This is a genomic window from Alicyclobacillus kakegawensis NBRC 103104 (genome assembly GCF_001552655.1).
Lineage (GTDB): Bacteria > Bacillota > Bacilli > Alicyclobacillales > Alicyclobacillaceae > Alicyclobacillus_G > Alicyclobacillus_G kakegawensis.
In genome coordinates this window covers 1-57,671 of sequence record NZ_BCRP01000007.1, presented here as the reverse complement: position 1 = coordinate 57,671, position 57,671 = coordinate 1, and the positions used below count along the sequence as shown (strand labels likewise).

Here is a 57,671-nt window from a genome sequence, read left to right as displayed (position 1 = left end):
GGCAAGTCGCAGACGTCCAAGGGGAGGGGCAAGCTGGCAGTGAGGATGAGCTGCGGTTCATCCACATACATAAGACAGCGAAGTTGATTCAAGCTGCGGTTCTTCTGGGGGCTCACGTGGCCGGCGCGCACGGCAATGCGATATCTTCCCTGGGGCGGTTTGGCCTGCATCTGGGTCTGGCCTACCAGATGGTCGATGACCTGCTGGACGTGACGGAGACCACGGAACACCTGGGAAAGACTGCCGGCAAGGATGAAGCAGAGGGTAAGCTGACCTATCCGCGGTTATTCGGCGTGGACGCGACCCGGGAACGCATTGAGGTCGAACTGCGCGAGGCGCGTGCAGCCCTTGCTGATGTCCAGGCCCGCGGTGTAAATACTCATCGATTGCATGACTTGGCGGACTACATGATTCGCCGCTCCAACTGAGTGGAATGCGCGTCCGCAGGTCCGCGGCTGTGTCCGGGCGTGCATGACGAGTCGCGGGTCACCTACTTTCAGGTCCTGGGCCAGCGTCGGCTGCAATCGCGTTTTGTGTCCCATCCACGCATTAGGGGCGGTCGTGTGCGTATGCTATAATAGCGACTGTCAACGGGTGGCGCAGTATTCTAGTCAACCGTCCGTTTCTGAAGGCGGGGCTAAAAATCCGCTAAAGGGCACATCGATGAAGTTCCTGGTGTTGGCTTGGGGCGCCCAGCTCTGGGCTGATGCTGGGAGTTAAGAAAGGTGGGCAGTCCGCAATGGCATGCGGAGTCTGACCCAGCTTTCGCGGAGGCCCAAGTGCGTGGCCTGCCACGTCGTGGGGTTACGGCTTGGGGTATGAACCTGCATGCGGAGCTCATCTGTGTGCAGCGTAGCCTGCCTTGAGTGGTGCCGAAGGATTGCGGGGAGCAGGCAATCTCGTCTTGGCCGAGACGAGGTTGCCGGTGCCGCATGAAATCTGTGCTGCAAAAGAGGCTAGGAAACGGTAGCGGTTGTTGCGGAAAACGCCTAGACTGTTCGCCAAAAGCGGGGCTTTCTGAGGATTATAGTGTGGACTCAGTGGTAATCTAGTCTGACAGTCGGCGACGCTGTCAAGGGATGGGTAAAGGGAAACCGCCTCGGCGGCGACGCGGGGTTCCGTCCCTGGGAAAACCTACTGGACCTAAGCCACAGCGTTTACTCAGAAAGTTGCCACCCGGCTGCCTTATTGGGCGGTCACAAGGCGGAGGTATCCGGATACATAATGAAAAAAAGTTCGTTGCGCGGCGCGTTGCCATTTGTCCTGACGATTGCCGCGCTGTCGTTTCCTATCAGTGGCGTCTTTGATACGTCCACTATTTTTTTAAACGAGGCGCCGTGGTACATTGGGGCCATCGTGGTTCTGTTGATTGTCTTCATTGGCGCCCTCTTTGACATGCTTGGTGTGGCCGCTGCGGCGGCTCGGGAGACCCCTTTTCACGCGATGGCGTCGAAGCGCGTTTTTGGAGCCCGGCGCGCCATCCAAATTGTTCGGAATGCCGAGAAAGTTTCCAGCGTGTGCAGTGATGTTATCGGTGACATCGCCGGGGTTTTGAGCGGCGCCGGGGCGTTGGCCGTGGCCACGCAATTGAAGAACGCCTTCGGCTGGACCGGTTGGTTGGATGAAGCGTCGGTTATCGTCCTGACGGCGCTCACCACCGCACTCACGGTGGGAGCCAAGGCGTGCGGCAAGACCATCGCAATTTCTTCTCCGACACCCATTATTCTCTTTGCCGCCAGAGCCGCAGATACGCTCTTATTCTTTCGCCGGGATTCGGTTGCTCGCAAACGGTAGCTTCCAGGGTCTATCCGTTGGCCGGTGCAGGTTATAGGAATATGCGCTATTATGGAAGCATGAAATGGGGTGTTCGTCACGCTGTTAGATCAAATTCATGAACCGTCTGACCTGAAGCGTTTGACGGAGACGGAGTTGGTCGAATTAGCCGGGGAGATTCGTCAATTTCTCGTCGAGTCGGTTGCCCGTACGGGTGGTCACTTCGGGGCTAATCTCGGCGTGGTCGAACTTACATTGGCCCTGCACACGGTGTACGACAGCCCGCGGGACAAACTGATTTGGGATGTGGGCCACCAGGCCTACGTGCACAAACTGCTGACTGGACGCCGAGACCGTTTTTCTACGTTGCGGCAACACGGCGGGCTCGCCGGCTTTCCGCGCCGCGACGAGAGCCCACACGACGCGTTTGGCGCAGGCCATGCCAGCACGTCCATTTCCGCGGGAGTCGGCATGGCGGTTGCCCGGGACCTGAATCGAGAACGGTACAAAGTGGTTTGCGTCATCGGCGATGGAGCCCTGACGGGCGGTATGGCCATGGAGGCGTTGAACCATGCAGGCCATTTGGGTGTGGACCTGACGGTCATCTTAAATGACAATGAGATGTCCATTGCGGAAAATGTGGGAGCTGTGTCGCGCTACCTTACACGTCTGCGGACGGATCCCACGTATTCGCGGGCCAAGATGGAGATTGAGCAGACCCTGCGCAAACTCCCAGCGATTGGGGGGCGGTTAACCAAGGGATTGGAGCGGCTGAAGGACAGCCTGCGGCAATTCGTCGTTCCGGGCCAGTTTTTCGAGGGCTTTGGTTTTAAGTATTTGGGCCCTATTGACGGTCACGACCTACCGGAACTTATCCGTGTTTTGCGCGATGCGAAGCGTCTCCACGGCCCTGTGTTGATTCATGTTATTACAAAAAAAGGAAAGGGCTACGCCAGTGCCGAGGCGGCTCCCGACAAGTTCCACGCGTGGCCCAGCAAGTCGAAGACGCAGGGACCGCCGAGTTACTCGTCGGTGTTTGCCCAGACGTTAATCGAACTGGCCCGCAGGGACCCGCGGATTGTCGCGGTCACTGCCGCCATGCCGGACGGGACGGGATTGAACAAATTTGCCGAGGTGTTCCCGCAGCGGACTTTTGACGTCGGCATCGCGGAACAGCATGCGACCACGTTCTGCGCGGGCCTGGCGGCGGCCGGCAAGCGTCCGGTGTTTGCGGTGTATTCGACCTTTTTGCAGCGGGCGTATGACCAGTTCATCCATGATGTGTGCATTCAAAAGCTGCCCGTCGTGTTTGCGATTGATCGCGCCGGCCTGGTGGGGCCGGACGGCGAGACGCATCAAGGGGCGTTTGACCTGGCGTATCTGAGAACCGTGCCGAATGTGACGGTGATGATGCCGAAGGACGAAAATGAGCTCCGGCACATGCTGTATACGGCTCTGACCCTGGAGGGGCCGGTGGCCGTTCGCTATCCGCGCGCCGACGGGGCGGGCGTTCCGATGGACGACAAGTTGACCGTATTACCTATCGGTCAGGCTGAGGTGCTGACCCACGGAACGGATCTGGCGATTTTGGCGCTGGGGCCAATGGTGGGCGTGGCGAAAAAGGTCTCCGACCAGCTGTTGGTGCAAGGGGTGGCGGCCACGGTGGTGAACTTGCGGTTTGTCAAACCCTTGGATGCGAAACTGCTGTTGCAATTGGCGGATCAGCAGATGCCAATGATGATTGTGGAAGAAGCCTCATTGGCGGGCGGCGTGGGGTCCGCCGTATTGGAGTGCCTGGCGGATAACGGCCGACACGTGCCGGTGCTGCGCAGGGGGTTGCCCGACAGGTTTATCGAACACGGGTCGCGCACCGAACTGCTGGCCGAACTGGGCTTGACGGTGGAGTCGTTGGTGAGCGATGCTTTGGCGCTGCTGCAGGGTGTGCGGCAGAACCAAGCCAATTCATCGCGCGCGTGGAGTTGACATGGCCAAAGTCCGGGTGGATGTGTTGGCCACTGCGAGGGGGCTGTTTCCCAGCCGCGAGGCAGCGCGGCGCGCCATCATGGCTGGCTTGGTCACTTGCAACGGGCGCCGAGTGGACAAGCCAGGGACCATGGTCACCGACGATGCCGTGATTGAGGCCCTGCACGCGGAACACCCGTACGTCGGCCGCGGTGGGTTGAAGCTGGAACGCGCTCTGGACCGGTTTGGCCTGCGGCTGGACGGCAAAATCGTGGTCGATGTGGGGGCTTCCACCGGGGGGTTTACGGATTGCGCGCTTCAGCACGGGGCGGTACTGGTCTACGCGGTCGATGTGGGGTATGGCCAGTTGGCCTGGCGCCTGCGCAACGACGAACGGGTGCGGGTGATGGAGCGGACGAATTTTCGCCACGTGGACCCTGGGGCGTTCGACCCGCGGCCCGAGGTGGCGGTGATGGATGTATCGTTCATCTCCACGCGTCTCCTGCTGCCCAAATTGACCACGGTCCTGCCGGTGGGTGGGGAGGTCATCAGCCTCGTGAAGCCACAGTTTGAGGCGGGACGTGAGAAGGTGGGCAAAGGGGGAATCGTGCGCGATCCATGCACCCATCTGGAGGTTTTAGGCGGTTTGGTGAACTGGGTGTACGAGCACGGCATGTCGTGCCACGGGCTTGACTATTCACCCATTGCCGGTGGGGATGGCAATTTGGAATATCTGGCCTGGTGGCGCGTCGGCACGGACGGTGGCTCGGTTTCGCGGGGACAGTGGTTGTCCAGAGCCCAGGATGTGGTCCGACAGGCTTGGTCGGACCTGCGCGGTCAACAGGTTGACCTCTCGGGGTGCGGCCCAAGTGACAGGCCGCCGTCGGGCGGATAACCGCGCGTGAGAGGAGGGCCTCCATGGGGTGGCAGGCGGCTATCGCTATCGTTATTGGAGCCTCCTTTGTGCTGCTGGTGCTCCGGTCCATGCTGTCGCAATGGCGGTCCCCGGAACAAACGGCGCCTTTGCGGGGAAAACTGAGTGCGGCCAAGCAGTGGCTGGAAGACAACGGATACCAAATTACCCACGTGAAAGCCCGTTGCGAATGGGTGGGGTACTACGATGCTCGGGAGTTCCGTAAGACCCTGACGGCCGATTTCATCGTGCGCAAAGGGGCGCGTTCCCTTGCGGTCAAGGTCGTCAATGCCCGGGAATCGGGGATGAGCGGGGCCCGCATGCGCGAGCAGTGGTACCCCTTGTATGCCGCTTTTCAGGTGGACGGCATCCTGCACCTGGATGTCGATCAGGAGCACGCGCACACCGTGGATTTCGAAGTGAAGGCCCCGCGCTACGTGGTGACCCGCAAGGTGATCAACCGCTGTTTATGGCTGCTGTCGGGGGTTTTTCTCGGGTTACTTTGGTCCCATATGCAATGAAACCATGCAGATGTAGGGCGTAACAGGAGGGTGCCAGCGGTGAGGACGGTGGCAATCGTGGCCAACCCGCACAAGCCTCGGGCCATGGACGTGCAGGCGGCTCTGGCCGGTCGGCTTCAGGCAAGCGGTTTAGGGGTTTACACAGCGACAACAGCGATGGAACAGGGTTGGTCCGATGCCGTGCGGTCGCAGGTCGCCAGCGCAGAACTGGTTTGTGTGCTTGGCGGAGACGGCACCTTGCTCGGAGTCGTTCGGGAGCTGGCTGGACACACGGTTCCGTTGCTTGGAATCAACATGGGACGGCTGGGATTTCTTACGGAGGCGGAGCCGGCCGATCTCGATGATATTGTGCACCGGCTGGTGCAGCACGAATATGACCTGGAGCGACGGTTGATGCTGGAGGCCAGTGTCAACCGCGCAGGTGCGTGTATGGGGCGGCTGGTCGCCCTGAATGAAGTGGGTGTCGCAAAAGCCGCCTTCGGCCGTATGGTGACCGTCGACACGTACGTGGATGGCGTGTTTTTGGATTCGTACAGCGGGGATGGTGTCATCATTGCAACTCCTACCGGTTCCACCGGGTACTCCTTGTCGTGCGGCGGACCCATCGTCTGTCCGCACCTGTCGGTGATTCTTGTGACACCCATTTGCCCTCACACCTTGTCCACACGCCCCTGCGTGGTTGACGACAGCCAAGAAATCCGTCTGGTGGCGCATGCCGCCCATGAGGACCTCGTCCTGACTGTCGACGGTCAGGTCAATGTGCGGCTGCAGCCCGGAGACGCGGTAACGGTACGGCGAGCGTCGGCCGATGCGGTGCTCGTGAAGTTGCGGGACCGGGAGTTCTTCTCGGTGTTGAGGACGAAATTGCACGGAGGGGAAGACGGGCCGGTACGTTCATAACGGCCCTACGCGGCACGACTGGGGGAAGGTGCGGCTATGCTGCTGGAACTGTCCGTCCAACGGATTGCTCTGATCGAGTCGTTGCATATCCATGTCCGTCCGGGGCTGACCGTGTTCACAGGGGAAACAGGAGCCGGCAAGTCGATTCTTCTGGACAGCATCGGATTGTTGCTGGGCAATCGCGCAAGCTCGGACTGGATTCGCAGCGGGTGCGACGACGCGGTCGTTGAGGCTCTCTTTGAAGTCGATAGTGAAGACGTTCGGCGGATGCTGTCGGAATGGGGATTTGCGGACGGACTGGAGGAGCCGATTCTGCTGTCGCGTACGATTCACAGGTCGGGCCGCAGCGTATGCCGGATAAACGGGCGTTTGGTCACGGTGCAGATGTTGCGCGAGCTGGGCATGAGGCTGGTACAGCAGCATGGACAGCACGAGCACCAGGGACTGGTGCGCAGCGAAGAGCAGTTGCGCGTCTTGGATTTGTATGGAGGGCATGAGCAGGCCCTGGAGGAGATGCAGCGCGCCTACCAGGCTTGGCGTGAGGCGGATGCCAAGTACCGTGAGGCGCAGATGGACGAACAGGAACGGGCGCGCCGTCTGGATATGTTCTCGTTTCAGATACAAGAGATAGAAGCTGCCCGTCTTCGCCCTGGGGAGGAAGAGGAACTGCGCGAGCGACGGGCGCGTTTACAGAATCTGGACAAGATCTATCGAGCGGTGCAGCAGTCTTTGGATTTGCTGGACGGATCGTCCGGGGCGGTGGCCGCGCTGGTGGAATCCCGGGAAGAGATCGCTGCGGCTGTGGAATTCGCAGCGGAGTTGCGGGAAACCGTAAACCTGTTGGAAACAGCCCAGGTGCACGCGGAGGAGGCCGCTCATTTTCTGTCGCGGTTTGTGCACCACTTGGATGCGGATCCGCAAGAGTTGGAACAGACCGAGGCGAGGTTGGCCGAAATTCGTGCCCTGGAACGGAAGTACGGGGCCACGGAGGCTGAAGTCCTAAAGTATTACGAGGAAATTCTCGCTGAGCACCGTCGGCTTCTCGCCCACGACGAACAATTGGCCAAATTGGCCGCTACGTGTGAACGCCGCCGTCGTGAGATGGAGCGAGCGGCTGAAAAGTTGCACCAGCGCCGACTTGAGACCGCCGCCAAGTTGAGTGGGGAGATTGAGCAAGTGCTGCGTTCCCTGGACATGGAGCATGCCCGTTTTGCCATTGACGTGCGCCTGCGCACGACCGGGGAGGGCGATGTGGTATACAGCGAAACCGGGGCCGACCAGGTGGTGTTCTTGTTCTCCGCCAACAAAGGCGAGGAGCTACGGCCCCTGGCCAGAGTGGCGTCTGGCGGCGAGCTGTCGCGCACGATGTTGGCCGTCAAGTCGGTGTTAGCCGAGGTGGACGGGTTGGATACCCTGATCTTCGACGAGATCGACACAGGCGTCAGCGGCTCGGCGGTCCACAAGCTGGCTACCGAGTTGCGCCGCTTGGGCCGCGGGAGGCAAGTGCTGTGTGTGACACACTCACCCCAGATTGCGGCGGCCGCGGTTGACCATTATGTCATTCGCAAGCAAGAGCGCGACACGGACACCATCAGCTTGGTGGAACGCCTCGACGAAGAGGGCCGGATTCGGGAGGTCGCCCGCTTAATCGGGTCCGATTTGGCCGACGCCACAGCCTTCACACACGCGCGGGCGCTGGTGGAGGGCTTTGCCCATGCATCCGCATAAGGCGCCTGACGTGGTAGGTTTTTTGCATCATTAAAGCGTTCCCCTCGGGGCACCTTACAATCACGAAGCAGACCGTGGGAGGTGCCGGTTCAAGGGGGGCGTACACGAATGCAATCCAGACGCAGGAGTCACGTGTGGTGGCGTATCGGTCTTGCGGTTTCCGTGGTCTCCATGTGCTTGTCTCCACCCGTTCGGCAGTTGGCTGATTCCCCGCCCGAAGTGTGGGTGCCTACGGGTGGGCGCGCCGATGTATCGGTCGGCTGGAAATCCTTCTGCGTCCACACCTCGGACGCCCGGGTGGTGGAAACAGACACCCACTCTCGCGAACACGCATCCGCCTTTTCTGTGATTGGCAAACACCCAGGCCAAGCCTATGTTTCCACCAAGCTACTGGGTGTCATTCCCTGGAAGGCGGTCCGGGTGCAGGTGGTGCCCGCGTCGTCCGTTTACGTCGGCGGGCAATCGGTCGGCATCCGCATGAATTCTCATGGGGTTATGGTCATCGGGTACCAGCGCGTTGGGGGGCAGGATTCACCAGCTGCCCGGGCGCATGTACAGATTGGGGATGTCATCGAGCGTATCAATGGCGCGCCCCTGACGAACTCGGACGAGCTTCAACGCCTATTGGCCCGTTTTTCCAAGCATCACGCCCTGACACTCACGATTCGTCGCCGCGGGCACCTGCAGACCCTTCAGGTGCGGCCGGCTCTCGACTCGTCAGGAAGAGGGCGCCTGGGGCTGTTTGTTCGCGACCGCACCTCTGGGGTTGGCACGTTGACGTTTTACGATCCGTCCGATCAACGATTTGGTGCCCTGGGTCATGTGATCACGGATGTGGACACCGGTCAGCCGATAGACGGCGACGGTTTGGTGTACGAGGCTGAGGTCACCGGCATGGTCAAGGGTACCGCTGGCCACCCGGGAGAAAAGCGCGGGCGCTTTGTGGCTCCTTCCGTATCCATCGGCCGGATCGACAAAAACACGGCTTTTGGCGTGTTTGGGAGCATGAAATCCCCCCCGCCGCATTTGTACTTGCGGCATCGCGTCCCTGTCGCCTTGCCGGAGCAGGTTCACGACGGTCCAGCTGAGATTTTGACCGTGGTTTCGGGTGAAAGAGTGGAGGCCTTCCGTGTGGAGATTGAAAACATACAGAGTCAAGACGAGCCAAAGACCAAAAGTATGGTGATCCATGTTACAGATCCTCGCTTGTTGAAGCTGACCGGCGGCATTGTTCAAGGCATGAGCGGCAGTCCTATCCTGCAGGACGGCCGTCTGGTCGGCGCTGTAACGCATGTTTTTGTATCCGATCCGTCCCGGGGATACGGGGTATACGCCCGCTGGATGATGCGGGAGTGCGAAGCCGATGCGAAGGCCGGCACGGACCAAGCCCGGGTCGCCTGGGCGCGGAACGGTCATGTCGAATGATGTCGAATAGGGATTGATTGACGCGAAAACTATTCAGAAAGCTTGGGCAGGACATCCGCCATGGGGTGTCGAATAACAAAAACCGACAGTCAAGCGGGGAGGAATTGCCCAGTGGCAGGTTTTCGCGTGTTGATTGCAGATGATAATCGTGATTTTGCTGAACTTCTTCATGAGTATATCTCGAGTCAGGACGACATGAGTGTCTGTGGGCTCGCGTACAATGGCAACGATGTGGTGAAAATGGTACGCGAGCAACGACCCGACGTCCTGATTCTGGATATCATCATGCCCATGCTGGATGGCCTGGGCGCACTGGAACGATTGGTCAAAAGTGAAGAGAGGATTCCGAAGGTGATTATGCTTACAGCCTTCGGACAGGAATCTGTGACAAGACGGGCAGCTGAATTAGGGGTTTCTTATTTTGTGCTGAAGCCGTTTGACATGCCTGTCTTGGTCGAGCGTATTCGTCAAGTTTGCACGCCCAGCGCTGTGGCCGCTGGGGCGTCGGTTCAGGCTTTGCCATCCGTAAACGCCTCGGGGCTGGCCGCTTTCGACAATCATGCTGATGCCATTTCTCGGCATGCCCTGGATGCGGCTATCACCCAGATCATCCACGAAATCGGGGTGCCTGCGCACATCAAGGGATATCACTATTTGCGAGAAGCGATTGCGATTGTGTTTCAAGACGTGGAGATCCTGGGCTCCATCACGAAGGTGCTGTATCCTCAAATCGCGGAGCGCTACAAAACCACCCCGTCGCGTGTGGAACGGGCCATTCGCCATTCCATTGAAGTAGCATGGGGGCGCGGAAACATGGAAGCTATCCGTAACGTATTTGGGTACACAGTAAGCGCAGCCCGGACTAAACCCACCAACAGCGAATTTATCGCCATGATTGCGGACAAGCTGCGGATTGAGTACAAGGTGGGGTAAGGGTTTGGTATGCGAAGTTTCACTGCATAGAGGGGCAACTGCCAATTCAGGCAGGCATGCCCCTCATCCCATTGATCAGGCCTAAAAAGAACTACGTCGCCAGCCATAGTTTAACCACGAAGTCATTTCTCATCATAACATCCCTCACATACGATTATGGTGATAAATCAATATGGTGGAATATATTACATAATATCTGATCGCACAGCTTGCTCGCTTTTGTCAAGGTGTCTGCGCTCGGATTCCATGTTACTATAAGAGACGAGAAAGGCACCGGTATATACCCTATAGGCTGGGTTCACCGCTGAATGCGCTCGGGCGAGCGCACGGACATTCGGAAGAGGGAGCGAGGATGAAGACTTGGGCTTGGCTGAAAATGGTGTTGAGTGGAGCTGTGGGAGCGGCGGTCGTGTTGGTTGGAGTCTGGTATATGCCTCATCGGATGCAACGATCGACGTCCGACAAAGCCACCCCAGGACCGCAGGTGACGATTCACGTAGGACCCGCCACACCGGTTAATTCCGTCAATCCCAGTGGAGAAGATTCGCAAGCGGAACGCAAAGTATATGATACCGTGCAACAAATGCTGCAAGCACCACCTGACAATCTGGACGCCTCTGGTTTTGTTCAGTCTGTAATGGCAAAGGCCGGCATCTCGGTGCCGAGGACGGTGGAGGAACAGGCACAAACAGGGACTATGGTGGACAATCCGGCTGATTTGCGGATTGGAGACTTGGTGTTTTTTGATTTGGAGGGTACCGGCAGCTCGGCAACGTTCGACGGCGTTTACATAGGGCAGGACCAGTTTGCCGCCATGACCACCCATGGCCTGCGGGTTGTGAGCCTCAGCGATGCCTACTGGTCGGACAAGTATTTATACGGCCGGCGTGTGATGTAAAGCGTGGGGCCTTGTCCGCCGATGGACGCCGAGCGAGTTGATATCGGCAGGCCCCATGGCGATTGGATTCTGCCGGCTTGTGTTCACTCTTCACGCAGGTCTGCAACTGGCACGGTGAGGATTTCCCCAGTCTCATATCGGATCTTGGCATAACCGTTGGTCTCGTAAATCTCATCGATGTGGACCGGTCGCCCTCGATACGTCACCGCGATGACGCGAGGCGATCCGAGAATCTGCTGAGCACGCGTGAATTCCATGGGCTGTCGCCTCCTGTTGTTGGTCACACCTGGTCATTTATAAGATTCCCGCGGCTCGGGGTGTGATGCGGGAAGTCGCAGGGAAAACCAGTCGGGCAGTCCCAATTTTGTAATGGCAGAGGGGCCGTGGCCTCCAACTGGGAGAGCCAACTTGACAATCCGGCCTAGACTTCATAAAATAGACTTCGTCCCGTTTCTACGAGACGGTTTGTATGGAGTGATGGCCGAGTAGGTCGAAGGCGCTCGCCTGCTAAGCGAGTATACGCTGTAGAGGCGTATCGAGGGTTCGAATCCCTCTCACTCCGCCAGTTTCAGCGAGCCAAACACGGCTCGCTTTTTTCGTTCACCCGCCATCTGGCTACTGGGCAGTGGTTCAGTGGCTGCTTCAAGGCGATGGTTTCAGGGCTTCATACCGTCCCGGAGCCGCAGTGCCTCCTGGTACCAGGACAAGTACGCTGCGGCGAGGGCCGCTTCCACCTCCTGTGCGTCAAACTTTCCCTCGAATACCACTCGTTGATCCATCCAGTCAGCAAATTTGTCAAATACATTGGGCATTTGCCTCCAATGGCCATCCTTGACTGTGACTTGCACACGCTCTTCTTGGCAGGTGGTGGACACGACGAACTCCGGTGGCTGAACCGAGTCCTGAAATCGGATTGTGAAACCCGGATTGGCGTCCGGCGACGGACCAACCCGCAGGTGCGGGTCCGCAGCGGCCCATTCTCGCGCACACCGCGACAGCATGGTCTCCAGTTGCGCCTGAGTGTCCCGCTGTATCGCCTGCATATGGGTTTGTTGCCGTGTGTATAGGGATGCCGCAGACTCATGCTCATGTCGAATTCGTGCCATTTCTCGTTGAACGTCGAGGGATTTAACCACGGGCGTTTCCTCCCTGCCGTGATTCAGTCGAACAGCTTTGTGCATTTACATTCTCGCTTCTTTGGTTCCAGTTATGCAGGGGTCTATCACAGGACAAGCGGCTGCGGGCGGGGAGAGGTATGTCCGGTATGCCGCGAGGGAGACTAAGCAGGCAGTCCCAGGGGAGGAGATGCGTCACAATGTTCGAGACCAATCAAGAAAGGGAAGTTGGTCGTAATCCACGGCAATGGGACCTGGACAAGCAACACGTGCCCCCGATCTCCCGCAATCTGCAGGACAACGTGGATTACTTGAATCGACTGCTTGGAGTTGGGTACGGTCCGGGCAACGCCTGGGACCTGATGGCCAAGCCGTTTCGCTACGGCGGCCTGAATATGATGGCGTATGTTCTGAACGGGTATTTCACGACGACCAATCTGGTGTTGATTCTGGACAATTTTGAAAGGCAGATCAGTGAGTTTGTGACGCGCCGGGAAGGCCAGGGATTCAGCATTCAGGAGTTGGCTCAATACTTGAATACGCACATTGGTTTTGTGCAGGTTCAGCCGTTTGCCGACATGGGCGAACTGATCCGGCAAATCCTGTCTGGTCCCATGGTGATCTTCATTGATGGTTTTGACGTAGCACTGCTCATCGATACGCGCATTTATCCGATGCGCAGCATCGGCGAAAGCGAGATTGAACGGACTGTACGCGGGCCGCGTGACGGTTTTGTGGAAACCATGTTGTTCAATGTCGCCCTCATCCGCAGGCGCCTGAAGGACCCGCGCATTCGCACGGAACTGCTGCAAGTGGGCAACCGTTCAAAGACGGATGTCACCATCATGTACCTACAGGACGTGACCAATCCCGAGTTGGTCGATCACGTCCGGATCGCTCTCAATTCGATTGATGTGGATGCGACTCCGATGGCGGAGCAAGCCATCACAGACCAGATGATGCGCGTCAAATGGAACCCGTATCCGATTGTGCGGTATACGGAACGAGCCGACGTGGCGGCGACAGCGTTGGTTGACGGACATGTGTTGATTATTCCGGATACCACCCCGGAGGTGATCATCGCCCCCATCACATTTTTCCAGTTGTTACAAAACCCAGGCGAGTACCATTCCTATCCGTTGGTCGGTACGTACATGCGCTGGGTGGTCTTGTTGTCCGTCTTGCTCAGCACCCTGCTACCGGGCATCTTTCTGGTCGTCAATCTGCACCCTGAGGCGGTTCCGAAGGAGTTCTCATTCTTCCGCGCCGACACCACCTATCCGCTGCCCATATGGATGGAACTGTTGATTGTAGAGCTGGGATTGGACGTATTGCGGATGGCGATGGTCAACATCCCGAGCGTGCTCGCCTCGTCGGTCAGTATTGTGGCGGCTGTCATCTTCGGAGAATTTGCGAGCAAAATCCAGTTGTTTCAACCGGAGGTCTTGGTCTATATGGCGTTCGTGTTGATTGCCCAATTCGCGATTTCCTCGTTCGAACTAGCGAACGCCAACGCGCTCACACGCCTCTTTCTCATCCTCGTCACCGAGGCCGGATTTGCCGTGGGTATCCGGGCTTGGGGTTTCCTGGTGGGGGTCGCGGCCTGGGTGCTGCTGCTTGCCACCACGCGCTCCTTGGGAGTGCCTTACCTGTGGCCCCTGATTCCCTTCCGATGGAAAAATGGCCTGCAAGATATCCTGCTTCGCAAACCGATGTCCACCATTTCTGGGCGGCCTGAAGTGCTGCGGCCACGCACGGCTAAACGCAAGGGTTGAACCGGCGCACATCTGGGTGATCACCCAGGCGGACCTCGGCGCATAGGCTACCGTGGTTGTTAGCCCAAACGGGCAGCGGCCCGGAGACTGACCGTCGAGGTGATGTGCGTGCGCCGAACACCTCCCGCTTCCGAAGCCCATGAACATTCCCGTGAAATCTTGCAGCGTTACCGGGACGGTCAAATCGCGCTGGCTGAAGCCCTGCAGTGGTTGGCAGGGCCGGGAGACAATCCGCAAGGCGCTGACCAGGAGCCCCTGAGCCGGTCGGCGCTGCTCAACCTTCTGGCAGAACTGGACACGATGGTTGGGTTGGAACAAGTGAAAGCGACCGTGCGAGAGATCTTTGCCCTGTTATACATGCAGCAGCGCCGCCGACAGTTTCAGCTTCAGGATGAACCGGTCGTCTTGCACATGGTGTTCAAAGGCAATCCCGGTACCGGGAAAACCACAGTGGCCCGGCTACTGTCGAAGATGCTTCACCAGTGTGGATGGCTCAGCAAAGGACACCTGGTGGAGGTTGAACGGGCCGATTTGGTCGGCGAGTACATCGGGCATACCGCCCAAAAGACGCGTGAGCAAGTGAAAAAGGCACTCGGAGGCGTCTTGTTTATCGACGAGGCGTATTCACTGGCACGCGGCGGGGAAAAGGACTTTGGGCGCGAAGCCATTGATTGTCTCGTGAAGAGCATGGAGGACTATCGTGACCAACTGATTGTGATCATCGCCGGATACGAACAAGAAATGGATTGGTTTCTGGCGACCAATCCGGGCCTGCCAAGCCGCTTTCCCATTCATCTGAGCTTTCCCGATTACGACGCCTCTGCCCTGATGGCCATCGCACGCAAAATGGTCAGCGAACGGCAGTACCGATTGAGCCGGGAGGCAGAGCACAAACTCCGTGCCCATCTCCAGGAAATTCTGCAAACCCACACGCGCCGAGGCCACTTTAGCAATGCCCGCTATGTCCGTAACACGTTGGAACGTTCCATCCGCCGACAAGCGATGCGCCTGTTCGAGGAAACGCGCATCAGCCGCGAAGCGGCCATGACTCTGGAGGCGAGCGATTTTGTCTGGGAGGGGGAAGTGCTGTGAAACGGGCCCTAATTATAGGGCGCAGCAATGTGGGCAAGACCTTGTTTTGCATTCATTTTGCGGAGTATCTGGGGCTCTCCAAGCTGCGTTGGCGCGTGCAGCATCCGGAAGGCCAGCGGGAGAGCCTGCGGCTGGGCGTGCAACAGTCCAAAGCTGCATTGACCAACTCTGCTCCTCACTTCACGCGCGCTCTTCAGTCAGTGGACATCGCCATCCCACGCGGCAAGCTCGGGTACCAATTGATGCTCACCGATTCCACGGGGTTGACCGACGGCATCCACTCGGATGTCAGCCTTCGCAGAGCCATGGCGCAGACGCTGGAGGAGCTGTTGCACGCGGATGTGATCTTGCACATGGTGGATGCAGCGGAAATTGTGTGGGCGCCTCTGGACGAACAGATTTACGCGTTCGGCCGAAAGTCGAGTGGCTACCTGCTGTTGGCCAACAAGATTGACTTGCCGGCCGCCAAACGGGGCTACCGTCAATTGGCGCGCCGGGTCTCGCCAGCACTCATCCTGCCCGTGTCCGCTCTGAACGGAAACGGGTTTCGCGAGGTGAAACAGTGTGTCTGGCGAATGGTTTGACGCTTTGCGTACACTCGCCTGTCTGTTGCTGATGGCCGCCGCGGTGAAGCTGATGGACGACTATTTGGATAGCGATTATGACATGGCTTGCGGGAAACGAACGCTGGCAGCCCGGCTGGAGCGCGCGGCTCTGCCGTACGGTCTCGCCATTGCCCTTGTGGCTGCATTCTTGAATCTGGACGTCGCCATCGCGGTTTTTTTCGGCAGTTATTCGGTGGGGATGTTTTCCAATTGGAAGGCGAAGATGCCAACTCGTCTTCCTGCGTACGTCGAAATCGCGGCCTCGGTGGCATTGGCGTGCCTGCTTACGGGATGGCAGACGGCTCTTTGGGGATTGGCGGTGATGGCTGCGATAGACTGGCTGGATGACGTCGTGGATCGAGCGGTCGACAGGCGCAGCGGGCAAGGGAATGTGGTTGTGCGCATGGGCACCGTCGAAACCTTGCTGCTGGTTCTGGCCGCGCTCTGTGTCTCTGTCTTGACCAACGCAGGGCTGACCGTGCTGGCGTTTCTCGCTCTGCCGGTCGTCAGCGTATTGGCCGAATTGACGACGCATCGGCTGTGGCAGGCACAAGAGGGGAATGGGGGGCATTGGCGATGAATCTATGGGGCTGGGGCCTGGTTGCCTTTGTGCTGTGGACCTTGCTCGTGTTCGCCGTGGCCAGACGATCCGGCCGTCGCGAGGGCCGCCGCGAGGCCGAGGCGGCGCTTCCGCTGGCACTGCGTCGGACGGCTCTTGCACGTGGGCGCTGTCCAGTGTGTGACCATCGCTGTGATACAATCGAAAAAGAATAGTAAGGCCGTCCTGTACCGGTGGATAGGCTTCCGGGCTTGATTCGGTGCTTGACAGGAAAGGATGAACTCATGAACGCTTCCCCATCGTCGATACTTGAGGCGGCCTGGCATAAGGTGCAGCCTGTATTTGCCCGAATTGACCAACAGGCCATCGTCAATCAGAAAAAGGTGCTCTCAGCCTTTCAAGCGGAGCACGTCACCGCCCATGACCTGCTGGGTTCCACCGGCTACGGTTTGGACGACGCCGGAAGGGACAAGCTGGAGGCCATCTGGGCGCGCGTTTTCGCTTGCGAAGCGGCTCTGGTGCGGCCGCAAGTGGTGTCCGGTACTCACGCCCTGCGTCTGGGGTTGTTTGCCGCGCTTCGACCGGGGGACCACCTCGTGTTTGCGACCGGTGCGCCGTATGACACTTTGGAGACCGTGGTCGGCATCCGCCCCCATCCGGGGAGCTTGAGTGCGTGGGGGGTTTCGCACACCATCGTGCCTCTACAGGCTGATGGGACGGTTGATGTGGACGCGGTGATCCGGGCTATCGGACCGACGACAAAGGCAGTGATGTTTCAGCGGTCGCGCGGTTACAGCCTGCGCAACTCGCTGTCGGTCGGGGAACTGGCGAGCGCCATGCAGGCGATACGGGCACACGCCCAGCAGGCTTTCCTGCTCGTGGATAACTGCTACGGAGAGTTTGTCGAGACACAGGAGCCAACCGAGGTGGGAGCAGATCTTGTGATGGGCTCGCTGATCAAAAATCCAGGGGGAGGATTGGCTACCACGGGGGGATACGTGGTTGGCAGGAGAGACTTGGTCGAAGCTGCCGCCGACCAGCTGTACGCCCCTGGCCTGGGACGGGAATCGGGGCCGACGCATGAATTCTTGCGCACCTTCTACCAGGGACTGTTTTTGGCGCCGCATGCGGTCTCGCAGGCCGTGAAGGGCTCGGTCTTGGCTGCGGCTGTGTTCGAATCCTTGGGGCTTGAGGTGTCTCCCCGCTGGCAGGATCCACGCACAGACCTTATCCTCTCAATTCGGTTTGAACGCCCCGACAGGTTGATGGCGTTTTGCCGGGCTGTACAAAACAGCGCCCCTGTGGACTCCTTTGTGCGGCCGGAGGCCGCTCCGATGCCGGGATATGAATCCCCGGTTGTCATGGCAGCCGGGACCTTTGTCCAGGGCGCCTCCCTGGAGTTGACAGCCGATGCACCGTTTCGTCCGCCGTATGTGGCCTACATGCAAGGCGGACTGACTGTGGAGCACGTATATATAGCGTTGGAGCGCATTCTGGATGCGATGTGTCATACCTAATCGTCGGAATTTGGGCATGTTTTGTCACGTTGAATGTTAAGAAACCTGCCAAAAAAGGTTGTGCCGAATAGGGGGGAATGATAACATGACCTTAACCGCTGGGCACGGAGGGGTGGCGATGGACCTCAAGGACCGGATGCGGCAGCCGCTTTTCTCGATAGGGGTGGTGCAGCAATTAACCGGGTTGACCGCTCGGCAGATTCGCTACTATGAACAGCAGGGATTGGTTTCGCCTGGCCGAACGGAAGGAAACCGACGCCTGTTCTCCTTTGTCGATGTCGAGCGCCTCGTGCACATCCGCAGCTTGCTGGACGAGGGCATGACGTTGTCTGACGTTCGGAACTTTCTGGCTGCAGAAGCCAAACAAAAGCGGAGGGGTCAATCGGTCCGAGAGGAGGCGACTGACCAGCAGGTGTACCGGTGGGTCGAGCGGGAACTGCTCGGGGAAGGCAAAGGTCCGTCGCAATCAGTGCTGCAAGGGGATTTATCTCGTTTTTACCGCCGTCGTCCATGAAGGAGGCAGTCGGAGCCTCATGGCCTCGACAGGAGAGTTGATGGGCGGAGATCGTTGTGAGTGGAGGGTGTTCATTTGAAACAAGAGTACAGCAAAGAGCAAATTCTTCAACTTGCCAATGAGCACAATGTCAAGTATGTACGCCTGCAATTCACTGACTTGTTAGGTGTCGTAAAAAATGTTGAAATTCCGGTGGATCAACTGCCAAAAGCCCTTGACAACAAAATCATGTTTGACGGGTCTTCCATTGAAGGATTCGTCCGCATCGAAGAATCAGATATGTACCTTGTGCCGGACAGGAGCACTTGGCTTGTGCTTCCTTGGAATTCGGAGCAGGGCTCTGTGGCGAGATTGATTTGTGACATTTATACCCCGGAGGGAGAGCCGTTCGCCGGCGATCCGCGGTCTGTCTTGAAGCGAGTCCTGAGCGAGGCTCGGGACATGGGTTTCAGTGCTTTCAACGTGGGTCCGGAACCGGAGTTCTTTTTGTTCAAGCTGGATGATCACGGCCGTTCCACGCTGGAAGTCAACGACGACGGCGGATACTTCGATTGGGCGCCGTTGGACTTGGGGGAAAACTGCCGGCGTGAGATTGTCTTGACCTTGGAAGCCATGGGCTTCGAAATCGAGGCCTCCCACCATGAGGTGGCCCCTGGACAGCATGAAATTGATTTCAAGTATGCGGACGCCGTAGCCGCCGCGGACAACATCGCGACGTTCCGCATGGTGGTGAAGACGATTGCCCGCCAGCATGGGCTGCATGCTACCTTTATGCCCAAGCCGGTGTTCGGCATCAACGGTTCTGGCATGCACTGCCACTTGTCCCTGTTCAAGGACGGGCAGAATGCTTTTTATGATGAAACGGACGAGTTGGGGCTGAGTCAGACGGCCCGCTATTTTCTGGCTGGCGTTTTGGAGCACGCTCCGGCGTTCACAGCGATTTGCAACCCGACTGTCAACTCGTACAAGCGGTTGGTGCCAGGCTATGAGGCTCCTTGCTACGTGGCGTGGTCGCCGAAGAATCGGTCGCCGTTGGTCCGCATTCCGGCCGCTCGGGGCATGAGCACGCGCATTGAGGTGCGCAGCCCGGATCCGTCCTGCAACCCGTACCTCGCCATTGCTTCCATGTTGGCCGCCGGTTTGGATGGAATCCGCCGGCAACTGCCATTGCCGGATCCGGTAGACCGCAATATCTACATCATGAGCGACGAGGAGAAAGAGGAGATTGGCATCCGCAACCTGCCGGAAAATCTGCTCATGTCGCTAGAGGCTCTGACGAAGGACGAGGTTGTCTGCTCGGCTCTCGGTGAGCATGTTCTCACTCATTTCGTAGAGGCGAAGAAGATTGAGTGGAACATGTACCGCACTCAGGTTACGGAATGGGAGACGGACCAGTACTTGAACCTGTATTGATACAGACTGGGAACCGATAAAGCAGAATGCAAGCGGACGCGGGAAAATTGCCCCGCGTCCGCTTTTTCTCGAGCGGCTTGATGTCGCAGGTTTGGACATTCGTTTTTATCACTTCGGCGAAAAGGGAACCGGTCTTGACGCAGGCCCTCCCTGACGAGGGAACGCTAAGTCAGTTGTCGAAATACGCCGATGACGCGGCCGAGAATGCGCACGTCTTTGTAAAACAGGGGTGCCATGGTCGAGTTCTCGGGCTGCAGGCGAATGCGATCCCGCTCGCGGTAGAACCGTTTCACCGTCGCTTCGTTGTCTTCAGTCAACGCCACGACAATTTCCCCGTTGCGTGCCGTATCCTGCTTGCGCACGATAACATAGTCTCCGTCCAGAATACCGGCTTCCACCATGCTATCGCCTTCCACACTGAGGAGATACACGTCTTCATCGCGCACCATGTCTTTGGGCAACGGGAAGTAATCCTCGATGTTTTCCACCGCGGTGATGGGGATACCCGCGGTCACTTTGCCCACGATGGGCGCCAGTACCGTATCGACCGTCGGCAGGGAGCTCTCTGCCTGTCTCTCATCTTCGAGGAGCTCGATGGCACGGGGCTTGGTTGGGTCTCTGCGCAGAAGCCCTTTCGCCTGCAGGCGGGCCAGGTGCCCATGGACTGTGGAACTGGATGCCAATCCCACAGCCTCGCCGATTTCGCGCACGGACGGCGGATATCCTTTTTCACGAATGTTTTTACGGATAAAATCGAGAATCGCTTGTTGCCGGGGGCTGAGACCTGTCGTCACAGGAAATCCTCGCTTTCCGAACTGCTTTCGGCTTTTCCACAGCATATCACAAGACCAGACGACACGCAAACAGGTGTTCGCGTTTGGCCTTGACAGCGAACGTGCGTTCGGGTATGTTCATGGGGAACAAGCGTTCCCGTGTGCGAAGCGTCTTCCTGGGAGGGGAATAAAGTGTACAGTTATTGCGAATTACAGCGCATCCGGCGGTCTTTTGGGGGCGGGCAGGCGGCATCCCTGCCAAGGGTGCCGCGCCGTGTTCTGTTATTCGCGGTCGCCCTGTGTTTGATTGGAGGATTCCTGGGGATTGGGACGCTTCCTTCAATCCAGGGTCAGACGGAAGGGATAGCCAAATATCGGGTGCGGCCGGGGGATACCGTGTGGTCCATCGTCGAACGGCAGCGTCTGCAAGGCGATGTGCGGCACTGGGTGCAGGTGGTCGTACAAATGAATCACCTGCGCAGCTCCGAAGCCATTCAGCCCGGGCAGACGCTGCTCATCCCTATGCCACACAGTATGGTGCAAGGATTACAGGAGTCCCAAGGCTAGGCAAGCATGCAAGACCCCGTCTTCTTCCACCGATTTGGTGACAAGCGAGGCCTGTCGTCGCACGGGCGCCGCAGCGTTGCCCATGGCGACCGAGATTCCCACGTGTCGAAACAGGGGGATATCGTTGCCGCCATCGCCGATATGGACGGCTTGTTCCGGTTTGATTCCGAGGTGGGTGAACAGTGCCTGGGCGCCTACAGACTTGTCGCACGCACCCTGCTGCAAATCGATAGCGTTCCAGTCCCAGCGATAGAGCAGACACTCAGGAAGTTGCCGTTGGATTTCTTCATCCCAATCCGGTGTCACCAGGACATTGCTCTGGAACACGGTTGGCTTGTCGGACAGCGGATACTCGTCAACTACTTCGATGGGGGAGAAGTCGTAGGCATTGAGAAGTGGTTGCAGCGGCTCGGGAATCGGGGACAGCGTGACGGCCCTGTCCGTGGTGTGCATAATCAGCGGCAAATCGTGTTGCCTCGTAAATCCAATCATTCGTTCTACCACATCGTTCGGCAGCGGCATTGCCTGGACAATGCGGCCACGCGAACTGGCGAGGGCTCCGTTGAAATAGACACCGTGTTCGACACCCAAGACGTCTTGCACCCGACGCGCATGAAGGACAGAGCGTCCTGTGCATAAAGCCACTTCGAGCCCTTTCTGCTTAAGTCCTGCAATCACGCGGTGTGCGCTTGGAACCAAGCGGCGCTGATGCACAAGAGTTCCATCGATGTCCAACAGTACCATGCGAATCTCCAATCGGCTTCCCCCCGCTCGAATCAGACTGGTGTATCGTGTCTCATTATACACGGGCCCGTCCGCACGCATAGGCGCAGAGAGTTTTTGCAGGCGGGAGGTATCTGCGGATCTGAGAAACCACTTCTTCGTTGCACCAAGCAAAGTCCTTACAGTATGATAGCCGTGTGTACTTGCGAGGTTGACAGGGTTCGGGAGGACGAGACATGTCAGTTACCATGGAACAATTAGTGGCTCTGGCGAAACACCGGGGTTTCATTTTTCCAGGCTCCGATATTTACGGCGGCTTGGCCAACGCTTGGGATTACGGGCCTCTCGGCGTCGAGTTGAAACTCAATCTGAAGCGTTTGTGGTGGCAGAAGTTTATTCAAGAATCCCCTTACAACGTGGGCCTAGACGCCGCCATCTTGATGAATCGGGACGTGTGGGTGGCGTCTGGGCATGTGACCAACTTTCACGATCCGATGGTCGACTGTCGTCAATGCAAGGCGCGGTACCGGGCGGACAAGCTGCTTGAGGAGGCATTGTCCGCTCACGGCGTGGACATATCCGTGGACGGCATGTCGTTTTCCGAGATGGAATCTTTACTTCGCGAATACGATGTTCATTGCCCCGAGTGCGGCGCTGCGGATTTCACCTCGATTCGTCAATTCAACATGATGTTCCGTACGCACCAGGGAGTGAATGAGGATACCAGCAGCGAGATTTTTTTGCGCCCGGAGACTGCTCAAGGTATCTTTGTGAATTTCCGTCATGTACAAAGAACGATGCGCAAGAAGCTGCCTTTTGGTATTGGGCAAATCGGCAAGAGTTTCCGCAACGAAATCACGCCTGGCAATTTCATCTTCCGAACCCGGGAGTTTGAACAAATGGAGTTGGAATTTTTCTGTGAACCTGGTACCGACATGGAGTGGTTTCAGTATTGGCGCGGGTTTTGTCATGACTGGCTGCGGTCTCTCGGTCTTTCCGATGACAATCTGCGTCTGCGGGATCACGCTCCGGAGCAGCTGTCCCATTACAGCACAGCGACGACGGATATCGAGTACCGGTTTCCCTTCGGCTGGGGAGAATTACTGGGCGTGGCAAACCGCACAAACTACGATTTAGGGCAGCACCACCAACACTCCCAGGAAGACTTCATGGTGAACGAGCCAGGAAAGGAGCCGTTTTTACCCTATTGCATAGAGCCTTCCATCGGCGTGGAGAGGTTGTTATTAGCCGTCTTTGCCGATGCATACGAAGAGCAGTCCCTAGAGGACGGGGATACACGCACGGTTTTGCACTTTCATCCCGCGGTGGCGCCCTTCAAGGCGGCTGTGTTTCCCCTGTCCAAAAAACTCGGGGGCCCCGCGCGCGCGCTGTTCCAGGATCTGTGCCGCGAGTTTCGTGTGGACTATGACGAATCCGGCTCGATTGGCAAACGGTATCGACGCCACGATGAGATCGGCACCCCTTACTGCATCACGTACGATTTTCAGTCTGAGGAAGATCAATGTGTCACCATCCGCGACCGCGATTCCATGGAGCAGACGCGGGTGCCGATGGCCGAGCTTTCCCATTGGCTGCGTGAGCACACGCGGCTGTGACAGGAGCATACGGCTTGCACGCATGCGCCTGGTCCAATCGGGAAGTCCTATGGGCAGGGGGTGTGTGGCATGACAAATCAACACACGGACAATCACAATGATGCGTTCACGTTCCACGGTGCGCTGCGGCGCAATGGCGTCACCGAAGGCATCGTGGAGAGGCGCGGCCGGGTGATGGACGAAGCGGCTCTGACGCCGATTCCCTGGAAACAAATCCACCGCGCCAACGTGCCACATCTGGCGAGGCGTTCGAATTGATTTGACGTGGGTCCAACACATTCCCGCACGCGGCGAGGGAGCCTTGGCTCCCTCACGCCGCCAGTGGACAGGGCGACTGCTCAGAGTGATGATCTACCGGTTGGGTGTGTTTGTTGAAACACTATAAGGACTGGGGGCTGGCGGTTATGGACGTCGGAGTAGCCGAAAAGACGGTGCTGGTTCAAGCGGCGACCCGCGGGCTGGGTTTTGCCGTGGCAAAGGCGTTCGCGTCCGAGGGAGCGCTGGTGGCCATTACCGGGCGAGACGAAAAGCGCCTGGAGGAAGCCGTGGCGACCCTTCAATCTGCCACGGACAATGAAAACGTCATGGGTGTGACCTGTGACCTGTCGCGGGCGGATCAGCTCGACAATGTCTTTCAGGTGATTGAACGTCGGTGGGGTGGGGTGGACGTGCTCATCAACAACACCGGCGGACCGCCCGTAGGGACTTTTGCGGAGGTTGATGACGCCCAGTGGCAGGAGGCCTTTGATTTGTGCCTGATGAGTTTTATCCGCTCCACTCGTCGCGTGCTTCCGCACATGCAGAAACAGCGTTGGGGACGCATTGTCAACATCGCGTCCTCCTCCATTCGACAGCCTGTCGATCGCCTGATTTTGTCCAATACCTTGCGAGCGGGTGTGCTGGGACTGGCGAAGAGTCTCGCGACGGAATTGGCCCCGTACAATATTTTGGTCAACACACTGGGCCCCGGGCGCATAGCGACCGACCGGGTGGCCTCGCTTGACCAAATGGATGCGGACAAACAAGGGATCTCGGTGGCTGAAGTGCAACGGCGGTGGTATGAGAGAATCCCAATGGGACGGTACGGACAGCCGGACGAGTTTGCCCAGATGGCGCTGTTTCTGGGTTCCGCAGCCAACGGCTACGTGACGGGGCAGGCGGTTTTGGTTGACGGAGGCATGGTGCGCAGTCTATAAACCCCAGGATCAGGAAAGAGAAGGGTTTGAGAGTTCTCTCTTAAACTTGTATAATTATTTTGCTTCGTATGGTGACTTGTTCAATTTCAGGAAGTAAGCGCTCGCATAGGCATGGCAGATTGCAAGATATCCGATTGTGATTTCCATCCTTCTGGTAGCAAACCGGACACACTGGGACACCGAGGGGGAGTTGACACATGGAGGCCCCGAGCCAAGCGTTGGACACCTGGATGCATGAGGATCGGATGTTTTCTCCTTCCGAGTCTTTCCGGCAGCAAGCCAATTTCGCAGATCCTTCCGTCTACGAGCGGGCCCAGCAAGACCCACAGGGGTACTGGGCAGAACAGGCTTCGTATATCACCTGGATGAAACCGTTCACTCGGGTCTTGGAGTGGAATCCCCCGCACGCTCGTTGGTTTGCGGACGGCAAGCTGAATGCCGCGCAGAACACGGTGGATAGGCACCGAGAGGGTCCGCGGAAGAACAAGGCCGCCATCATTTGGGAGGGCGAGCCTGGGGATCAAAGGGTCTTCACGTACGACCTGCTTGGGCGCGAGGTGGACCGTGCTGCCCACATGCTGAGGCGGTTAGGGGTACGGAAGGGGGACCGGGTCACCATCTATCTGCCGATGATCCCGGAGTTACCCATAGCCATGCTCGCTTGCGCCAAGATCGGTGCCATTCATTCGGTGGTCTTTGGTGGCTTCTCAGCGGCCAGTCTACGGGATCGTCTGGTCGATGCGGGCTCCAAGTTGTTGATCACAGCGGACGGAGGGTGGCGCCGCGGCCAGGTGATTCCCCTCAAGCAAAATGCGGATGAAGCGGTTGTCGGGACATCGGTCGAACAGGTGTTGGTTGTCCGGCGTGTCGGCGAGGCGTCAGGAGCCACCATGGTGGCCGGCCGGGACCTGGACTGGCAGGAAGAAATGGCGAAGTCGCCGACGGCTCCCTTCCCACCCGAACCGATGGATGCCGAGGATGTTTTATATCTGCTGTATACCTCAGGCACCACAGGCAAGCCCAAGGGGATTGTGCACAGCACGGGCGGATATATGGTGGGCGTGAACACGTCCATGCGCAGCGTCTTCGACATCAAGGACAGCGACGTCTACTTCTGTTCGGCGGACATCGGCTGGGTGACGGGACATACGTATGTGGTTTATGGCCCTTTGTCCGCTGGGGCGACAGTTGTCCTGTATGAAGGGGCTCCGGACTACCCAGGGCGCGACAGGTTTTGGCAGCTCATCGAGCGGTATGGAGTGACGATTTTCTACACGGCTCCCACGTCCATTCGTATGTTCATGAAGTGGGGCGAGGAGTATCTAAAGCCATATAACCTGGACAGCCTGCGCCTGTTGGGGACGGTCGGTGAACCCATCAACCCTGAGGCGTGGATGTGGTTTCATGAGCACGTGGGTCAGGGGCGTTGCCCTATTGTGGACACGTGGTGGCAGACTGAAACCGGATGCGCCATGGTGGCGCCGCTGCCGGGTCTGGTGGCCACAAAACCCGGATCGGCCACGCGGCCTGTACCCGGAATTGAAATCGATATTGTGGACGAGCAGGGCCAATCGGTTCCTCGCGGCCAAGGCGGCTACCTGGTGGTGAAACGTCCGTGGCCCTCGATGCTGCGCACGGTGTGGGGCGATGATGAACGGTTCCGTACCACGTATTTTGGCAAGTTCGAGGGTCTTTATTTATCGGGAGACGGGGCCTATATGGACGAAGACGGGTATCTGTGGATTTTAGGTCGAATCGACGATGTAATTAACGTGTCTGGGCATCGCATCGGCACGATGGAGGTTGAAAGCGCCCTGGTGGCGCACGCGGCGGTTGCCGAGGCGGCGGTGATTGGACGCGCGCATGATGTCAAAGGTCAGGCTATCACCGCCTTTGTGACGGTGAAAGAAGGCGTCGACCCGGACGACCAGCTGGCCCAGGAACTGAAGCGTCATGTGGCGTCGACCATCGGGGCCATGGCTCGACCGGAGGAAATCATCTTTGCGGCTGACTTGCCCAAGACCCGCAGTGGTAAAATTATGCGCCGCTTGCTGCGCGACATCGCGGAAGGCCGGGTGATTGGTGACACCTCCACCTTGGCCGATCCGTCCGTGATCAGGGCCTTGCAGGAGCAGCATCGGGGCATGGAGGGCTAAGTGTGACCTGAGGCCCCGGAGAGCATACTACAAGCACCTCATCCTCCCCGGGGCCATGGTCCGCTGCGCCAGGTGATCTACCCCTTCATCGACTCCAACCACTCTGCGTAACACGAGTCGCACAGCGGCTCGTCGTGTTCATCATCCGCGTCGTAGAAGGTTACATAATGCGGGTCCCCCTCGATTGGGTGTTGGCAGTAGTAGCAGCTATCCATTGCTCTCCCCTCCGGTACGACAGGCTGCTCAACGCCATTGCTTTGGCCGTCTTAGCTTGTGCATTCTGTCGCCGGTTTTGCACGGATTTTGTTGCCATGCAAGGGACGCCCCGTGCAGCCAGGGTGGTGACCGGCATGGCGAGATTGCAGAAGCTGTTGTGCGCAGGCTGGACCGGGCAAATACCGCGACGAAAGTACCTAACTGCCCCATATGGTGAACCAAGTCCAGGTGAGGAGGTGTGGAAAGTGTACGGGGTTTTTGGCGGATATACCCGGTGGGCGGTCGTGTTCCTGATTATCTTCGTCCTGTTCTTCCTGTTGGTTCCGGGTTATGGCGCAGCGGCTGGATATTGAGTCCCCGTGATGGGTATGAGGCAGCCCCGGTGGTCTTCTAGGAGACATTTTGTGCATGAAGGAGGGCTACGGGATGTACGACGGAGTTCTTGGCGCATATACCCGCTGGGCGATTGTGTTCTTGATCATCTTCGTCCTGTTCATTCTCCTGATTCCGTATCACGTGCCAACCTGTACGACCACCCCTGCATGCTGAGGCGGTATTCAGGGGGAGTAGCCCTGTGCGGTGCGTTCTGCACAGGGCCGACTTATTCGGCGAAAAAAGTATTGCAGCGTGTTCATTTCCCGATTATAGTGAGGTGAGAAGCGGAAAAAATACATACTGCGCAGATGACTGTTGGCGTGAGAGTGTAGCAATACCACCGATGGGGCAATGTGCGGTTGCAACCTCGGCCCGCACAAAATCTCTCAGGTCGTGATAGCGCCACAGGATGCAGCTCTGGAGAAGCCGACGGACGACGGCTACCGATGGGGCAACCACGTGGTTGTGGGGAACTCTCAGGTTGTGAGACAGAGACGACGAGGACACGGTCTTCGTGTGTCTCTGTTTTTTTATGCATTTTCACGCGCAAAAGGCGGGGAAGGCCGCCGCGCGAACGGGAGGGAGTGGCGTGGCCAGTCTGAAACGGACCGCCCTTTATCCAGTATACGCGGAGTATGGCGCAAAACTGGTGAATTTTGGCGGTTGGGAGATGCCTGTCCAGTTTGACAGCATCCTCAAGGAACATGAGGCCGTGCGTCGCGCGGCCGGTTTGTTCGATGTGTCACACATGGGAGAACTGGAGGTTGTCGGGCGCAAGGCGCGGTCATTTTTACAGTCGATGGTGACCAATGACCTGTCTAAACTCGTCCCCGGGCGTGCAGCGTACTCGCCGATGCTGTATGAACACGGTGGCACCGTGGATGACCTTCTGGTTTATTGCTTGACGGACGAGCGGTACCTGCTTGTGGTGAACGCGGCCAATATCGACAAGGACTACGCCTGGTTGGCGGAACATGCAAACGGGCATGCGGTGTCCGTAACGGATCGGTCTGATGAATGGGCGTTGTTGGCTCTGCAGGGTCCACGAGCTGCAGCGATTCTGGAGAGATTGACGTCTGTGTCCTTGGCTGCTGTACGGCCGTACCGTTTTGTCCTGGACGAAGTGGACGGCGTGCAGGCTCTTGTCTCCCGCACCGGATACACGGGGGAGGACGGTTTTGAAATCTACGTCCCAGCGGAATCGGCGCCCGCTCTGTGGCGGAGACTGCTGGCCGCGGGTGCGGCGGATGGGCTCGTTCCCTGTGGATTGGGGGCGCGTGACACGCTTCGGTTGGAAGCCGCTTTGCCGCTGTATGGGCATGAGTTGGACACGGACATCACCCCGCTTGAAGCCGGTCTCCACCGCTTCGTCAAGTTCGACAAAGGTGATTTCATCGGCCGCTCCTCCCTGATCACCCAGCAGGAAACAGGTCCGGCTCGGGAGCTGGTTGGGTTGCGTCTGCTCCACCGAGGCGTGCCGCGGGCGGGGCAGGCGATTGTCTCGCTGTCTCATGGTTCCATCGCACGCGAAGGGGAGTGCATCGGCAAGGTGACATCGGGAACGCATTCGCCGACTCTGCACCAGGGAATCGCCTTGGCTCTCGTGAGGGCCGGATGCGTCCGGGTTGGCAGCCAAGTCGGCATCGACATCCGCGGCCGGGCGGCCGTCGCCGAGGTGGTGGAAATCCCCTTCTATCGGCGGGCGCGCTCGGTGTGATTGAAACCAGCATGAGAGGTGAAGGACGGTTGGCAAACTTCAGCTATCTCCCGCACACCGATGAGGACCGGCAAACGATGATGGATTTTCTCGGCATTTCGGATATCGGCGAGCTATTCGCCGACATCCCCGAGTCGGTGCGCCTGAAGCATCCGCTCCAACTGCCCGATGCCATGTCCGAGTTGGAGCTGTTTCGTCACATGCAGGGACTGGCCCAGCAAAATCGGGACCTTCATCAGCTGGTCAGCTTTCTGGGAGCCGGCGCCTACGAGCACTATCAGCCGAGCGTTGTGGAGGCGATAATCGGTCGATCCGAATTCTACACGTCCTACACGCAATACCAGCCGGAGGTCAGCCAAGGGATGCTGCAGGCTATCTTTGAGTACCAGACCCTGGTGGCCGAACTCACAGGCATGGATTTGGCCAACGCGTCGATGTACGATGGGCCGACGGCGCTGGGCGAAGCCGGTATGGTGGCCTGTACCCACACGCGCCGCAACCGGCTGTTGCTGGCCGGCACGCTTCACCCAGAGTATCGACAGGTGGTGGCGACCTACGCCGGCGGCCAGTCGGTGGAGCTGCTGGAGATTCCGCATCAGGGCGGGCGCATTGACCTTAATCAGCTGCAATCGATGTGTGATGGGACGACAGCGGGTGTGATAGTGCAATACCCGAATTTTTTCGGCCAGCTGGAAGACCTGGCCAACATCGCAGACATCGCCCACAGAGCGGGGGCGCTGCTGGTCGTCAGCGCGTACCCTGTGGCCTTGGGATTGTTGGAGCCGCCCGGGCGGTTGGGCGCGGACGTAGTGGTTGCAGAAGGGCAATCGCTCGGCAACTGGCTGAGCTTTGGCGGGCCCTATCTGGGCATGATGGCCGCCCGCCGCGACCTGATGCGGCGCCTGCCGGGACGCATCGTGGGCGAGACGGTGGACGCAGACGGGCGGCGGGGATACGTCCTCACGCTGCAAGCGCGGGAACAGCACATCCGCCGCGAAAAGGCGTCGTCCAACATCTGCTCAAACCAGGCTTTGAACGCCTTGGCGGCAACGGTCTACCTGACGTACATGGGACCACAGGGCATGCGCGAGTTGGCGCTCCAGAACTACCATAAGGCGCATTACCTAAGGCACTGTCTGGAACAGGTCGATGGCGTGCAGGGCGTCTTTTCTGGTCCCTTTTTCAACGAGTTCGTCGTTCGACTGCCGCGCCCGGTCGCAAGCGTACAGAAGCGCCTGCTGGCCGAAGGTTTCTTGTTTGGGCTGGACCTGGGCCGGTTCTATCCGGAATTGCAGGACTGTGTGCTGCTGACTGTGACCGAGGTGCGTACGCGCGCTGAAATCGATACCTTGGTGCAGCGAGTGAAGGAGGCGCTTGTATGACCGCCGAGACCAAGCAGACGGTTCCGCTTGTGTTTGAGCGCAGCCGGCCAGGACGCACCGCTTACACGCTGCCGGCCTTGGACGTACCGGAATTTGACGTGGCGGGCGAATTGGGCAGGTACTACCGCCAGGATGCGCCCCGTCTGCCGGAGTTGAGCGAATTGGATGTGGTTCGCCACTTTACGGCCCTGTCCACGCGCAACCACGGCGTCGATTCGGGCTTTTATCCGCTCGGCTCCTGTACGATGAAGTACAACCCAAAGCGCAACGAAAAGGCGGCCGGTTTGCCTGGTTTTGTCCACATCCATCCCTATCAGCCGGAAGAGACGGTGCAAGGGGCATTGGCGTTGATGCACCGTTTGCAGCAGGACCTGATGGAGATCACCGGGATGGATGCGGTCAGTCTGCAACCTGCGGCTGGCGCCCAGGGGGAATGGACCGGCCTGCTGATGATTGCCGCGTACCATCGGGATCGCGGAGAAAAACGCGACAAGGTCATTGTTCCCGACTCCTCCCACGGAACCAATCCGGCCAGTGTGACGATGGCGGGACTGAAGGCTGTGACGATTCCTTCGGACCGAGATGGCAACGTGGATCTGGCGGCTCTACGCGCCGCGGTCGGTTCCGATACGGCGGCGCTGATGTTGACCAATCCGAGTACGCTCGGTTTGTTTGAGACCCAGATTGAAGAGATTGCCCGCATTGTCCACGAGGCGGGCGGCTTGCTGTATTACGATGGGGCGAACGCGAACGCGATCTTGGGCTACACCCGTCCGGGCGACATGGGGTTCGACGTGGTGCACCTGAACCTGCATAAGACCTTCTCGACGCCTCACGGGGGCGGCGGCCCAGGAGCCGGTCCGGTGGGGGTGAAGCAGTTTCTGGCTCCGTATCTGCCCAAACCGACTGTGACTCAGGACGCCGACGGACGGTATCGGTGGAATTGGGATGTGCCGCGCTCGATTGGCAAGGTCAAAGGCTTCTACGGAAATTTCGGCGTCTTGGTCCGCGCTTACGCGTATATCCGCACAATGGGCGCTCTGGGCCTCAAACAAGCGTCCGAGTCCGCCGTGCTGGCTGCCAATTACGTGATGCGGCGACTGGAGAGTTCCTACGACCTGCCGTTTGACCGGGTGTGCAAGCATGAGTTTGTGCTCTCTGGCGCACGCCAAAAGAAAAACGGGGTGAAGACGCTGGATATCGCCAAACGCGTGCTGGATTTCGGTATACACCCGCCGACCATCTACTTCCCGCTCATCGTGGACGAATGCATGATGATTGAGCCGACGGACACGGAGAGCCTGGAAACCCTGGAGGAGTTTATCAGGGTCATGCTGCAGATTGCCGACGAGGCTAAGGAGCACCCGGAGGTCGTCAGGTCGGCGCCGCACACGACGGTGGTGGGGCGGTTGGATGAGGTGAAGGCGGCCAGGCAGCCGGTGCTCCGCTATCGGTTCGAGTGAAATCGAGGTGTTGGAGAGTGTCCTTTACCAGCCTTTCTCAACTGGCGCGGCAGGCGGAAGAAAGAGGCCTGTCGATTGCTCGTCTGATGATGTCCGTGGAAGAGCGACAATCGGGGCTCGACGAAGACGAGCTGATGGCCAAGATGGCGAGCCAGTTTGCGGTGATGGAACAGGCGGTGCGCAAAGGTATCCTGGAACCGGAGCGCTCGCGCACGGGGTTGACCGGACAGGATGCGGCGCGCGTGCACGCCTACCTTGGACGCGGCGCCAGCTTTGTGCCTCCGGAGCCCCTGCGGGCGATGGCGTACGCGTTGGCGGTGTCGGAAGTCAATGCGGCGATGGGGCGCATCGTGGCTACGCCGACAGCGGGCGCTGCGGGAATCTTGCCGGGGGTTCTGGTAAGCCTCCTGGACTCCGGGCGGTATACGCGAGACCAGCTGGTGTGCAGTCTGTTTACGGCCGCAGCGCTGGGGCTTGCCATCGCCAACGCGGCCTGCATTTCCGGCGCGGCCGGCGGCTGCCAGGCGGAAGTGGGGTCTGCCACCGCCATGGCCGCCGGGGCGCTGGTCGAATTGGCGGGCGGATCGCCGCAAGCGGCGGTGCATGCGGCGGCTTTGGCGTTGCAAAACTCACTCGGGCTTGTGTGCGATCCGGTGGCGGGACTGGTCGAGGTCCCTTGCGTCACGCGCAACGGTTTACACGCCATCACCGCGCTGGCAGCGGCCGACATGGCGCTGGCGGGCGCCACCAGAGCGACCGCTCTGGTGGCCAGTTCCATCGGCGGGGGCAAGGTCGAGGTGATAGAACTGGACGGCCTGCACGTCAGGTTCACAGGTGAACGTTTCACGCTAATCTTGTATCATGTGGATGAACAGGGGTTTCTCGCTCGCGTATCGCGCCTGTTGGACGAGCGTGGCTCCAACATTGCGCGCCTGAGTTTGGAGCGGTGGACAAAAGGTGGCGACGCGGTCACAGTGTGTGAGGTGGATCAGCCTGTCCCATCTTCGGTGCTGGCGGACTTGCGGACCGGCATCAGGGGGGTGCGCGATATCCGCGTCGTCTCAGTGTTCTAATGCGTGCGTGTGCGGCGATGGCCCGATCACGAGGGGGAAGGCATGTGACGTTTTTGAACCAGATGGATGCGGACGTGGCCGCAGCCATGCAGGCCGAGTTACAGCGGCAGCGGCAAAAGATCGAACTCATTGCTTCGGAGAACTTTGTCAGTCGGGCCGTGTTGGCGGCCATGGGAACCGTTCTGACCAACAAATACGCTGAAGGGTATCCCGGGCGTCGTTACTATGGCGGCTGCGAACACGTGGACGTGATCGAGCGGATTGCCATCGAGCGGGCGAAGGAATTGTTCGGCGCCGACCATGTCAACGTGCAGCCCCATTCGGGAGCCCAGGCCAACATGGCCGTTTACTTTGCGGCTCTGAACCCGGGGGACACCGTGTTGGGGATGAACCTGGCGCACGGCGGCCACCTGACGCATGGGAGCACGGTCAATTTTTCGGGCAAGACCTACCAATTCGTGCCGTACGGGGTCGATGCCTCCAGCCAGCGGATTGATTACGATGAAGTGGAGCGGCTGGCCGAAGAGCACCGGCCACGGTTGTTGGTCGCGGGCGCTAGCGCCTATCCGCGGGTCATCGACTTTGCGCGGCTGCGGGACATCGCCGACAAGGTGGGGGCGTTGTTGATGGTGGACATGGCCCACATCGCCGGTCTGGTGGCCACGGGTCATCACCCGTCGCCGGTGCCGTACGCAGACTTTGTGACCACGACCACGCACAAAACGCTGCGCGGGCCGCGAGGCGGGATGATCCTGTGCAAGGTAGAACACGCGAAAGCCATCGATAAGGCGGTGTTCCCAGGCATTCAAGGCGGGCCCCTGATGCACATCATTGCCGCCAAGGCGGTGGCGTTCGGCGAGGCGCTGCGCCCTGAGTTTCGCCAGTATTCACAAGCGGTGGTGGACAACGCCCAGGCTCTCGCTGACGCGCTGTCCGAGCGGGGATTTACGTTGGTATCCGGGGGCACGGACAATCACCTGATGTTGGTCGACTTGCGCAACGTGGGCTTGACGGGCAAGGAAGCTGAACGACGCCTCGACGAGGTGGGCGTGACCGTAAACAAGAACGCCATACCGTTCGACCCGGAAAAGCCGAACACGACCAGCGGCATTCGCCTGGGCACTCCCGCCGTCACCACGCGCGGCATGGACCAGGAGGCCATGGCGGAGATAGCCGACATTCTGGCCCTCACACTCAAGGACGGGAGCGAATCGGCCTTGGCCGCGGCGCGCCAGAAGGTGCGGGCGTTGTGCGCGCGCTTCCCGTTGTATGACGGGCTGACCTATGTTTAAGCTGGGAAACTTGGCATGACAGAGGGGGGCTGTCCCAAAACCCATCGTATGATGGGGGAGGGGAGAGCCCCAGTTATGTTTGGGGATTTGTTTGTCAGCATCCTGTGGATTGACCTCGGCGTCCATTACCGCTTCTGCTTCCCTTAGCTTCGGATTCGGCTGCTTCATGTTTTACGGTCCCGTATCAATTGAACTTGCCAATCGAATTCGGCCCGTTTCTTCTGGAAAACGATGGTTCGCAGTTCGGTGTCTCCACCCCTCTAAGTAATCGTGTAGGGAGTAGAAATTCGATTTTATGAGTCGGACTTTCTCCTCCTTCGTTTCGCTCCGAATCATTTCGTCGAGCAGTTTTCTCAGCCGGACATCGCTCATTCTGTTTCCTGCATGGATGGACATGACAACAGGTTTTATTTTCTCTGGTCCATCCGAAATGATCACGGATTGTAGGTTGCCATGCTTAGCTGCGTTGAGAATACGTCCTATCAGTTCCCTGCTACATTGATTCATATAATCGACCGTCTGAGCGTCATGGATTTGCAATGCGTGTTGGAGTCGATTTAGAGACGTATGAATCATTTTTTCGATCCCGCGCGCATTCGATTGGGCATCCGCTCTAACCGTTCAAATTGATGCGTTGAAATTTGAACTTGGTCGGCGTCACCCCCTGATAGGATCGAAAACAAGGAGTTGTGAAGAGAAAGTTCAAAAATATTGAATAACTCGATCCGGTAATCAAATCTATGCAACCGTCCGAAACTCTCCATCATATGAATCAGGGCATCTGGGTTAAATCTCAAGCAAAATTCATTCTCGAGTTGCAGACGTTCCAAATAGTGCTGAATGTAGACGATACCCTGCAAACGCATGTTATCCATCCCCAAGGGATAATCAATGCTCGCCATTGTGTTATGGGCTTCGAATATGATGTTGTATTTCTTTATAAATAGGGGTAACGATTCATCAATCGTCGTATGGTAGGCATCGACCGGAACCTCTAGCTTATGTCGCTTGACCTCTTTATAAAGTGACTTTACCTCTTCGAGGCATTGACTGACCCGTTCCACCCCTTTTTTCACAGAGTTTCACAACGTCGCTTGTCTTCAAGTAGGTGATTGCTTGATTGGGATGCTCAAGATTCAATAAATAAGTGTCCACGGCATACAGGATGGACGTTAGGATGCTTTCCGCTGTGTCAGTTGCAACGGATGAGCTTTCTCCCTGTGTGTATCGCCAAATCAGGTCCCCCAAGATAACCATCAGCCTATACTGGATGCTATAAACTTCCTGATTGCTTAACAGGCCAATGCGCTGTGCTTCGTTCAAGAGGGAGAGTGTATACTGATGCTTGTCCAGCCGTGATGGATTGATATCGTTTGAGCAAGTTAGTGACTGGTCATCACTTGCGGAATAGCCTGCGTCGCCAGGTATCACGATTCATCGTCTCCTTCCTTCAGATACTCTAGATGCATGGTCTGGATTCTGAAATTCTCGGCAAACTCTTCAAGCTTGTTTCGTAACAGTTTCAGGGAACCCGCGCATTCGTTGTCAAAGTAATGTTTCATTATCGCGATCAATTTGAAATCGCCGATCTTGTCTTCAGTCTCGTTCTTCAGGTAATAGAAAATCTCGTGAAGTTCGTTCAGCGTCGAGATGTAGTTCTCTTGACAAATACACGGGGACGCGGAAAAAACTTCAATGAGTTCTTTTGTGGCTTCCATTCCCGGCCCACTCGCCCGTAACTGTACAGAACCTGAGTTCTGGCCGTCATCAAGTCCTGAATGTCACGAGGGGTTAGTCGCAGGTTGTACGCTATGGTCCTTTCGTTTAGGGAGAGTAGTTCTGTTACATACGGCATTTGAGTTGCAATGCTCATGCAATTGAGGAGGCGGGACAGTACCATGTGGCTTCACTCCCGTAAAGACCGAATTCTTGGCACATAACCGTTCAAATTCCCATTGACATTCGATGCAAATTGTTATATAATAAAAAATATATAAAATTTTGGTGTATATTTTACCGCACGTTCATTGCAGCGTCAATGGATTTCGGAGTGTTATCGTGTACGTTTGTAACTCGCATATGCGCTTTGACGATTGCGCCGCATGGTCTGAGCAGGACTCATGCGGCGCATTCAACATTTGTAAGAAAAACCCCCCTGTTTCTGCCGCGCAATTTGAGAAAATCTCCGACACTCGATGGGCGTCTTGAATACACCCCGTAGAGGAAATTTGTACACTGCTTGCGGCATCTCGTTCTTCATCATTCAATCAGGGGGAACCCAGCAGCTCTGTGCTTGTGCAGTGCAGGAGGTTCCTCAAGGAGTGTCAGGTGAAGGGCTAACCCCCCTTCATGTCCATGCTGCCGCGGCTAGCAACCCAGCCCCCGCCGTGGAACTCGCGCTGCACGTCCGCTGGGGCGCAGTCCTCCTGATGGGGGAGTCCCAATTGAGTGGCGCCCCTTTCTGCTGTCCAGGCACTAATACGGACTATGCCTGTAGCACGAAAGGACTATTTCCAAACAGGCCGAGTGCGTCTTACTCCAGTGTTTTGAAGGAAGTATGGTTGACATGGGTTCCGTACGATCCACGGTCGGATCGAACGAAAGTGAACGAACCTGTCGGGCGCCGCAGGGGTGTGACCGGGTGCACAGGCAGCAAGGGCGCCGGGCTACCCTCGGCACGAGTGTTAGAACATCGAAGACAGAAAGGAGAGATAGGGCCTTGAGGAGTCGGACACCAAGACGTATGGGAGCGATAGGTCTGACGGCGTTGGCTCTGCTGTTTCTGGCCACCGGATGTGGACCTGAATACATAGTGCTCAACCCGGCAGGACCTGTCGGTCGCGAGGAGTTGCACCTCATTGAGTTGTCCACGGTTCTCGTGCTCATTGTCATTGTACCCGTATTGGCATTGTTGGCGTTTATTGTCATACGCTACCGAGACCGTCCGGGAAGCAAGGCCGGGTATACGCCGGAATGGTCGGAGAGCAAATGGCTGGAGGTGGTGTGGTGGGGCGTCCCGATTGTCATCGTCGGTCTGCTCGGGTACTACACCGGCAAGAGCACGTTTGCTCTTGTCCAGCCTCCGGAAAAGGACGTGAAACCCCTCACGATTCAGGTCACGTCCCTCGACTGGAAGTGGTTGTTCCAGTACCCCGGTCAGAAGGTGGCCACAGTCAATTACTGTGAGATTCCGACGGGGGTTCCGGTGCAGTTTGTACTCACGTCCGACGCCCCGATGAACTCGTTCTGGGTCCCGCAGTTGGGCGGGCAAGAGTACACCATGCCCGGCATGGCGATGCGGTTGTGGCTGCAGGCGGATAAGCCGGGAAGCTACTTCGGCACGGGCGCCAATTTCACCGGCAAGGGGTTCGCCCACATGCACTTCCAGGTGGTCGCGAAGTCCGACACTGAGTTCAATCAGTGGGTAAAGCAGGTGAAGTCGTCCTCGCCCGCCTTGACCATGGCTGGGTACAACAAGTTGCAACAGCCGGGGACCATGGGCACGGCGAGCTACTCGTCGTATCCGAAGAACTTGTTTGACAAGATTGTGTGGAAGAACGGCGGCCGCTACATGCCTAACATGATGATGGACCAGGGCCTGGATGCCAACATGGCCGGCATGAGCGGTATGAGTTCCCAGACTTCCAAGGACTCGAATGCACATTCCTGATGGTGGACTGGCGAAAGGAGTGAACGGTCGATGCCACAATGGCTCCATACGTTTGGGGACCAATACCTGATGTGGAACGAGGGTCCGCTGATTTGGATTTCGGACGTCCTGATTCTGCTTACAGGTTTTGGGATTGTGTTCGTCCTCACCTATTTCAAAAAGTGGGGATGGTTGTGGCGTGAGTGGTTGACTACGGTTGACCACAAGAAAATTGGCATCATGTACTTGATAGCGTCGCTGTTGATGATGTTCCGCGGCGGCGTGGACGCCCTTCTCTTGCGCACGCAGTTGGCGGTGCCCAACAATCACTTCCTGGATGCCGAACACTATGATCAGATCTTTACGACGCATGGTACTATCATGATTCTGTTCATGGCCATGCCGTTCATCTTCGCCTTGTTCAACATCGCGGTGCCGCTGCAAATTGGCGCCCGCGACGTGGCGTTTCCCTATTTGAACGCCATCAGTTTTTGGCTGTTCTTCTTCGGGGCGCTGTTGTTCAACATCTCCTTCGTGTTTGGCGGTTCCCCGGACGCAGGCTGGGTCAGCTATCCGCCGTTGGCCGGACCGGAGTTTGACAAGGGGCCCGGTGAGAACTTCTATCTGCTCGCGCTGCAGATCTCGGGTATCGGCAGCATCGGCACGGGCATCAACTTCCTGGCCACCATCCTGAAAATGAGGGCGCCAGGGATGACCTTGATGCGGATGCCGTTGTTCACATGGTCGGTTGTGGCGACCTCGTTGGTCATCATCTTCGCCTTTCCGGCACTGACCGTGGCGCTGGCGTTGTTGCTGCTGGACCGGATTGTCGGCACGCACTTTTTCACCATGACGCACGGCGGCGATCCGATGATGTACATCAACCTGTTCTGGATCTGGGGTCACCCAGAGGTGTACATCGTCATCATGCCGGCTTTCGGGGTGTTCTCCGAGGTTGTGGCGACGTTCTCGCGCAAGCGCGTCTTCGGATACACTTCGATGGTCACTTCCTTGTTGCTGATTAGTGTCATCAGCTTCTTTGTGTGGGCGCACCATTTCTTCACGATGGGCGCGGGCGCCGATGTCAACACCTTCTTTGCCGTGGCGTCGATGGCGGTGGCCATCCCGACCGGTGTGAAGATCTTCAACTGGTTGTTCACGATGTTTCGCGGCCGAATCCGTCTGGAGCTGCCGATGTTGTGGACCATCGCGTTTGTGCCGTGCTTCGCCATCGGTGGCGCCACCGGCGTCATGCTGGCGGCTGCACCCGCCGATTATCAGTACCATAACAGCTATTTCTTGATTGCTCACTTCCACCAGGTGCTGATTGGCGGCGTGGTCTTCGGCATGCTGGCTGGGATGTACTATTGGTGGCCGAAAATGTTCGGCTTCAAATTGGATGATCGGCTCGGCCGCTGCGCCTTCTGGTTCTTTAACATCGGTTTCTACGTGTGCTTCATGCCGCAGTATGCGCTCGGCTTTATGGGCATGCAACGGCGTATGTACGTCTACCCGGCCAATATGGGTTGGAACACGCTGAACCTGGTCTCGACCATCGGCGCGTATCTGATGGGGATTGGCTTCTTGTTCATCGTGGCGCAGATCTTGTACAGCATCAGGTACGGTGAGCGTGACGTGACGGGCGACATCTGGGATGGACGCACGCTGGAGTGGTCGTTGCCGTCGCCGGTCCCGCACTACAACTTTGCCGTCATTCCCACCATCACCTCGCGTGACGCTTGGTGGGAGATGAAGCAAACGGGCCAGACCCAGGCGCTGCGGCCGTCTGCGGATGAGATTGCGCCGATTCACATGCCAAAGAATTCGGGCCGTCCCTTCATTTTGAGCGCCTGTTTCTTCGTGGCGGGATTTGGTTTCGTGTTCGAGTGGTTCTGGCTGGCGGCGCTGGGATTGCTCGGTGTGGTCATCTGCCTCATCCTGCGTGCGTTCGAGTATGACGACGAGTATCACATTCCGCCCCACGAGGTCGTTGAGACCGAGTCGGCGCTGGGGAGGTTGTAAGCATGGCGCTCGCAGAAAAGCACGTCACCTCTGGCGGATCGGCGCGGGCCTCGTCCATCGAATACCGGGACCCGCACCAGGCCGTTCGAATTCTTGGGTTCTGGTTGTTTCTCTCAACAGACATGCTCTTGTTCGCGTGCCTGTTTGCCACCTATCTGGTGGTGCGGACGCATACGGACGGCGGCCCGACGCCGCATGAAATTTTTGACGTGCCCGGTTTCACCATCGAGACGTTCCTGCTGTTGACCAGCAGTTTTACCGGCGGGTTAGCGACCTTGGCCATGCGCAACGGCCACAAAAAGCAGCTGATGGTATGGCTTATCGTCACCATTCTGCTTGGACTCGGATTTGTGGGCCTGGAAATTCAGGAGTTCATGGCGGACGTGGCGGAAGGGGCGACGATGCAAAGGAGCGCGTTCCTGTCGGCGTTCTTCACCCTGGTGGGCACGCACGGCAGCCACGTGTCGCTCGGCATCGGCTGGATGTTCATCACCCTCCTGCAGGTGGCGCGGCGCGGCATCACCGAGGTCACCGCTCGCAAGGTGTTTATCGTCAACCTGTATTGGCACTTCCTCGACGTGGTGTGGGTGTTCATCTTCACAGTTGTCTATTTGTCCGGGGTGGTGATGTAAAATGGAGCGGGGAGCGCAAACGACTCAGCACGGCCACCATTCGCCGACCCTATACATTGTGGGATACGTATTGTCCCTGGTGCTGACCGCCATCTCTTTCGTGTTGGCGCTGACGCACGCTATGTCTGTCGGGCCGATGATGTGGATCTTGATGATTCTGGCCGGATTGCAGATTTTGGTGCAGCTGTTCTTCTTCATGCACGTTACGGAAGGTGACGGTCCGCCTTATCACTCGGTGACGTTGTTGATAGGTCTAATCTTCACATTTGCCATCTGTCTGATGTCCATCTGGATTATGACCTTTCATTATCAATCGTACTGATACTGACGGGTCTGGTGCATTTTACCGTCCCAAGGGTCGCACACTGGGAAGGGGCTGGGTGACTCACCCAGTCTCCGACCAAGCCCCTTGATGAGAAAGGAGAATCGTCCATGGCGACGATGTCAGTCGGACGGGCGAAATCAGATGCGGACGTTGTCGAAGTGCCGCGCGGCTGGCTTGACACCGTCAAGTTGTTCATCGAGCTGACGAAGCCGCGCATCATGGTGCTGCTGTTGTTTACCGCCTACGCCGCGGCTATCGTCGCGCGAGGAGGCATACCCAGCCTTGGAGAAAGCCTCGCACTGCTGCTGGGTTTGGCTCTGTCGACAGGTGGGGCGGCGGCCGTGAACATGTGGTATGACCGGGACATTGATGCGGTCATGTCGCGGACGTCCAAGCGTCCTTTGCCTATGGGGCAGGTATCTTCACGGGCGACCCTTGTTTACGGAATCGCTTTGGGCGTGTTGTCGGTGGTCGTTCTCTGGGTGTTTGCAAATCCGCTGTCGGCGCTGTTGTCCGCAGCCGGATTTGTCTACTACGCCGTGATTTACACCATGTGGCTTAAGCGGACGACACCGCAAAACATCGTGATTGGCGGGGGCGCGGGCGCGTTTCCGCCGCTCGTGGGCTGGGCCGCCGTCACCGGGCACCTGAGCGTGACCGCCTGGGCGTTGTTTGCCATTGTGTTCTTCTGGACGCCGCCACATTTTTGGGCATTGGCGCTGTATAAGAATGCCGATTATGTACGGGCCGGAATTCCGATGATGCCAGCGGTCCGCGGTGCGCGGACCACCAAGCGCCAATGCGTAGGATACGCCGTACTCTTGTTGCTGGTTTCGCTCGTGCCCTGGCTCACCGGCGCTGTTCATACTTGGTACGTCTTTGCCGCGGCGGCTGTGGGCGTGGTCTTTTTGCTGGCCAACCTGCGCATGTGGCGCGAATCCGACGAGACGACCGTCTGGGCCAGGCGGACGTTTTTATGGTCGCTGTTGGATTTACCAGCATTGTTCACGCTGCTCGTGGTGGCGAGTCTGGTGTGATGGAAACGCAGCTGGCCTTCTCCGCAGTGGGGATCTCAATCGGCTTAGGGCCCGCCGGGATACGAGCGTTCGAAGTACAGGAGGTTACCGCAGATGAGCATGCAGGCCATAAAACCCACGTCAGGCGGGGCAGCTAGGTCCCGGCGGGGTCGGCTGTTCGGGTTGTCGCTGACCACCCTCATCGTCCTGTTTGTCGCCAATGTGATTGGTTTTGCCGATACGGCGACCGGATCGGTCTATGGGTGTGGACATGATTGGCCGCTCTGCAATGGACAGTTGATCCCGTCCGTTTGGTCGGAACACACCGCCATTGAGTATGCCCATCGAGTGAGTGTGTTCGCGATGGAGATCTTGCTGCTGGTGACCATCATCTGCGCTTGGCGCTGGTACGGCAGACATCGTTGGTTGCGCATTTCGATTGCCTGGATGGTACTGGGCGTGGTTCTGGAGTCCATACTCGGGGCGCTGGCCGTGTTCGCCATCAATCCACCTGCGCTGATGGCTACGCATATGGGCATAGCCCTCTTGGCGCTGGGGGGTGTGACGGTTATGACAGTGGAAAGCTGGCGAACCGAGCGGGGACAGGGGTGGCGTCCTGAGCGAGCGCGCAAGGTTGTAGAAGGCCGTGACGACACGGGCTTGGGGAGAACGCTGTATCTTTGGTCTTGGTTTGCTCTTGCGTTTTCGTACGTCGCGATTTATGTCGGGTCCTATGTGGCTAGCACGGGCGACGGCGCGAGTTTTCAGGGCTGGCCGTTGCCGATGGAGTCGTACCACGCGATGCCCCATGTGTTTGTCATTGACGTGGTGCATCGCGGCCTCGCCCTGGGCATGCTCCTGGTCACCATCCGGCTGGCCCTCCTGGGGTATCGGTTCCGAGCTGTAAGTCGAGGGGCTGCTTGGTTTACCTTGTTGTCCGTCATCCTGGTTTGCCTGCAGGCATTCAGCGGGGCTTGGCTGATTCTTTCCCACCTGAGCTTGCCCGCTTTTCTCACGCACGTTTCCTTCTCTTCGCTCTTGTTTGCGGACCTGTGCGCCGTGACCGCTCTGGCCGCAAACTATCGGGTTATGGCTCCGGGCCACGAAGGGGAACCTCAAGTGTTACCACTGTTCCCCGGCCGATCTCGGAGTTGACCTGGCATCTGCCGCCGATGAGTTGGCACCGTTCACGCATCGTTTGAAGTCCATAGTGCCCGGGCGAGGCGGGGATGGACGGGGTGAACCCCCGTCCATTGTCGCTTATGCTGACTTCAATCCCGTCACCATCGACCCCTCCGTTTCCATCCAGGTCTGAAGCTGCCGAAGTACCCGTTCGTCGGACGCGGATTTGCACGCGTTGCGCATGAGCGTGTTTGCGGACGTTGGCCAGAGCTTCTTGCACGACACGCAGAACTTGGCTTGTGATGTAGGCGTCCAACATCGGGATGGCACCGTGGACGTCAACTTCCACTGTGATGCCGTAGCGGGACTGAAAGTCGGCCGCATAGCGGCGAATGTGGCGCAACAGGTCTTCGTCCGGATCGACAGCGAGGTCGTAGATGGCCTGACGCAGTTCCACCAGGCTTTGATCCAGAATACGGCTGATGGCTTTTACATCCTCCGCTGGGATGGGGCAACCCGCTTCGCTGTCCGCGACCAAGCGTTTGGCCAGCGAACTGGCGTAGGCGAGGTCCTGTGAGATACCATCGTGCAAATCGCGCGCCAAGCGATGACGTTCCTGTAGTGTATAATGAAGCTCCAGCCTCCGCCGGGCTGATTCACTCAGTTTGTTCCGACGGGCTGTTTGCGATTTTCCGGCTCGGACGACCTCTTCCACCCAATATCCACTCCGTTCCCCGATGGGTGTGCCAGGCACACCAGCGAATTCCCTTCGCGTAATTCCATTGTAATGAATCGCACATGGCGGTAGCCAGAGGCTCCCATATGTTGTCACGGTTCCGACACAGTCCGACACGCGTGGCGGGCGTGCACCGGCAGCGCCGGAGCGCTATCATGGATCTTGCCGAGAGGTATGAAGTGGAGGCGATAGGTATGGACCTTGGCGAACCGAAAGCTGCTATTGGCGTGTTGGTGGTGGATGACCACGAGTTGTTTCGGCAAGGCGTGCGGGCGATTCTCGAACGGGCAGATGACATCGCGGTGGTGGGGGAAGCTGCGAACGGCCAGGAGGCTTTGCGACAATGCGCTGAACTCCGCCCGGATGTTGTCTTGATGGACATCAACATGCCGGTGTGCAACGGCTTGGAAGCCACGCTGCTGATTAAGCGGCAGTTCCCGGATGTGTCCATACTCATCCTTACCGTGTCGGATGCCGAAGAGACACTGTTCGAGGCTGTGAAGAACGGCGCGGCAGGATACATTTTGAAGAACGCGAGTCCCACTGAAGTGATGGAAGCCGTTCGTCGGGTGCACGCCGGGGAACCTGTCATCCCTGGTAACTTGGCGATGCGCATCATTACGGAGCTCAATAACCCACAGCCGGCGAGTCAGGACGAAGGGGTGGAAAAACTGACCGACCGCGAGGTAGAAGTGTTGCGGCACCTGAGCGTGGGGGCCAGCAACCGCGACATCGCTCGCGCGCTGTTCATCAGCGAAAACACGGTGCGCAACCATGTGCGCAACATCCTGGACAAGTTGCATTTGAACAACCGGGCACAGGCGGCTGCGTATGCGGTCCGAGAGGGATACACGATTCCCGGTCAAGGGGATGACGCATCGCAGAGTTAGCGCCGCTTTTTCTGCATCTCCTCCTGCTCAATTTCTGTAAAGATCGCTTCCAAGCGTGACAGTTCGTCCGTGGCTTTCTTCAGTTCCTGGCTGGTGTGTTCCTCGTGCAGCGGAAACAGCAGGAAACGAACGGCGGCCAGCGATGTGCGGATTTCGTTGACAACGGCCCAGGGCAGAACCTGGGGTTCATGGCCGTCTTGGCTGGTCAGCAACCGCTGTTTCGCTTGCTCCTGCTGCTGCTTGTGGCGAAAGCCGAGCCATGCGCTGCAGCCGTATCCCACGCATTGCAACAAGATGGGCGATACGCTCCAATTCGCACCCATCCCGACGCCCAGTCCAATGTCCGCGCCGGTAAACGCGATTCCACAGAGCAGAGAAACGGTCAGGCCCATGAAATAACTCAGAGCGCCGACGGCCGCCGTGCCCAGGACAAACCATGCGAACCCAGACACCAATCCCCACACGCACAGACCGACGAGGACGAGAGCCATCAGCAGGTTAAAGCGTCTCTGCAGGAAATCAATCAGCCAAGCGTCCATACGGGCGAGCGCGTGACGGGGGCGATGCCACCTATTGGACCATTTCACGACGGAAATCACCGGGCTTTCCACGAGGTTGTTGCGGTGCCACCAGATGGTGGACCAAGCGTGTCGGGCGGAAATCCATCTCATTCTGCAGTATTGTACAGCTTTCAAAACTTTCACTCCAGTTCCATGGGAACTAGTCACTGCCTAGTCCGAACGGACCATCGCGGTTGGTTCAGTGACCACCGCTCGACTCTTCGGCAGGTCTTTGACCGCCTATGGTCAATACATGGCACAGCGCGGTGAACAGGATGAGTGCGCCCGCGGTGGTCAATGCCGCACTGACGCAGGCTCCGGCCTGCTGCCATGCAATGGGCACCAAGCCGCAGATGAGAAGGCACCCCAACAGGGTACCTAATGCGTACAGCGTGAGAGCGGCGCACGCCAAGCGAGGCGGCACCATGTCGTCGATGAGCGGAGCCGACTTGCGCTCGGGCCGCTTGCTGAAGCGATACTCAAACCAAAGAAAGGGTACGATTTTTTGCGTATAGGCGAAGACCAATGGGACCAAGCCGGCAAACAGAAATAGGTATGCCGTCACGACCAGCAGGCGCAGGTCCGGTACAGCCGCACAGATGGCCAGCAAAGCCTCGCTCACAAGCATCACACAGAGGGCAGCGAGGGCTACGCGCAGCGGAAAGACCATTCGCCTGCGCTTGCGGGATGCCACAATCCGCTGCATATCCAGGCTGAACAAGCCCAAACCGACGAGAGTGGCCGCCGCGGAGAGCGCATCGACGCATCGCAGCCAGGAGGCGCCGGATACGGACAAGGTTGGCTGCAGGTGCTGGGCAAACTGGATGGCGGCCAGAAGGCCACAGCCTGCAAAATAAAATGCTGCCGTCCGGGGCAATGATGCACGGTACCCGTGACTGAGCGCGAACATAGGGACGAACTTATAGGAGATGACCATAACCAATCCGCCCCAAAACACCAGCCCGCCCAGAACCGCGTGTGTGAGCACTAGGTGTCCGTCGACGCCTGCCGGTCGAGCAGCTTGATCCAGTCCGAACAAAAAGGTAAGGACCAACCCCAGCATCGGAATGACCAGCATGCGGTAAACGGGGGTCCGGTTGCGTGCGTGTGTGTAGCTTCTGTGATACAAGAAATGGAGAAACGCCAGCAAAGCCGCCAACACTCCCAGTCCGCCCAATGTGGTCAACCACATCAGGTGTGCAACAAAGCCCAGCAATAACCCGGCTGTGGCTGCTAGGTGCAGCGGGAGATGCCAGTACAGCACGTGGCGCGGCATCGGCGGTGCTTGAAAAGCGATGGGGACGACCTGATACAGCACGCCGTACGCCACTGTGAGCAGAAACCCGAGCAACACGCCATGCAGGAGACTCACCGTTGTCTTTGTCCACCACTGACCGCCAGCCCATTCCGGTAGGGCCCACCCGGTCACAGCCAGGCAGGCAGAGACAATCAACAGCCCGGCCAGCAGATAGGCAACGGTGGCGGAGAGGTGTTTTTTCGTCGACGTTTGCACAAATACAGCCTCCCGTCCGGTCTCTGCATCTGTCTCCAGTCTACCCGAACGCCAGGCCAAGTGGAGACGAAAACGGGTAGATTTGCATGCGCACCACCAACCACAGTGAACCAGCCCTTGTGGACGGGTCGACATAGTCTAAATGAACTACGCCATGAACTACGCCGGATTGAGCGCACCGGAGCGGGTCTCTGTGCGAGTTTCGCCGGGGCGGGAGAGAAGCCGCCGGCCGTAAGGAAAATGGAAGGCTGGGATACAGATGGCACGAGCCCCTCGTTGCATGGACTCATTTGATGGATTAGTCTGATTTACAAAGGATTACAAAGGTCATACGCGCGAGGGGAAGGTACTTAGTTGTGGGAACAAAGGGCCGGGATAGAACAGACGGGTACATTCGGCTTTGGGACCCATGTCATGCGACGCGGATACCAGGGCGAGGGGCATTCAACTCACGGACGATCCGTCTCCGGACCAAGATTCAAGGCGGGAGTACTCATCGATTGCGGCCATGCCTTGGCCGAGGAAACGCTCAAACGAGAGCACGCAGAGGCACCATGACGTGCCGTCAACCACATTTGTAACCTGGACAAGATCTTGGCAACCGTGATCGCAAATCCGCTCCGTGGTTGGAAAAATTCGCGTGAACAATACAGCCTTGGCTCGATCCATCAAGATGCCTCCCGGAAATGTTGGTGTTCGGCAATTTTCCGCATCCTTTACAGCATAGCCACAGGATGAGTTCCTCCATACCTGGGGTAATCGGTGTGTGGTTTTCACTTTTGTGAAGGTGGGATAGAAAGGATGGTGTCCGCAATGTCCCCCATGCCGGGACAACCGGCCCGTACATGGTTTGACATATTCATCGGATCCTACAGCGCCGCTAACGAAGCTGGTATCCACTGGTTGCAAATGAACCCGTGCACCGGGCAGTTTGCTCACGTGGATTCGATTTCAGGTATCGAAAATCCATCATTTCTCGCGGTTCACCCGTCGGGTGCCTGGCTCTATTCCGTCAGTGAAACGGACGAGGGTCAGGTTGTTTCGCTTCTTGTCGATCGTGCGTCCCGCAAGCTCCGGACGCACAATCGAGCCGCCACAGACGGGGCGGCTCCTTGCCACATTCAATTTGCGGGGCAGGATAAATTCCTGGTGGTCACGAATTATGGGAGCGGTAGTGTCTGCACCCTCCCGCTCGGGCCCGACGGACGCATCGGGGAGGTGGCGATGCGTGTCGTACATCACGGACGCGGTTTGCGGCCGGATCGGCAAGAGGGGCCGCACCCCCACAGCGCCATGCCCGTCCTGCAATCCCCGTGGATTCTGGTCCCGGATTTAGGCCTGGACCAGGCCATCGTATACCGCCTGGATGAAACCACGGGAGCACTGCAGCCGCACGGTTCCATCCGAACCCGAGCGGGCGCCGGCCCTCGGCACGCGGCTTTCCATCCTCGCTCTTCCTGCGTCTACGTCTGTTGTGAGCTCGATTCGACGATTGTCTGTTATGCGTTCGACCGTGCGCAGGGCCGGATGGTTGAGCGAGGCCATGTCTCTCTGCTTCCTCCTGGATGTTCCGCCGCAGCAAACACTGCTGCGGATATCCATGTCAGTCCAAGCGGACGTTTCCTCTATGCTTCCAACCGGGGGCATGACAGTATCGCCTGTTTTTTAATCGGTGAGAATGGGGAACTCACCAGTCTCGGGCATGTCCACGCGGGCGGGCGAACCCCGCGCAACTTTGAGCTGACCCCGGATGGCTGGTACATGATTGTAGCCAGTCAGGATGATGACCGCCTGCACGTATTTTCTCCGAATGACAGGGGACAGTTGCGGCCAACAGGCTACACCTATCCGATTCACAGGCCAGTGTGTGTCCAGGTTTATGCCCCTGGAGAATAGACAAAGGCCACTTCCTCGGCTACCACAATCCATAGCTTCCAAGTCAGTAGCAGTCCGGCAAATGGTAGTCGCTTGCGGATGGCATCGCTGCGGTTTGCGGTTAACATTGGCCGCAGGGCTGAAGTCATGCAGCCATACGCGGGATAGCGCATGCTACACCTGCAAGCCCCGCCCTTTAGGGATGGGGGTCATGACCCAAACGACAGACCACATTGGCTAGGGGCAAGCCCTGCCGACATATGCTTATAGAGATGAACACCAGGAAGGGAAAGATTGGCTTTGGACAAAGCTAGACCCTTGAATCCCGATGATATCGCCATATCTTCGAAATATAAGATTGACGTTTTCGCTGAAGGTTTAATGGCACCCATCAATTTGGTGTTTACAGACGAAGGAGATATGCTTCTCGCAGATGCCGGGATCACCGATGGCAACGGGAAGGTTCTGAAGTATACATCGACTGGCTTTGTTGTGATTGCGGAAGGCTTCAATCCTCCCCTGACAGGAATTAATTTCTATCACGGGGATATTTATGTTTCCCATCGAGGAACCATCACGGTTGTAAAACCGGACGGCAAAAAACAGGATATCCTGAGTGGACTGCCAAGTTGGGGCGATCATCACAACAACCAGGTGGTTTTTGGGCCAGATGGAAAAATGTATTTCGGACAAGGTACGGCAACGAACTCCGGTGTGGTCGGCGAAGATAATAGGTGGGTGAAGAAATATCCTTTTTTCCATGACTATCCTGGTGTATCCATCCGTTTGACGGGTCAAAACTTCGTCTCAAAGAACGTTTTTTCGAAGGAAGCACAAGATCAAGCGGTGACTGGGGCCTACTCTCCGTTCGGTGTGCCAGCAAAGCCAAGGGAACGGATCAAAGGCGTGGTGAAGGCCAGCGGCAGCATTTTACGGGCCAACCCGGATGGTACGCAACTGGAATTGGTGGCATGGGGATTGCGCAATCCGTTTCGAATCAAATTTGATCGTAAAAATCGTCTATTTGCATCGAATCACGGTGCGGATGAGCGGGGAAGTCGTCCGATTGCCAATTCACCGGACGAGTTTCACAGGATTCAGCCTGGTGCATGGTATGGATGGCCGGATTATACAGGAGGATTGCCGGTCACTTTGCCACAGTTCAAACCGGAAGGGAAGCCTCAGCCTACGTTTTTGCTTTCGGAACATCCCATGCCTCCCCCAACACCTGTCGCCAATTTTGCACCTCATTCGGCAATCATGGGGTTTGATTTTAATTACGATCCTACCTTCGGACCTATAGGGGAAGTTTATATCGCTGAGTTTGGAAGCGAAGCCCCATCGACGACAGGAGGAAAACCGGCGCCACGAGTCGGCCATCGGATATCACGGATTAATGTAAAGACTGGGCGGATAAAAAACTTCGCAGTCAACCGGTCCGGCTATGCCGCTTCTGAGACAGGAGGTGGAGGATTGGAGCGGCCAATCGATGTCGTATTCGGCACGGATGGCCGAATGTATGTTGTAGATATGGGCATAACCGTTGGGTTTGGTAAATTAATACCAAATACCGGTGTAATTTGGCGAATCACTCGAGTGTAGCGCACCTCTTTCCGGGCTTTCCGTCAAACATGTATCTTGAAATTTATACTTCAAACCGGTTCTCCTGATATCTGTGATCACCGATCGAGCGACGGGATGTATCCAACACATCCACCGATCAGTTCTGGTGACAACCCAGTATGCCGATGACGACTGGCCGGCGGATCGCCCGGTTGGTCTGTGATTGCGGACGGTTCTCCTCCGGGATGTCCGCTATTCTAAATTTAAAGGGACATTCGATAATAGCCTTTCCCCATGCAAGTGATGAAATTTAGGTGGACAACTATGCGCGGTGGTTGTCCACCTAGATTTCAATCGGGCTCACAGACCGGCATGTATCATAGTCTAGCCTCGGAATAAACAACCGTCTTATTTCGTTAAATTGATAGGTACAAGCCGTTGTGTTTGAAATGTGGTTGCATATATTAAAACTGCCCAACGGTGAACCACCAAAGACTCCGTCGTACATTCAACCTCCCCTAATAAAACGCCCCTCTATACGGGGCGTTTTATTGTTTGTCCGAAAAGGGCGTACAAGCTAATCCTTTCTATGATACAAGCCGTCTCACGACCGAATTTCCCTCCATACTCTACATTAACTTTGGTCTGCAAGGAGGTGAATTAGAATGGATGGAGGTTTCCCAGTGCGCCGAGCTGAGATTGCGTTTCTGGTCATTTTTGTCCTGTTTTTCATCCTGACCCCGTTCTTTTGATAGGTAAAGGTCTCTCGTGAATTTTCAATAAAACGTCCCTCAATATGAGGGGCGTTTTATTGTTCGTTTAAAGAGGCGTACGAGCTAATCTTTTCTATGATACAAGCCGTCTCACGACCGAATTTCCCTCCATACTCTACATTAACTCTGGTTTCAGGAGTTGGCCTAAAATCATCGTGACGTCCAGACTGGCGATAAACCCTGCACACTCGCAATCGATGATGGGGCCATGAGTAGAAAGACACACGAAGCAGGTACGACGGAAGAAAGAGGAGGGATACTTTCTATGCCAAAGAAATCTGCAAAAAGGCCAAACACGTCGTCTGGATTAAATGCATTGAAGCAAACCCTTTCGGGTAAAGAAGGCACTATTTCTGAAATTCTTTCTGACGTGAAAAAGGTCAATCCTGATCAATGGAAAAATAAATCAAAAATAGAAAAACTTGCTCGAAAGTATATCGACAAGTTGGGTCTTTCGGTTCCCGAACAACGCATCAAGCAATTTGTGGATGCGTATCAGGACGCGACAAAGAACAGATCTTCGAATGTTGATGAATGGATTCACAAATACGGTAAGAATGTAGATGAGCAGACCGCAAGGGCGATTAAAAAATATGTTCCGAAATCAAAATGAACATAAATCGGACATATCGAGAGGTGACTATCTCCCTCCGATATGTCCGATGTTCTGACTTTGCGGGTACATATCGGTAAGTAACTTTCCCCATGAGAAGTCTGAGGCCTTGACTCACACAGCCCTAACAATGTGACTTGTCCTACAAGATACCTGTCCGTTTCAACTGGGAATGGTTCGTCACTATAATATGGCATGTCTGTGGTACATGAAAACTTCATATTGCATGCATGTCACCCCCCTCCTTTCTGAATGGACGTACCACAGACGGGCATTGGACAACCCTTGGGTGGTTGTCCAATGCCATAAACAACTCAAGGGTATACGTGTAGAAACCTTACACCAATGTATGTAATTACTCACAGCCACCAATGTTATTGGCCTTGAAATGCAGGCCACAAGACCTTTGTATAGGATGGGGAATAGGGCTTGGGAAGATAATTTCATAGGCAACGGCTATGATGGAGAGAGTACGCGGTCCGGGCAGCACAGAGAGCCGGTGGAGGGTGTGAACCGGTCTGATGGACTGGCGGAAGTTCACTCCGGAGCTGCCAAGTGAACGCCCCACGACTGGGTCAGTAGCTTGAGCCGGAAATGCACACACGTTTCCGTTATTCGAATGAAAGGAGAAAGACAGGGTATGTCTTCTATTAGGGTGGTACCGCGGGAAAATCCCGTCCCTTGCTGGGACGGGATCTTTTTACATGAGTCCTTTGCAAATATGAGAGGTGTCTCTGGAGATGAAGTATACGGGAGGAGAGAACAGTGGTCATTATCATGGAAAAGCGAGCTTCTGAGGAACAAGTACGACAAGTGGTCGCGTACGCACAAGGAATGGGTTTGAAAGCTCACGTTTTGGGCACCGAAGACAGAACGGTGATAGTACTTATCGGAAACACACATCAAGTAAAAGTGTCCCATATGCCGGGAGTCAGTGGCGTCGTAACTATTCCATACTCGTTTAAGCTGGCCAGTCGACAATTTCATTCACAGCCTACTATGGTCACCATCGGTGATGTTGTCGTAGGAGGGGGTAAGCCGATTGTGATTGCCGGACCGTGTGCTGTGGAAAACCGTGATCAAATTCTTGAATCGGCGTACCAGGTTAAGGCTGCAGGTGCTCACATGCTTCGGGGAGGTGCATTCAAACCTCGGAGTTCTCCGTACTCGTTCCAGGGTCTCGGCGAAGAGGGGCTGAAGCTGCTTGACGAAGCACGAAGGCAGACAGGACTGAAAATCGTTTCCGAGGTCGTGGATCCAGTTAACTTGTCTATGATTTGTGAGTACGTTGACGTACTGCAGGTCGGATCCCGGAATATGCAAAACTTCCATTTGTTAAGGGAACTCGGTCGAACCAACAAACCCATTTTGTTGAAACGCGGCATGTCCGCAACGATTGAAGAGTGGTTGATGTCCGCGGAATACATCTTGAGCGCCGGTAATTCCAACGTGATCTTGTGTGAGCGCGGGATACGGACGTTTGAAAAATACACTCGAAACACCCTCGATCTTAATGCGATTCCTGTGGTGAAGGACTTGAGCCATCTACCAGTGATTGTCGATCCCAGTCACGGAGTCGGCATTGCGCGCTATGTCCCGGCCATGAGCATGGCAGCCCTCGCTGCCGGGGCAGATGGATTGATCATAGAAGTTCATCCTCGACCCAACGAAGCGGCGTCGGATGGTCAGCAATCACTGACACCACAGGAATTTGCTCAACTGATGCATAGACTTCAAGGGATGATGGCTCAGTTCACGAACACCTGACTCGTCATCGTGACCCGCGGTGTCGTGTCACCCGGCATAATTAAGTTATTAGTCCTTTTTTTTGATTTATTTTTCTAGGTGGACAACTATGCGCGGTGGTTGTCCACCTAGATTTCAATCGGGCTCACAGATCGGCATGTATCACAGTCTAGCCTCGGAATAAACAACCGTCTAACTTCGTTAGATTGATAGGTACAAGCCGTTGTGTTCGAAATGTGGTTGCATATATTAAAACTACCCAACGGTGAACCACCAAATACTCCGTCACACATTCACAACCTCCCAATAAAACGCCCTTCGATATGGGGCGTTTTATTGTTTGTCCAAAAAGGGCGTACAAGCCGATCCTTTCTATGATACAAGCCGTCTCACAACCTAAATTCCCTCCATACGCTAAATTAACTTTGGCTTATAGGGTGGTGAATTAGAATGGGTGATTTCGGTTTCTGTGGTGACGGTGGTTTCCCAGTGCACCGAGCTGAGATTGCGTTTCTGGTCATTTTTGTCCTGTTTTTCATCCTGACCCCGTTCTTTTGAGTAGATCAAAATCCGTTACAGGAGGTGATAAAGACAGGAGGTGATAAAGACAGGAGGTGATAAAGATGGATGATTTCAAGAAGGAACTCAAAAAGTTGAACCTGGATGACTTCAAGGCGAGTACAGTGACGCCTTCGGATGATACTGTGCAGGCTCAGTTCTTCGGCGGTAGATGTTTTAGGTGCTTCCTTTGTTTTAATTGCTTTAGATGTTTCTCTTGTTTCGAGTGCTTCAGATGTTTCAACTGTTTCCGATGTGCCCGCGGGTAGTTTCCTAATAGACATCTTTATTGCCCATGTAGAAGAGGGTACCCCTGCGCGTAGCCGTTAGTCGCAGGGGGCTTTTTATATGAACTTCCTGCAAAGATGATCCATCAGATCCATCGTACTACATCCCCCCGTGGTAAAACACCCATACAGATGGAAATTTTCCTTTTTATCTAACGAAAGAGCACAAGCTTAATCTTTTCTATGATACAAGCCGTCTCAAGACGGAATTTGCCTCCATATGCTAATTACCGAGGAAAAACGAACTCATCAATGTTCCAATGGATGGAGGCGGAAGGATGAAGCTAAACGCGTTAATCAAATTTTCCTCCATGGCGTTTAATCTGATGCAAAACGAAAAAGTACATCAATTGTTAAAATTGGCATGGAACCTGTATAGTCACCGTAACCAGAAACAAGGAAGAGGAATAACACCAAGAAGAATGATACGAAGATGATGAGAAGCATCAAAATAAAGGGCCAGGTGTTTACCTGGCCGAAGACACCCGTAGTGTCGGGCGACACAAAGATCCTAAATAGCCCTTTCATCAAAATTATCAGACATATAGGTATTTGACGATAGAGATTAAGGATTTTTGTGTCCTAAAAATCACGACAAAAATATCATGAAATAAATGGCTGCCACACGACACAAAAATCCTTAATCACGAAACTGTCATCCTGGAATTTGTTTTTTTTTTATACTCCACTGCCCCTGAACGAGCGAAAATAGTCACTCACTGTGTGCTCAAGATCATTTGGCCGAGGGCCGAGTGGCGTATTCCTCATTTCCGTATAATTTGTATAATAAGCATGAATCAAGCATGCGTAACGTCTACTTTGTTGTGGCTCTATTGTAGGTTTGCAACGACGATGAGAGGGATGGTGTGCCCTATGATGGCCGTCCGATTGGAACTCTCTGTACAGAATGTCCAACAATCGGCCAACTTTTATCTCGGAGTACTTGGGGTTACCCGGGGCACGAAGCAGTCTGACGAATACACATTAGTTGGCAAAGGGAGAGATGGGCATGAACGCCTGGATATGTACGACCTGCGGGACTCAATTTTCACCAAGCGACTCTGCTCCGGAACGGTGCCCGATTTGCGAAGATGAACGGCAGTACATTGGCCGGGGCGGGCAAAAGTGGACGACGCTTGAGCTTATGAAAGCGGATGGGTACAAGAACTCCTACTATGAACATGAGCCCAATCTGATTGGCATTGAAACGGTTCCTGAGTTTGCCATTGGGCAAAATGCCAAGTTAATCCGTACGTCAGAAGGGAATGTCCTGTGGGACTGCATATCCTACATTGATGACGTTACGGTCGATCTCATTCGTGGACTCGGCGGCATCAAATTCATTTCCATTTCTCATCCGCATTTCTATTCCTCGATGGTGGAGTGGGCCGAGCGATTCGATGCACGCATTTACCTGCATGCTCGTGATAAACAGTGGGTGATGCGCCCAAGCGACCGCATTGAGTTTTGGGATCGGCCACAGTTCTCTTTGACTAGTGAGGTAACACTCGTCCACGTGGGCGGGCATTTTGCCGGTTCGACCGTTCTGCATTGGAAGACTGGAGCGGATGGCAGGGGAGTTCTGCTGACCGGTGACACGGTTTCGGTGTCCGCCGATCCCCGATGGGTGTCCTTCATGTATAGTTTCCCGAATCGGATCCCGCTGTCTGAAAGAGCCATTGACCGCATTATAAGCAGGCTGGAGCCTCTTTCATTTGACCGCCTGTACGGGACGCAGTTCGACAGTGTGGTCGAATCAGATGCTAAGGGTGCTGTCATGCGGTCGGCGGACCGATATATCCGAGCATTGAACCGACAAGACGATCGCTGATCTGTCACATATTCTTAGGATACTTTGCTAGGCGATCACACATAAAAGGCTTTTTCTCTAACGTCCGATAATATATATTATGTTAACTTATTTTGTTCGAGTATCATATCTGCTGTTGGCGGAGTCGGCTAATTACTCGGACGCTTCATCCAGTCGTCACACGTTTGAGCTAAAGCCCCCTTGAGTCCAACAACAAATGTAACAAATGGAAAACATGAGCATAGACTAAGCTTAGAGGGATGCTGCTACATCTAAAAATCTTTCCACCCAGTTTGAAAAGGAAAGGTCTTTATCCCAGGTGACATTATTAATTGCCCAAGCACATCCCCAATCTAAAACACGTTGATGCAGCATATGGACTCTAAAACGTTCGATGAAGGCTTCCCTCTCCCCAGAATGGCCCAAATAAACGGATAGAAAGTGTGTCGCCAACTCCTCTTCTCCGTTTTCTAAATACATCGCAGTCATTCTAGGTAAGTCTGCGATTGGATCTCCGAAATAGGCGGTGGTGAAGTCAAACACTCCGCTAACTTGCCAGCCATTATAGTGGACCCAAGAAACTGGACACCAGATTGGAGGACAGTTGGGTTACACTATGGCTATGAAAAAACAATACTCACCCGAATTCAAAGCCCAAGTCGTTAGAGAGATTCTCACGGAAGAAAAGACCATGGCACAGATTGCAGCGGAGTATGGTGTCCACCCTGTGCAGTTAAGCCAGTGGAAGAAAACTGCCATGGACAATTTGGCGAGTTTGTTTGTTGACGAGCGCAAAGTGGCAAAGCAACAGAAGGCACAAGAACAAAAAATCGAACGCCTCTATGCGCAGGTCGGGAAGCTAACCACTCAACTCGAGTGGATCAAAAAAAATCCGGCATCGACCCGGAGCAGGGATGAACGCCTGGCCATGGTGGAGCGTGAAAACAAAGACATTCCCTTACGAACGCAAGCTCGCATCCTGAGTCTGAACCGCTCCAGCTTTTACTACAAGCCCACAGAGCCGTCTGACACGGAAGTGAAGCTTAAACATCGGATAGATGAAATATACACGGACCACCCGGTCTACGGAAGTCGGCGTATCACGCAGGAGTTGCGATTTGAGGGCTGGGATGTAAACCGTAAACGTGTGCAGCGTTGCATGCGAGAGATGGGCCTCCAGGGCATTTGTCCTGGTCCGAATCTCAGCAAGCGCAACCTGCAACATAAGGTGTACCCGTATCTGCTGCGTAATGTCAGACCGAGCCGTCCGAATCACGTATGGGGAATCGACATCAACTACATTCGCCTCAAACACGGATGGATGTATCTGGTTGCCGTCATTGACTGGTACTCACGATATGTGGTGAGTTGGCAGCTCGACCAGACTCTTGAAATGCCATTTGTGCTGACGGCGGTGCAATCCGCTCTGCGCCAAGCAAAACCGGAAATTTGGAACAGCGACCAAGGAAGCCACTTCACCAGTGAACAATACACGGATCTCTTAAAGCAAGCAGGGGTTCGAATCAGTATGGACGGGAAAAACCGAGCACTGGATAACATCATCACTGAGCGCTTCTGGCGCACTCTGAAGTACGAGGAAGTCTACCTACACGAGTACAACAGCCCGAAAGAGGCGAGGCAAAGAATCTCCCAGTTCATACAACACTACAACTACCGACGCCGCCACCAATCACTGGGCTATCGGACGCCAGCAGAGGTTTACTTCCAGGAGGATGCTACACTACACCCTCCCACTGCTATCTGAAGAATCGGTAATCAATATATTAAC

The 57,671-nt window shown here is 56.5% G+C and carries 55 protein-coding genes, 1 tRNA gene, 1 pseudogene, 1 riboswitch and 1 other annotated feature (1 of these 59 running past the window's edge); of the genes and pseudogenes, 44 read left to right on the top strand and 13 right to left on the bottom strand.

Annotation, left to right across the window (positions count from 1 at the left end; genetic code table 11):
- The 10 genes from AK2_RS07360 to AK2_RS07315 all read left to right on the top strand — a co-directional run.
- On the top strand, window positions 1–428 hold the 3' end of the coding sequence (locus tag AK2_RS07360) for a polyprenyl synthetase family protein (protein ID WP_157076261.1). Its footprint begins 487 nt before the window's first position; only the last 428 of its 915 coding nucleotides appear in the window; its start codon lies off the left edge, out of view; its stop codon occupies window positions 426–428.
- Window positions 429–1,224: 796 nt separating this feature from the next.
- The gene (locus tag AK2_RS07355) at window positions 1,225–1,794 is read left to right on the top strand and encodes a CNNM metal transporter family protein (RefSeq protein ID WP_067932921.1); all 570 of its coding nucleotides are present in this window, start codon (window positions 1,225–1,227) and stop codon (window positions 1,792–1,794) included.
- 69 nt (window positions 1,795–1,863) lie between these two features.
- Window positions 1,864–3,756, top strand: a complete 1,893-nt coding sequence (dxs, locus tag AK2_RS07350) for a 1-deoxy-D-xylulose-5-phosphate synthase (RefSeq protein ID WP_067932919.1) — start codon at window positions 1,864–1,866, stop codon at window positions 3,754–3,756.
- A 1-nt stretch (window position 3,757) separates the two neighbouring features.
- Window positions 3,758–4,630, top strand: coding sequence for a TlyA family RNA methyltransferase (locus AK2_RS07345; RefSeq protein WP_067932917.1), 873 nt, complete (start codon window positions 3,758–3,760; stop codon window positions 4,628–4,630).
- A 23-nt stretch (window positions 4,631–4,653) separates the two neighbouring features.
- Window positions 4,654–5,169, top strand: a complete 516-nt coding sequence (locus AK2_RS07340; RefSeq protein WP_067932915.1) for a hypothetical protein — start codon at window positions 4,654–4,656, stop codon at window positions 5,167–5,169.
- Window positions 5,170–5,208: 39 nt separating this feature from the next.
- Entirely contained in the window at window positions 5,209–6,069 is an 861-nt protein-coding gene (locus AK2_RS07335; RefSeq protein ID WP_067932914.1) for an NAD(+)/NADH kinase, read from the top strand.
- 36 nt (window positions 6,070–6,105) lie between these two features.
- Window positions 6,106–7,797 carry a DNA repair protein RecN gene (recN, locus tag AK2_RS07330; protein WP_067932912.1) on the top strand — a complete coding sequence of 564 codons (1,692 nt, stop codon included), beginning with the start codon at window positions 6,106–6,108 and terminating at the stop codon, window positions 7,795–7,797.
- Window positions 7,798–7,905: 108 nt separating this feature from the next.
- On the top strand, window positions 7,906–9,222 hold the full coding sequence (spoIVB, locus tag AK2_RS07325; RefSeq protein WP_067932910.1) for a SpoIVB peptidase: 1,317 nt from the start codon (window positions 7,906–7,908) through the stop codon (window positions 9,220–9,222).
- Between the two features lie 111 nt (window positions 9,223–9,333).
- Entirely contained in the window at window positions 9,334–10,155 is an 822-nt protein-coding gene (spo0A, locus tag AK2_RS07320; protein WP_067932908.1) for a sporulation transcription factor Spo0A, read from the top strand.
- Window positions 10,156–10,507: 352 nt separating this feature from the next.
- A complete protein-coding gene (locus tag AK2_RS07315) occupies window positions 10,508–11,053 on the top strand; it encodes a C40 family peptidase (RefSeq protein WP_067932906.1) in 546 nt (181 codons plus the stop codon).
- Between the two features lie 83 nt (window positions 11,054–11,136).
- On the opposite strand, the gene AK2_RS16425 is transcribed toward AK2_RS07315, so the two are convergent.
- Window positions 11,137–11,310, bottom strand: a complete 174-nt coding sequence (locus AK2_RS16425; protein ID WP_083520952.1) for an H-type small acid-soluble spore protein — start codon at window positions 11,308–11,310, stop codon at window positions 11,137–11,139.
- A 214-nt stretch (window positions 11,311–11,524) separates the two neighbouring features.
- Here AK2_RS16425 and AK2_RS07310 point away from each other — a divergent pair.
- Window positions 11,525–11,618 (top strand) — tRNA-Ser (locus AK2_RS07310).
- A gap of 91 nt (window positions 11,619–11,709) precedes the next feature.
- On the opposite strand, the gene AK2_RS07305 is transcribed toward AK2_RS07310, so the two are convergent.
- Window positions 11,710–12,189, bottom strand: coding sequence for a hypothetical protein (locus AK2_RS07305; protein ID WP_067932904.1), 480 nt, complete (start codon window positions 12,187–12,189; stop codon window positions 11,710–11,712).
- A gap of 179 nt (window positions 12,190–12,368) precedes the next feature.
- Here AK2_RS07305 and AK2_RS07300 point away from each other — a divergent pair, with 179 nt between their 5' ends.
- From AK2_RS07300 to glnA, 8 genes are all read left to right on the top strand, one after another.
- Window positions 12,369–13,943, top strand: a complete 1,575-nt coding sequence (locus AK2_RS07300) for a spore germination protein (RefSeq protein ID WP_083520951.1) — start codon at window positions 12,369–12,371, stop codon at window positions 13,941–13,943.
- A 108-nt stretch (window positions 13,944–14,051) separates the two neighbouring features.
- Entirely contained in the window at window positions 14,052–15,035 is a 984-nt protein-coding gene (locus AK2_RS07295; protein WP_245632815.1) for an AAA family ATPase, read from the top strand.
- On the top strand, window positions 15,032–15,619 hold the full coding sequence (locus tag AK2_RS07290; RefSeq protein WP_067932902.1) for a GTPase: 588 nt from the start codon (window positions 15,032–15,034) through the stop codon (window positions 15,617–15,619). The genes AK2_RS07295 and AK2_RS07290 overlap by 4 nt, the downstream gene beginning before the upstream one ends.
- A complete protein-coding gene (locus tag AK2_RS07285) occupies window positions 15,600–16,220 on the top strand; it encodes a hypothetical protein (RefSeq protein WP_067932901.1) in 621 nt (206 codons plus the stop codon). Before AK2_RS07290 ends, AK2_RS07285 begins: the two co-directional genes overlap by 20 nt.
- Window positions 16,217–16,414: a hypothetical protein gene (locus AK2_RS07280; protein ID WP_067932899.1), complete on the top strand. Its 198-nt coding sequence runs from the start codon at window positions 16,217–16,219 to the stop codon at window positions 16,412–16,414. The genes AK2_RS07285 and AK2_RS07280 overlap by 4 nt, the downstream gene beginning before the upstream one ends.
- 69 nt (window positions 16,415–16,483) lie before the next feature.
- Window positions 16,484–17,716, top strand: a complete 1,233-nt coding sequence (locus AK2_RS07275; protein WP_067932897.1) for a methionine gamma-lyase family protein — start codon at window positions 16,484–16,486, stop codon at window positions 17,714–17,716.
- Window positions 17,717–17,801: 85 nt separating this feature from the next.
- Window positions 17,802–18,230 carry a MerR family transcriptional regulator gene (locus AK2_RS07270; RefSeq protein WP_245632814.1) on the top strand — a complete coding sequence of 143 codons (429 nt, stop codon included), beginning with the start codon at window positions 17,802–17,804 and terminating at the stop codon, window positions 18,228–18,230.
- Between the two features lie 75 nt (window positions 18,231–18,305).
- Window positions 18,306–19,643, top strand: coding sequence for a type I glutamate--ammonia ligase (gene glnA, locus AK2_RS07265; protein WP_067932893.1), 1,338 nt, complete (start codon window positions 18,306–18,308; stop codon window positions 19,641–19,643).
- Window positions 19,644–19,807: 164 nt separating this feature from the next.
- Here the strand turns inward: glnA and lexA are convergent, their stop codons facing one another.
- Window positions 19,808–20,482, bottom strand: a complete 675-nt coding sequence (lexA, locus tag AK2_RS07260; protein ID WP_067932891.1) for a transcriptional repressor LexA — start codon at window positions 20,480–20,482, stop codon at window positions 19,808–19,810.
- A gap of 126 nt (window positions 20,483–20,608) precedes the next feature.
- On the opposite strand from lexA, the gene AK2_RS07255 reads away from it, so the two are divergent.
- Window positions 20,609–20,983: a LysM peptidoglycan-binding domain-containing protein gene (locus AK2_RS07255; protein ID WP_067932889.1), complete on the top strand. Its 375-nt coding sequence runs from the start codon at window positions 20,609–20,611 to the stop codon at window positions 20,981–20,983.
- Here AK2_RS07255 and AK2_RS07250 read toward each other — a convergent pair.
- On the bottom strand, window positions 20,963–21,739 hold the full coding sequence (locus AK2_RS07250) for a Cof-type HAD-IIB family hydrolase (protein ID WP_067932886.1): 777 nt from the start codon (window positions 21,737–21,739) through the stop codon (window positions 20,963–20,965). The two genes, AK2_RS07255 and AK2_RS07250, sit on opposite strands and share 21 nt — an antisense overlap.
- Window positions 21,740–21,942: 203 nt before the next feature.
- Here AK2_RS07250 and AK2_RS07245 point away from each other — a divergent pair, with 203 nt between their 5' ends.
- The 4 genes from AK2_RS07245 (at window position 21,943) to acs (ending at window position 26,674) form a co-directional block, all read left to right on the top strand.
- Entirely contained in the window at window positions 21,943–23,322 is a 1,380-nt protein-coding gene (locus AK2_RS07245; protein WP_067932884.1) for a glycine--tRNA ligase, read from the top strand.
- A gap of 69 nt (window positions 23,323–23,391) precedes the next feature.
- On the top strand, window positions 23,392–23,580 hold the full coding sequence (locus tag AK2_RS07240; RefSeq protein WP_067932882.1) for a hypothetical protein: 189 nt from the start codon (window positions 23,392–23,394) through the stop codon (window positions 23,578–23,580).
- A 146-nt stretch (window positions 23,581–23,726) separates the two neighbouring features.
- Complete coding sequence (locus tag AK2_RS07235; protein ID WP_067932880.1) at window positions 23,727–24,518, top strand: SDR family oxidoreductase; 792 nt, start codon at window positions 23,727–23,729, stop codon at window positions 24,516–24,518.
- Window positions 24,519–24,715: 197 nt separating this feature from the next.
- Entirely contained in the window at window positions 24,716–26,674 is a 1,959-nt protein-coding gene (gene acs, locus AK2_RS07230) for an acetate--CoA ligase (protein WP_067932878.1), read from the top strand.
- A 77-nt stretch (window positions 26,675–26,751) separates the two neighbouring features.
- On the opposite strand, the gene AK2_RS17100 is transcribed toward acs, so the two are convergent.
- Entirely contained in the window at window positions 26,752–26,889 is a 138-nt protein-coding gene (locus AK2_RS17100; RefSeq protein ID WP_169794746.1) for a hypothetical protein, read from the bottom strand.
- Between the two features lie 427 nt (window positions 26,890–27,316).
- On the opposite strand from AK2_RS17100, the gene AK2_RS17630 reads away from it, so the two are divergent.
- The 6 genes from AK2_RS17630 to glyA all read left to right on the top strand — a co-directional run bounded on the left by AK2_RS17630 (window position 27,317) and on the right by glyA (window position 34,192).
- Window positions 27,317–27,439, top strand: coding sequence for a hypothetical protein (locus AK2_RS17630; RefSeq protein WP_281180631.1), 123 nt, complete (start codon window positions 27,317–27,319; stop codon window positions 27,437–27,439).
- 233 nt (window positions 27,440–27,672) lie between these two features.
- Window positions 27,673–27,767, top strand: a riboswitch (glycine riboswitch).
- Window positions 27,768–27,854: 87 nt separating this feature from the next.
- Complete coding sequence (gcvT, locus tag AK2_RS07225) at window positions 27,855–28,982, top strand: glycine cleavage system aminomethyltransferase GcvT (protein WP_067933147.1); 1,128 nt, start codon at window positions 27,855–27,857, stop codon at window positions 28,980–28,982.
- Between the two features lie 29 nt (window positions 28,983–29,011).
- Window positions 29,012–30,364, top strand: coding sequence for an aminomethyl-transferring glycine dehydrogenase subunit GcvPA (gcvPA, locus tag AK2_RS07220; RefSeq protein WP_067933145.1), 1,353 nt, complete (start codon window positions 29,012–29,014; stop codon window positions 30,362–30,364).
- Window positions 30,361–31,827, top strand: coding sequence for an aminomethyl-transferring glycine dehydrogenase subunit GcvPB (gene gcvPB / locus AK2_RS07215; protein ID WP_067932876.1), 1,467 nt, complete (start codon window positions 30,361–30,363; stop codon window positions 31,825–31,827). The genes gcvPA and gcvPB overlap by 4 nt, the downstream gene beginning before the upstream one ends.
- Window positions 31,828–31,844: 17 nt before the next feature.
- Window positions 31,845–32,900 carry an L-serine ammonia-lyase, iron-sulfur-dependent, subunit alpha gene (gene sdaAA, locus AK2_RS07210; RefSeq protein WP_067932874.1) on the top strand — a complete coding sequence of 352 codons (1,056 nt, stop codon included), beginning with the start codon at window positions 31,845–31,847 and terminating at the stop codon, window positions 32,898–32,900.
- 62 nt (window positions 32,901–32,962) lie between these two features.
- Window positions 32,963–34,192, top strand: coding sequence for a serine hydroxymethyltransferase (gene glyA / locus AK2_RS07205; protein WP_169794750.1), 1,230 nt, complete (start codon window positions 32,963–32,965; stop codon window positions 34,190–34,192).
- 171 nt (window positions 34,193–34,363) lie between these two features.
- Here glyA and AK2_RS17760 read toward each other — a convergent pair.
- From AK2_RS17760 to AK2_RS17425, 3 genes and pseudogenes are all read right to left on the bottom strand, one after another.
- A pseudogene (locus tag AK2_RS17760) lies at window positions 34,364–35,256 on the bottom strand (DUF6179 domain-containing protein).
- Window positions 35,210–35,449 carry a DUF6179 domain-containing protein gene (locus tag AK2_RS17755; protein ID WP_369406126.1) on the bottom strand — a complete coding sequence of 80 codons (240 nt, stop codon included), beginning with the start codon at window positions 35,447–35,449 and terminating at the stop codon, window positions 35,210–35,212. The pseudogene AK2_RS17760 and the gene AK2_RS17755 overlap by 47 nt, the downstream one beginning before the upstream one ends.
- 170 nt (window positions 35,450–35,619) lie before the next feature.
- Entirely contained in the window at window positions 35,620–35,910 is a 291-nt protein-coding gene (locus tag AK2_RS17425) for a DUF6323 family protein (protein ID WP_245632812.1), read from the bottom strand.
- A 1,001-nt stretch (window positions 35,911–36,911) separates the two neighbouring features.
- Between AK2_RS17425 and AK2_RS07190 the strand changes: the two genes are divergently transcribed.
- The 6 genes from AK2_RS07190 (at window position 36,912) to AK2_RS07165 (ending at window position 42,991) form a co-directional block, all read left to right on the top strand.
- Window positions 36,912–37,862, top strand: a complete 951-nt coding sequence (locus tag AK2_RS07190) for a ubiquinol oxidase subunit II (RefSeq protein ID WP_245632811.1) — start codon at window positions 36,912–36,914, stop codon at window positions 37,860–37,862.
- 30 nt (window positions 37,863–37,892) lie between these two features.
- Window positions 37,893–39,863 carry a cytochrome aa3 quinol oxidase subunit I gene (gene qoxB / locus AK2_RS07185; RefSeq protein WP_067932869.1) on the top strand — a complete coding sequence of 657 codons (1,971 nt, stop codon included), beginning with the start codon at window positions 37,893–37,895 and terminating at the stop codon, window positions 39,861–39,863.
- 2 nt (window positions 39,864–39,865) lie between these two features.
- A complete protein-coding gene (gene qoxC / locus AK2_RS07180; protein ID WP_067932867.1) occupies window positions 39,866–40,495 on the top strand; it encodes a cytochrome aa3 quinol oxidase subunit III in 630 nt (209 codons plus the stop codon).
- A 1-nt stretch (window position 40,496) separates the two neighbouring features.
- On the top strand, window positions 40,497–40,817 hold the full coding sequence (locus AK2_RS07175) for a cytochrome o ubiquinol oxidase subunit IV (RefSeq protein WP_067932865.1): 321 nt from the start codon (window positions 40,497–40,499) through the stop codon (window positions 40,815–40,817).
- A 110-nt stretch (window positions 40,818–40,927) separates the two neighbouring features.
- Window positions 40,928–41,857: a heme o synthase gene (locus AK2_RS07170; protein WP_245632810.1), complete on the top strand. Its 930-nt coding sequence runs from the start codon at window positions 40,928–40,930 to the stop codon at window positions 41,855–41,857.
- Between the two features lie 93 nt (window positions 41,858–41,950).
- Window positions 41,951–42,991 carry a COX15/CtaA family protein gene (locus tag AK2_RS07165; RefSeq protein ID WP_067932863.1) on the top strand — a complete coding sequence of 347 codons (1,041 nt, stop codon included), beginning with the start codon at window positions 41,951–41,953 and terminating at the stop codon, window positions 42,989–42,991.
- On the opposite strand, the gene AK2_RS16420 is transcribed toward AK2_RS07165, so the two are convergent.
- Window positions 42,924–43,673: a sensor histidine kinase gene (locus AK2_RS16420; RefSeq protein WP_169794745.1), complete on the bottom strand. Its 750-nt coding sequence runs from the start codon at window positions 43,671–43,673 to the stop codon at window positions 42,924–42,926. The genes AK2_RS07165 and AK2_RS16420 overlap by 68 nt on opposite strands.
- A 107-nt stretch (window positions 43,674–43,780) precedes the next feature.
- On the opposite strand from AK2_RS16420, the gene AK2_RS07155 reads away from it, so the two are divergent.
- The gene (locus AK2_RS07155; RefSeq protein WP_245632809.1) at window positions 43,781–44,584 is read left to right on the top strand and encodes a response regulator; all 804 of its coding nucleotides are present in this window, start codon (window positions 43,781–43,783) and stop codon (window positions 44,582–44,584) included.
- Here AK2_RS07155 and AK2_RS07150 read toward each other — a convergent pair.
- The 3 genes from AK2_RS07150 to AK2_RS07140 form a co-directional block, all read right to left on the bottom strand.
- A complete protein-coding gene (locus tag AK2_RS07150) occupies window positions 44,581–45,279 on the bottom strand; it encodes a hypothetical protein (protein ID WP_157076260.1) in 699 nt (232 codons plus the stop codon). The genes AK2_RS07155 and AK2_RS07150 overlap by 4 nt on opposite strands.
- 64 nt (window positions 45,280–45,343) lie before the next feature.
- Complete coding sequence (locus AK2_RS07145; RefSeq protein ID WP_067932857.1) at window positions 45,344–46,657, bottom strand: hypothetical protein; 1,314 nt, start codon at window positions 46,655–46,657, stop codon at window positions 45,344–45,346.
- Window positions 46,658–47,101: 444 nt separating this feature from the next.
- The gene (locus AK2_RS07140; RefSeq protein ID WP_067932855.1) at window positions 47,102–47,326 is read right to left on the bottom strand and encodes a hypothetical protein; all 225 of its coding nucleotides are present in this window, start codon (window positions 47,324–47,326) and stop codon (window positions 47,102–47,104) included.
- Window positions 47,327–47,470: 144 nt separating this feature from the next.
- Here AK2_RS07140 and AK2_RS07135 point away from each other — a divergent pair, with 144 nt between their 5' ends.
- From AK2_RS07135 to AK2_RS07110, 6 genes are all read left to right on the top strand, one after another.
- Window positions 47,471–48,553: a lactonase family protein gene (locus tag AK2_RS07135; protein ID WP_067932853.1), complete on the top strand. Its 1,083-nt coding sequence runs from the start codon at window positions 47,471–47,473 to the stop codon at window positions 48,551–48,553.
- Window positions 48,554–48,826: 273 nt separating this feature from the next.
- On the top strand, window positions 48,827–50,134 hold the full coding sequence (locus AK2_RS07130; protein WP_245632808.1) for a PQQ-dependent sugar dehydrogenase: 1,308 nt from the start codon (window positions 48,827–48,829) through the stop codon (window positions 50,132–50,134).
- Between the two features lie 999 nt (window positions 50,135–51,133).
- The gene (locus AK2_RS07125; RefSeq protein WP_067932851.1) at window positions 51,134–51,481 is read left to right on the top strand and encodes a hypothetical protein; all 348 of its coding nucleotides are present in this window, start codon (window positions 51,134–51,136) and stop codon (window positions 51,479–51,481) included.
- Between the two features lie 449 nt (window positions 51,482–51,930).
- Window positions 51,931–52,166: a binding site (T-box leader), on the top strand.
- An 80-nt stretch (window positions 52,167–52,246) separates the two neighbouring features.
- Window positions 52,247–53,248, top strand: a complete 1,002-nt coding sequence (aroF, locus tag AK2_RS07120) for a 3-deoxy-7-phosphoheptulonate synthase (RefSeq protein ID WP_067932849.1) — start codon at window positions 52,247–52,249, stop codon at window positions 53,246–53,248.
- Between the two features lie 602 nt (window positions 53,249–53,850).
- A complete protein-coding gene (locus AK2_RS17950) occupies window positions 53,851–54,054 on the top strand; it encodes a hypothetical protein (protein WP_067932847.1) in 204 nt (67 codons plus the stop codon).
- A 1,027-nt stretch (window positions 54,055–55,081) separates the two neighbouring features.
- On the top strand, window positions 55,082–55,903 hold the full coding sequence (locus AK2_RS07110; RefSeq protein ID WP_067932845.1) for an MBL fold metallo-hydrolase: 822 nt from the start codon (window positions 55,082–55,084) through the stop codon (window positions 55,901–55,903).
- 231 nt (window positions 55,904–56,134) lie between these two features.
- Here the strand turns inward: AK2_RS07110 and AK2_RS16840 are convergent, their stop codons facing one another.
- A complete protein-coding gene (locus tag AK2_RS16840) occupies window positions 56,135–56,476 on the bottom strand; it encodes a phosphotransferase (RefSeq protein WP_369406125.1) in 342 nt (113 codons plus the stop codon).
- A 28-nt stretch (window positions 56,477–56,504) separates the two neighbouring features.
- Between AK2_RS16840 and AK2_RS07105 the strand changes: the two genes are divergently transcribed.
- Complete coding sequence (locus AK2_RS07105) at window positions 56,505–57,647, top strand: IS3 family transposase (protein WP_217994678.1); 1,143 nt, start codon at window positions 56,505–56,507, stop codon at window positions 57,645–57,647.
- Window positions 57,648–57,671 lie beyond the last annotated feature (24 nt).

Coding starts and splice junctions, on each gene's coding strand:
- AK2_RS07355 (WP_067932921.1), top strand. CDS start 1,225: ATGAAAAAAAGTTCGTTGCGCGGCGCGTTGCCATTTGTCCTGACGATT.
- AK2_RS07345 (WP_067932917.1), top strand. CDS start 3,758: ATGGCCAAAGTCCGGGTGGATGTGTTGGCCACTGCGAGGGGGCTGTTT.
- AK2_RS07340 (WP_067932915.1), top strand. CDS start 4,654: ATGGGGTGGCAGGCGGCTATCGCTATCGTTATTGGAGCCTCCTTTGTG.
- recN (WP_067932912.1), top strand. CDS start 6,106: ATGCTGCTGGAACTGTCCGTCCAACGGATTGCTCTGATCGAGTCGTTG.
- spoIVB (WP_067932910.1), top strand. CDS start 7,906: ATGCAATCCAGACGCAGGAGTCACGTGTGGTGGCGTATCGGTCTTGCG.
- AK2_RS07315 (WP_067932906.1), top strand. CDS start 10,508: ATGAAGACTTGGGCTTGGCTGAAAATGGTGTTGAGTGGAGCTGTGGGA.
- AK2_RS16425 (WP_083520952.1), bottom strand. CDS start 11,310: ATGGAATTCACGCGTGCTCAGCAGATTCTCGGATCGCCTCGCGTCATC.
- AK2_RS07300 (WP_083520951.1), top strand. CDS start 12,369: ATGTTCGAGACCAATCAAGAAAGGGAAGTTGGTCGTAATCCACGGCAA.
- AK2_RS07280 (WP_067932899.1), top strand. CDS start 16,217: ATGAATCTATGGGGCTGGGGCCTGGTTGCCTTTGTGCTGTGGACCTTG.
- AK2_RS07275 (WP_067932897.1), top strand. CDS start 16,484: ATGAACGCTTCCCCATCGTCGATACTTGAGGCGGCCTGGCATAAGGTG.
- AK2_RS07270 (WP_245632814.1), top strand. CDS start 17,802: ATGACCTTAACCGCTGGGCACGGAGGGGTGGCGATGGACCTCAAGGAC.
- lexA (WP_067932891.1), bottom strand. CDS start 20,482: ATGCTGTGGAAAAGCCGAAAGCAGTTCGGAAAGCGAGGATTTCCTGTG.
- AK2_RS07245 (WP_067932884.1), top strand. CDS start 21,943: ATGTCAGTTACCATGGAACAATTAGTGGCTCTGGCGAAACACCGGGGT.
- AK2_RS07240 (WP_067932882.1), top strand. CDS start 23,392: ATGACAAATCAACACACGGACAATCACAATGATGCGTTCACGTTCCAC.
- AK2_RS07235 (WP_067932880.1), top strand. CDS start 23,727: ATGGACGTCGGAGTAGCCGAAAAGACGGTGCTGGTTCAAGCGGCGACC.
- acs (WP_067932878.1), top strand. CDS start 24,716: ATGGAGGCCCCGAGCCAAGCGTTGGACACCTGGATGCATGAGGATCGG.
- AK2_RS17100 (WP_169794746.1), bottom strand. CDS start 26,889: ATGGATAGCTGCTACTACTGCCAACACCCAATCGAGGGGGACCCGCAT.
- AK2_RS17630 (WP_281180631.1), top strand. CDS start 27,317: ATGTACGACGGAGTTCTTGGCGCATATACCCGCTGGGCGATTGTGTTC.
- gcvPB (WP_067932876.1), top strand. CDS start 30,361: ATGACCGCCGAGACCAAGCAGACGGTTCCGCTTGTGTTTGAGCGCAGC.
- glyA (WP_169794750.1), top strand. CDS start 32,963: ATGGATGCGGACGTGGCCGCAGCCATGCAGGCCGAGTTACAGCGGCAG.
- AK2_RS17755 (WP_369406126.1), bottom strand. CDS start 35,449: ATGGTTATCTTGGGGGACCTGATTTGGCGATACACACAGGGAGAAAGC.
- AK2_RS17425 (WP_245632812.1), bottom strand. CDS start 35,910: ATGGAAGCCACAAAAGAACTCATTGAAGTTTTTTCCGCGTCCCCGTGT.
- qoxB (WP_067932869.1), top strand. CDS start 37,893: ATGCCACAATGGCTCCATACGTTTGGGGACCAATACCTGATGTGGAAC.
- qoxC (WP_067932867.1), top strand. CDS start 39,866: ATGGCGCTCGCAGAAAAGCACGTCACCTCTGGCGGATCGGCGCGGGCC.
- AK2_RS07175 (WP_067932865.1), top strand. CDS start 40,497: ATGGAGCGGGGAGCGCAAACGACTCAGCACGGCCACCATTCGCCGACC.
- AK2_RS07170 (WP_245632810.1), top strand. CDS start 40,928: ATGGCGACGATGTCAGTCGGACGGGCGAAATCAGATGCGGACGTTGTC.
- AK2_RS07165 (WP_067932863.1), top strand. CDS start 41,951: ATGAGCATGCAGGCCATAAAACCCACGTCAGGCGGGGCAGCTAGGTCC.
- AK2_RS07155 (WP_245632809.1), top strand. CDS start 43,781: ATGTTGTCACGGTTCCGACACAGTCCGACACGCGTGGCGGGCGTGCAC.
- AK2_RS07140 (WP_067932855.1), bottom strand. CDS start 47,326: ATGGATCGAGCCAAGGCTGTATTGTTCACGCGAATTTTTCCAACCACG.
- AK2_RS07135 (WP_067932853.1), top strand. CDS start 47,471: ATGTCCCCCATGCCGGGACAACCGGCCCGTACATGGTTTGACATATTC.
- AK2_RS07125 (WP_067932851.1), top strand. CDS start 51,134: ATGCCAAAGAAATCTGCAAAAAGGCCAAACACGTCGTCTGGATTAAAT.
- AK2_RS17950 (WP_067932847.1), top strand. CDS start 53,851: ATGGATGATTTCAAGAAGGAACTCAAAAAGTTGAACCTGGATGACTTC.
- AK2_RS07110 (WP_067932845.1), top strand. CDS start 55,082: ATGAACGCCTGGATATGTACGACCTGCGGGACTCAATTTTCACCAAGC.
- AK2_RS07105 (WP_217994678.1), top strand. CDS start 56,505: ATGAAAAAACAATACTCACCCGAATTCAAAGCCCAAGTCGTTAGAGAG.